We start from the raw sequence: 54,510 nt of genomic DNA on the forward strand, positions 1-54,510 counted from the left end.
GAAGTCCTGTCTCGAAACCCCTGTGGACAAGGGCGAAACACTGTTACCAGACCGTTACCCCAGACCCCCGATATCCACAGGAAATCAGGGCCTGACTGTCGGTGGTCCCTGGTTGAGTGATGGGTATGGCGACCAGCACGCACACCCCACCACGACACGTGATCTCCCGTGCCGTGGTGTCGATGCGCGCCCAGGTCGCCGACCTCGCCGACGCCAGTGTCTGGTCGATGGACCGCGACGAAACCGCATCGACTCTCGTGGCGTGCACCGAGCTCGAAGCCATGGTCGCCGAGCTGAAGCTCCGCGTCGCCGCACACGCCGACGAAGCCCAGGTCGGCGAAGCGTCCGGTGCTACCTCGACCGCGGTGTGGTGGGCCAACGCCACCAACCAGACCCGGCGCGACGCGATCCGGGACATGCACCTCGCCACCGCGCTCTCTGCCGGTCATGAACCGGTACGAGTCGCTCTGGCCGCCGGCGACCTGGTCCTCGAGCAGGCGCAGGTCATCGTCCGGGCCGTCGAGCAGCTCCCCGCCGACCTCGACCAGAGCCTCGTCGAACAGGCTGAACGGCACCTGGTCGCAGAGGCGAAGCACCATGACGCGAAGACGCTGCGGATCCTCGGGCGGCGGCTGTTCGAGGTCATCGCCCCCGAGGAGGCCGACGAACGCGAAGCGAAACTCCTCGAACGCGAAGAACGCGCGGCCCAGGAGTCGCTCCGGTTCACGATGGCCGAGGACGGCCACGGCCGGGTGCACGGCCGGTTCACCCTCGACGCGCTGACCGGCGCCATGCTGCGCAAGGCACTGCTCGCGATCGCCGCCCCCAAACACCAAGCCACCCAAGGCCCCCTCGGCGAACGACGCCCCGGACCCGAACGCATGGGCCGCGCGTTCGCCGAGCTCATCCAGCGCTACCCCGTCGACCAGCTCCCCAACGCCGGCGGCCTCAACGCCACCGTCGTCGTCACCATGACCCTCGAGACGTTGGAAGGCCGCCTCCAGGCAGCCCGCCTCGACACCGGCGAACACCTTTCACCCGGACTCGCCCGCCGCCTGGCCTGCGAAGCCGGCATCATCCCCGCCGTCCTCGGCGGACCCTCCGAAGTGTTGGACGTCGGCCGCAAGACCCGCTTCCACACCACACCGATGCGGATCGCGATGCAGATCAGAGACCAGGGCTGCACCGCCACCGGCTGCGACTGGCCACCCGGACTCTGCCACGCCCACCACGACCACCCCTGGTCGAAAGGCGGCGGCACCAGCGCGAAAGCCGGCCGACTCCTCTGTCCCAAGCACCACACCCGCGCCCACGACCCGTCGTTCACCGCCACCCAGCACCCCGACGGCAAGATCAGCTTCACCCGACGCATATAGGCCGACCACCCCTGTTGTGGCATCACGTCGCCGGCGAATCCGACGACGACCATCGCGAACCTGACCTCACCAAATCCCCGACGGTGGCGGCGTCGGCTCGAGCCGCTCGCGATGTGCAGATCGTCAAGCTGATCCATCTGGCCCTTCTCGCCCGCCTTCACGGAGCGCGATGGCCAGGACGACGGCGTGTAGAACCGAAGTCGTGGGACGCACGGCCATCGGCAGGAGCGGGGCGCGACTCGCGGCGTCAGAGTGCGGGATCAGCACCCGACCCAGACAACCTGCCGCCATCCGGAGCCCTCGACCTCCACTTCGGTCCAGGCGGCCGGGCGGCGCTACCCGCGGATCTCGTCCAGCCTGCGGACCGTCGCCTCGAACTCCGAGACCAGGTCGGCCATCACGTCGGCGACCGGACGGACCTCGTTCATCCGGCCGACGATCTGGCCGACCGGCATGGAGATCACGTCGGGGTTGTTGGCGGCACTGATCCGGTTGTGGGCCTCGGCGACGAGCAGGTTCTGCAGCGGCATCGGCAGCGGCGCCGGGGCGCCCTCCTCGGCCCAGGCCTCGGTCCACTTCGTCTTCAGCAGGCGCGCGGGCTTGCCGGTGTAGACCCGGGTCCGGACTGTGTCGGACGAGGTGGCCCGCGTGAAGGCGGTCGTCCAGGCCTCGGAGTTGGCGGCACCCAGCAGCTGGTACTCCTCGGTGCCGAGCCAGATGGAGCCCATCCAGGCGCCCTGCGAGCCGAGCGCGAGGGATGCCGCGATCTGCCGCCCGGAGCCGATGCCACCGGCGCCGAGGACCGGTACGTCGGGCCCGACGGCGTCGACGATGTCGGGCTGCAGCACCATGCTGGCGACCTCGCCGGTGTGGCCGCCGGCCTCGTACCCCTGGGCCACGATGATGTCGACGCCGTTGGCGACGTGGGACAGCGCGTGCTTGGCGGCCCCGGCGAGCGCGGCCACCTTGATGCCGTGCTCGTGGCACTTCTCGATGACGTCGACCGGCGGCGAGCCGAGTGCGTTGGCGATCAGGACCGGGCGGTGCTTCAGGGCGACGTCGAGGTGCGAGCGGGCGACCGAGTGCAGCCACCCCAGCACCCCCTCGCGACCCTCGCCCTCCGGCAGCGGCGGGACGCCGAGCTTGAGCAGTGTCTCGTCGACGAACTTCTTGTGCTCCTCGGGGATCATCGCGCCGAGGTCGAGCGACGTCCCTTCGGTGGGGATCTTCATCGGCATCACGATGTCGACGCCGTACGGCTTGCCGTCGGTGTTGTCGTCGAGCCAGGTGAGGACCCGCTCGAGCTCCTCGGTGTCGTTGAAGCGGACGCAGCCGAGGACGCCGAGGCCCCCGGCCCGGGACACCGCCGCGGCCACGTGCTCCGACGGGGTGAACGCGAAGATCGGGTAGTCGATCCCGAACTCGTCACACAGAGGGGTACGCATGTCTGCCTTTCAGACGGAGGTCGAGTCGACAGTGGCCGCCGTGCCGGCGAAGCCGGCCAGGGCCAGTTCCTTCGCGGCGGGGTACTGCGCCTTGCCGGTGGCGTTGCGCGGGATCCGGTCGACGACCGTGAGGGAGCGCGGCAGCTTGTAGCCCGAGAGGTGGGAGCGCAGGAACGTGCGCAGGTCGTCGAGCTCCAGCGTCTCGCCCTCACGGAGCTCGACCACCGCGGCGACGGCCTGGCCGTACTTCTCGTCGGGGACACCGACGACCAGCGTGTCGTAGACGGCCGGGTGGCCCTTGATCGCCATCTCGACCTCCTCGGGGTAGACCTTCTCGCCACCGGTGTTGACGCAGTTGGAGCCGCGACCCAGGAGCGTCACGCGACCGCCCTCCTCGATGCGGGCGAAGTCACCCGGGACGGAGTAGCGCGCGCCGTCGATGACGAGGAAGGTCGCGGCGGACTTCGCCGGGTCCTTGTAGTAGCCGACCGGGACGGAGCCGCCGCGGGCGAGCCGGCCGATGGAGCCGACGTGGGTCTCGGGGTCGAGGATGCGGTTGTCCTCGTCGATGACCACGCTGCCGGGCCCGAGCCCGATCACCGGGCCGTCGGTCGAGATGTTGTCCTTGTCCTGCATGCCCATGCCCGTGAAGCCGGTCTCGGTCGCGCCCACGGAGTCGGTGAAGATCGAGTTCGGGAACGCCGCCATCCAGCGCTCCTTCACCGGCTTGCTGAAGATGGCAGCGCTGCTCGAGATCGCGATCAGGTTCTGGCAGTCGTACCCGCCGTGCGCCTCGTAGGCCTCGATCAGGGGTCGGGCCATGGCGTCGCCGGTCATGAAGATCAGCTGGACCTTCTCGCGCTCGATGATCTCCCAGGTGCGGACCGGGTCGAACTTCGGCTCGAGGACGGTGAGGTGGCCGGCGAAGAGGTGCATCAGCAGGCCCGCCTGGGCGCCGCCGTGCATCAGCGGGCTCAGCGGGAAGGTGACCATCCGCGGGTCGGTGGCCTGCCTGGACTGGTCGAACTCCTCGAGCAGCGCACCCGTGTAGAAGTCGATGCCGCCGCCGAGCACACGCCAGAAGTCCTCGTGGCGCCACATCACGCCCTTCGGGAAGCCGGTGGTGCCACCGGTGTAGATGATGTGGATGTCGTCGGGGCTGCGCTCGCCGAAGTCGCGTGCGTCGCTCTGCCCGGCCAGGGCGTCCTCCCAGAGGACCCCGCCGTACGACGAGACGTCGGACCGGTCGTCGGGCTCGAGCGCATCCGGGACGACGACCGCGGTCGTCAGCTTGTCGTGCCGGGGCCAGCACGCGGCGACCAGCGGCGCGTAGGTGCGCTCGTGGACCACGGCGACGACGTCCGCGTTGTCGAAGAGGTAGTTGAGCTCGCCCTCGACGTAGCGGTAGTTCACGTTGATGGAGACGGCGCGGATCTTGGCGACCGCGAGGACCGCGACGACGTGCTCGACACTGTTCTTGGCGTAGATCGCGACATGGTCACCGACCCCCACCCCCTGCGACTGGAGATAGTGGGCGAGGCGGTTGGCGTCCGCCTCGAGCTCGGCGTAGTCGACGACCCGGTCGCCCACCTTCAGTGCGGGGTTCGCAGGCGCGACGTCGACGGCGTGTTCGAAGAGGTCAGCGATGTTGTGAGCCACGACGCGAGACTAGAACACGTTCTCATTCTTGGCTAGCATCCCCGCCATGACCAGCACCGATGCCGCGGCCGAGACCCCGGAAGCCCCGCACTGCCTCGTCGAGCAGGAGGGCCACAAGCTCATCGTCACGATGAACCGGCCGGAGTCCCGCAACGCGCTCTCCGGCGAGATGCTGTCGATCATGGAGGATGCGTGGGACCGGGTCAACGACGACGACTCGATCCGGGTCTGCATCCTCACCGGCGCGGGCGGCTACTTCTGTGCCGGCATGGATCTGAAGGCCGCGACCAAGCGGCCGCCGAGCGAGAGCTTCGAGTCCGGGTTCGACCCGGCGGTCATCAAGGGCCTGCTCAAGGGCTTCCGCCTCACCAAGCCGTTGATCGCCGCGGTCGAGGGGCCCGCCATCGCGGGCGGCACGGAGATCCTCCAGGGCACCGACATCCGGGTGGCCGGCGAGTCGGCGAGGTTCGGTGTCGCCGAGGCGAAGTGGAGCCTCTACCCGATGGGCGGCTCCGCCGTCCGACTCCCCCGCCAGATCCCCTACACGGTCGCCCTCGAGCTGCTGCTGACCGGTCGGGCCATCAAGGCACCGGAGGCCAAGGAGATCGGGCTGATCGGGCACGTCGTGCCCGACGGCGAGGCGCTCGCCAAGGCGCACGAGATCGCGGACCTGATCTGCGCCAACGGCCCGCTGGCCGTGCAGGCGATCCTCAGGACCGTCCGCGAGTCCGAGGGCAGGCACGAGGAGGACTGCTGGGCGGACGACGCGCGGGTCGGCATGGCGGTCTTCGCCTCCGACGACGCCAAGGAGGGTCCGCGGGCCTTCGCGGAGAAGCGCTCCCCCCACTTCCAGGGTCGCTGACGCAAAACTGCCGGCCGACGACCCGGCCACTGGCAGAATGACCCGGTGCCGTGGCCGACCTGGGATGAAGCCGCGACCGCGGCTGTCGCGAGCATCCTGGTCTGGCTCGGGCTGCGGTGGCTGCGGCCGAAGGGCGGGGCGTACGTCGAGCCCGTGGCGCTCGAGTTCGCGCTGATCTCGGCGTTGTACTCGATCTGGCGGCTGGCTCGGATGCTGCCGCTCGCCTCCGACGACGGAGCCCTCGACCGGGCCTACCGGATCGTCCGGATCGAGCACGCGATGCACCTGCCCACCGAGCTGTCGCTGCAGCACTTCGTGCTCGACCACTCGTGGCTGGCCGAGCCGACCACCTACTACTACGCGACCTTCCACGTGCCGGCGCTGATCGCGTTCCTGGTCTGGCTGTTCTTCCGGCACCGCGACAGGTACCCGCACTGGCGCAACGGGCTGGCGCTCGCCACGGCGGGCTGCCTCGTGATCCGGTTCCTGCGGGTGGCTCCGCCGCGCTTCCTGACCGACCTCGGCTACACGGATCTCGCCGGGCGATACGGCCCGTCGGTCTACGGCTCCGACCTCGCCACCGGCGTCTCCGACCAGCTCGCCGCGATGCCGTCGATCCACATCGCGTGGGCGGCGGTGGTCTCGCTCGGCATCGTCGCCTGCAGCACCAGTCGCTGGCGCTGGATCTTCCTGCTGCACCTGATCATCACGTTCCTGGTCGTCTCCGCGACCGGCAACCACTGGTGGCTGGACGGCATCGTGGCCGTCCTCCTGCTCTGGGGCGGCCTCGCCCTCGACACCGCCGTCCGCTCCTACGTCGCCCGCCGCCGCTCGGAGCAGCCGGCGCGGGACGACGATCCGTCGCTCCTGGCGGAGGAGCGGGACGTCGTGGACGCCGAACGGGTGGACCGCGACCTGCTGCGGTGACGTGATCGGGTCGCACGGTCAGCCGACCGCACGGTCCCCCGTCCAGTACTGCGCCCGGAGCGCCTTCTTGTCCGGCTTCCCGAGCCCGGTGAGCGGGAGCGAGTCGGCCACGATGACCTGCTTGGGCGACTGCACGGAGCCCTTGCGCTCCTTGACCGCCTCCTGGATCTCGGCGGTCATCCGCGCGATCGACTCCTCGTCGGTCGGCGCGTCCGAGCGGAGCACGACGATGGCGGTGACCGCTTCGCCGAACTTCTCGTGCGGCGTGCCGATCACGCCGACCTGGGCCACCATCGGGTGCTCGGCGACGACGTCCTCGACCTCGCGCGGGAACACGTTGAAGCCGCCGGTGACGATCATGTCCTTGGTGCGGTCGACGATGAACCAGAAGCCGTCCTCGTCCTCGCGCGCGACGTCGCCCGTGTGCATCCAGCCGTCGCGGAAGGTCTCGGCGGTCTCGTCGGGCAGGTTCCAGTAGCCGCCGGCCAGGAGTGGACCGGCGACGCAGATCTCGCCCGGCTCCCCCACCGGCACCTGCTCGCCGTCCTCGTCGAGGAGCGCGGTGCGTAGGAAGGCGGACGGCCGGCCGCAGGACGACAGCCGCTTCTCGTCGTGGTCGCCCTTGGCGAGGTAGCTGATCACCATCGGCGCCTCGGACTGTCCGTAGTACTGCGCGAAGATCGGGCCGAACCGGTCGATCGCCTCCCGGAGACGGACGGGGTTGATCGCCGACGCGCCGTAGTAGACGGTCTCGAGCGACGACAGGTCGCGGGTCCTGCTGTCCGGGTGGTCCATCAGCGCGTAGAGCATCGAGGGCACCAGCATCGTCGCCGTGATCTTCTGCTCCTCGATGGTCCGGAGCACCTCGGCCGGGTCGAACTTCGCGAGCACGTAGAGGCAGCCGCCCTTGAGCACGGTCGGGACGAAGAAGGCCGCGCCCGCGTGCGAGAGCGGGGTGCACATCAGGAACTTCGGCGACTCGGGCCACTCCCACTCGGCCATCTGCACCTGCGTCATCATGTTCATCTGCCGCGACAGTCCGATGACGCCCTTGGGCTTGCCGGTCGTGCCGCCGGTGTAGGTGATCGAGACCACGTGCTCGGGGTCCAGGGTCTTGGCCGTGAGCGGCTGCGGGTCGTACGACGCCGCGGCGGCCACGAGGTCGTGGCCGGCGTGGGCGAGCTCCTCGGGCACCGGACCGATGGTGAGCACCTTCTCCAGCTTCGGGCACTTCTCGAGGAGGCCCAGGGCGCGCTCCACGAACATCGGCACCGGGTCGATCGTGAGGTGGGTGATCTCGGCGTCGTTGACGACGTAGGCGTGGTCGTCGAGCGACCCGAGCGGGTGCAGGGAGCTGCGCCGGAAGCCCTGGGTCTGCCCCGAGCCGAGGATGAACAGCACCTCGGGGCGGTTCAGCGCGAGCAGCGCACCCGCCGTACCCGTGCCGGCCCCGAGCGCCTCGTAGGCCTGGACGTACTGGCTCATCCGATCCGCTGCCTGCCTGCCGGTGATCGTGGTGTCACCGAGGTGCATCACCGGCTTGTGTTGGTGCCGCTTGAGCGCGGCGACCATCAGGTGGCCGTTGTGGGACCCGGTGCGCATGTCGTCTGGGTGCTGAGCGTCCGTCATGCGCCGAGGGTAGAACGTGTTCCAGTTCCGGGCAACGGCCGGCACCATGTCTCACTCCAGGAGGCGGGCCAGGACCTCGTCCATCCCGGCGCCGACGGCGTCGAGGGCGCCGGCCTCGCGCAGGCGCCGCGCGAAGCGCTCGTTGAGGCCGCCCGGCGTCGCCACCTCGGCGATCAGGGCGTCGAAGTCCACCGGATCCGCACGCAGCGACTCCGCCGCCCCGACGTAGGTCGCAGCCACGTACCGGCGCGCCTGCGCCTCGGAGATCCCGTGGCCGACCAGCCAGTCGGCGATCGCGCCGAGGAAGGCGTAGTGGGCCGCGACCGTCGCCGACGACACCGTGAGCGCCTCGTACGCGGCGGCGTCCTCGACCGCGATCGCGCCCCCCAGCCCGTCGAACAGCGTGACCGCCTCGGGCAGCGGCGGGAAGACCGGCGTGACCCCCTCGCGCCGGGCGACCGCGGGCAGCGGCACGGACCGGGCGACCCGGGTCGCGGGGGCGACCCAGCGGCGCAGGTCGTCGAGGGAGACGCCGGCGACGACGCTCACCACCGCGTGCCGGTCCGCGAACTCGAGGTCGCCCAGCACCGCCGCGACCTGCTGGGGCAGCACGGCGACCAGGACGACGTCGGCGCCGTCGACGACGGCCTGGTTGTCGGCGGCGACGGTGACCGTGTCGAAGCGAGCGGCCAGGTCGGCGGCCCGGCCGGCGTTGCGGGGCGAGAGCACCACGTCCGGGGGCTGCTCGACCCCCTCGCAGAGGCCGACCACCACGGCGGCCGCGATCGAGCCCACCCCCAGGACGCCGTACGTCGGGGTCTCAGTCGTCACGCAAGCAGCTCGGCGATCGTCCGGACCTCGTCCGGCGAGCGCAGGCTCAGCAGCAGCGTGGTCACGCCGGTCTCCTCCCACTGGGCCACCCGCTCCTTGACCTCACCGGCGGTGCCGATGATGTGCATGTCGTCGACCAGCTCGTCGGGGACCAGCGCGGTGGCCCGGTCCTTCTCGCCGTTCAGGTAGAGCTCCTGCACCTCGGCGGCGAGGTCCTCGTAGCCCATCCGTACGAAGACCTGGTTGTGGAAGTTCGCCTCCTTGGCGCCCATCCCGCCCATGTAGAGCGAGATCGAGGGCTTGATCGCGTCGACCACGAGCTGCTTCTCCGCCGCGTCGGCCACCACCTGGAGGTGGCAGGTCGCGGCGATCTCGAAGTCGGCGCGGGTGCGCCGGGCGCCGGGCCGCGCGAAGCCCTCGTCGAGCCACGGCTGGTACATCCCGGCCGACTTCGGCGTGTAGAAGATCGGGATCCAGCCGTCGGCGATCTCGGCGGTCTGGGCGACGTTCTTGGGACCCTCGGCGCCCAGCCAGATCGGGAGGTCGGAGCGCAGCGGGTGCACGATCGACTTGAGCGGCTTGCCGAGGCCGACCGCCCCGGGGCCGGCGTACGGCAGCGGGTAGTGGGGACCGTCGTTGGTCACCTTCTCCTCGCGGGCCAGCACCTGGCGGATGATGTCGACGACCTCGCGGGTGCGGGCCAGCGGCTTCTCGAACGGCTGGCCGTACCAACCCTCCACCACCTGCGGGCCGCTCACGCCCATGCCCAGCACGACCCGGCCGCCGCTGAGGTGGTCGAGGGTCAGCGCGTGCATGGCGATCGACGTCGGGGTGCGCCCGGACATCTGCACGATCGAGGTGCCGAGGCGCAGCCGCGAGGTCTCGCGGCCCCACCAGGCGAGCGGGGTGAACGCGTCGCTCCCCCACGCCTCCGCGGTGAAGATCGCGTCGAAGCCCGACTCCTCCGCGGCCGCGACGAGCTCGCCGACCCCGGCCGGGGGCTGTGCGCCCCAGTAGCCCAGCTGCAGTCCCAGCTTCATCGCGTCTCCTTCTCGGCCCGGATGCGGGCTCATCTCGGACGGGGTGCTTGCCCGATCCTAGAACGTGTTCTACTTTCGGACCATGCCACGCACTCTGTCAGCACCGGTCACCGTAGCCTTCGACTACACCCGCTCGACCGGTCCGGTCATCGGCCGGTTCCTCACCGGACTGCGCGACGGCGTCGTCGTCGCCGGCCGGACCTCCGACGGCGAGGTCGTCGTACCTCCGCTGGAGTACGACCCGGTCACCCACGAGGCGACCACCGGCTTCGTCGAGGTCTCGCCGGTCGGCACCGTCACGTCCTGGACGTGGGTGCCCGAGCCGGTCAAGGGCCAGCCGTTCGACCGGCCGTTCGCCTTCGCCCTCGTGACGCTGGACGGGGCGACCCGGCCGTTCTTCCACGCGGTCGACGTGGCCTCCCCCGACGAGATCAGCACGGGGATGCGCGTGCAGGTGCGCTGGGCCCCCGAGCGGGTCGGCGCCATCACCGACATCGCCTGCTTCGAACCGATCGGCGACGAGGCCGACGCGCGGCCCGCCGGCGGGGGCCTCCTCGAGGACCACCTGGTGACCCGCGTCGTCACGCCGGTCTCGCTGGACTACCTGTATGCCGCGTCGCCCGAGGAGTCCGCGTTCTACCGGGGGCTCAACGAGGGCCGCATCCTCGGCCAGCGCTGCCCCACCTGCCAGAAGGTCTACGTCCCACCACGCAGCGCCTGCCCGGCCGACGGGACGCCGACCGCGGAGGAGGTGGAGGTGTCGCAGACCGGCACCATCACGACGTTCTGCATCGTGAACGTGCCGTTCCTGGGCCAGAAGATCGTCCCGCCGTACGTCTCGGCGTACGTCCTGCTCGACGGCGCCGACATCGCCGTGCTGCACCTGATCCTGGGCGTCCCGGCCGACGAGGTCCGGATGGGCATGCGGGTCAAGGCGGTGTGGAAGCCGCGCGAGGAGTGGACCTACTCCCTGGAGAACATCGACCACTTCGAGCCGACCGGCGACCCGGACGCGGACTACGACACCTACCGGCACCACCTATGAACCACCCCACGACGTTGCTCGCTGCGCTCGCAAGCGCCGCGAGGACCCCGGTTGTCGCAAGGAGATGTACGACATGAGAGACGTTGCGGTCGTGGGGTTCGCCCAGCGACAGATGGAGGAGTTCGACGGGTCGCCCACGTGTGTGGAGCTGCTCGTCCCGCTCTTCGCCGAGTGCTACGAGCAGACCGGGTGGAACCGGCACGACATCGGGTTCTGGTGCTCGGGGTCCTCGGACTACCTCGCCGGCCGGTCGTTCTCGTTCGTGTCGGCCGTGGACGCGATCGGTGTGATCCCGCCGGTCAACGAGTCGCACGTCGAGATGGACGCCGCGTGGGCGCTCTACGAGGCCTGGCTCAAGATCCAGACCGGCGAGGTCGACACCGCGCTGGTCTACGGCTTCGGCAAGAGCTCGGCGGGCGTGCTCCGGCGCACCCTCGCGCTGCAGCTCGACCCGTACTCGATGACGCCGCTGTGGCCCGACACCGTGTCGCTGGCCGGCCTGCAGGCCCGGGCCGGCATCGACGCCGGCGTCTGGGACGAGCGGGCGATGGCCGAGGTCGTCGACCGGTCGCTGACCGACGCCGAGAAGAACGAGTACGCCATCCGCAAGGGCGGCTCCTCGGTCGACGAGCTGCTGGCTCGTCCGATGTACGCCGACCCGCTGCGCAAGCACGACTGCGCGCCGGTCACCGACGGTGCCGCCGCGATCGTGCTGGCGGCCGGCGACCGGGCCCGCTCGGTGGCCGACCGACCCGCGTGGATCTCCGGCTTCGCGCACAACGTCGACCCGATCAGCATGGGCAACCGCGACCTCACCCGCTCGCCGTCGACGGCCGCCGCGGCGTCGCAGGTCGACCTCACCGGCGTCGAGGTGGCCGAGCTGCACGCGCCGTTCAGCCACCAGGAGCTGGTGCTGCGCACCGAGCTCGGGCTCGCGGACGACGTCGCGCTCAACCCGTCGGGTGGGCCGCTGGCCGGCAACCCGATGTTCACCGGCGGCCTGATCCGCCTCGGCGAGGCCGCGAAGCGGGTGTGGGACGGCAGCGCCGACAAGGTGCTCGGTCACGCGACCAGCGGCCCCGCACTCCAGCAGAACCTCCTGTGCGTCATGGGTTCCACTACCGAAGGAGCGCAGTCCTGATGGGCAAGCTGCCTGCAGCCGTGGTCGGTGTCGGCCAGACCCACCACCGTGCCAAGCGTGAGGACCTCTCGATGGCCGGCCTGTGCCGCGAGGCCATGGACCGCGCCCTCGCCGACGCGAACCTCACCCTCGACGACATCGACGCCATCGTGGTCGGCAAGGCGCCCGACCTCTTCGAGGGCGTGATGATGCCGGAGCTCTACCTCGCCGAGGCGCTCGGCGCCGTCGGCAAGCCGCTGCTCCGCGTGCACACGGCGGGATCGGTGGGTGGCTCGACCGCGATCGTCGCGTCGTCGCTGGTGTCGTCCGGGGTGCACAAGCGGGTGCTGACGGTGGCCTACGAGAAGCAGTCGGAGTCGAACGCCATGTGGGCGCTCTCGGTGCCGCTGCCGTTCAACATGCCGGTGCACGCCGGCGCGGGTGGCTACTTCGCCCCCCACGTGCGCTCGTACATCCGCCGCTCGGGAGCCCCCACCCACGTCGGCGCGATCGTCGCGGCCAAGGACCGGCAGAACGCGCTCAAGAACCCGTACGCCCACCTCCACAACAAGGACACGACCGTCGAGTCCGTGCTGGCCTCGCAGATGCTCTGGGACCCGATCCGCTACGACGAGACCTGCCCGTCGTCCGACGGCGCGTGCGCGCTGGTGATCGTCGACGAGGACACCGCGAAGGCGTCGCCCAACCCGGCGTGGATCCACGGCACCGTGATGCGCTCCGAGGCGACCTCGGCGGCCGAGCGCGACCAGGTGAACCCGCAGGCGTCGCGCGACGCGGCGGCGTACCTCTGGAAACAGGCCGGCATCACCAGCCCGATCGACGAGATCGACATGGCCGAGATCTACGTGCCGTTCTCGTGGTTCGAGCCGATGTGGCTCGAGAGCCTCGGCTTCGCCGAGGAGGGCTCCGGCTGGAAGCTCAGCGAGTCGGGCGCCACCGCGATGACCGGTGAGATCCCCGTCAACTGCTCGGGCGGCGTGCTCTCGTCGAACCCGATCGGAGCGTCCGGGATGCTGCGCTTCGGCGAGGCCGCGCTCCAGGTGCGCGGCGCTGCCGGCGAGCACCAGATCGACGGGGCGCGCAAGGCCCTCGGCCACGCGTACGGCGGCGGCTCGCAGTTCTTCGCGATGTGGGTGGTCGGCGCGGACAAGCCGACCTCGTAGCCGGTACGGGTTCCCACGACGAGTGACGCCGGGCGTTCGCCCTCCGTGAACGTTCGGCCTTCCCGGCAGACCAGGTCCTAGGGTCGCCCCATGGGCGAGCTCATCGCGTTTCCGGCACCTGACCGCACTCCCCCTCCCGGGCCGGAGCCGCTCTGGCGCGAGGCCGTCGGGCGCGAGCTGCGCGAGGAGCGCCGTACGGCGGGCCGCACCCTCGCCGACGTCGCGGGCGCCGCGGGCGTCTCCACGCAGTACCTCTCCGAGATCGAGCGCGGCCGCAAGGAGCCCAGCTCCGAGGTGCTCGGCGCCGTGGCCGGTGCGCTCGGGCTGCGGCTGGTCGACCTGACCTCGCGGGTCACCCGCTCGATCGGCCAGATCTCCGGGCCGGTCTGCCTGGCGGCCTAGTAGCCCGGGAACACCTTCCGCAGGTCGTCCAGCGACACGTTGCCGGTGACCTGGACGCCCTCGGGGGTGAACTCCGGCTTGAGCCGTCCGGTGAGCAGCCGGGCAGCCGCCTCGGCCGGACCCTCGAACGTGGCCGTGGGGTCGCTCAGGTCGGTGACCACCGAGACCGCCTCGGTGACCACGATGCCGCCGCCGGGGACCGCGACCCGGGCCTCCTCGGAGAGCTGGTCGGGCTTGGCCGCGAAGCCGAGCAGGAAGCCGAGCGGCCCGGCGTACAGCTCGAGCAGGAGCTCGGCGGAGTCCGGGTCGAGCCCGGCCTGCGGGTCGAGCCCGACGCGCACGTCCCACGCGTGGGCGGCGACCTCGTTGAGCCGCATGCCGAGCGCGACCACGAGCGGGACCGGCTCCGGCAGGAAGCCCATGTCGATCCGCAGGTCCGCGCGCTGCTCGGCCGTGAGTCCCTCGAGCAGCTCGACCAGGCGAGTGTCGTGCTCGATGAAGCCGGCCGCCTGCTCGACGGGGCTGGAGGCATCCCAGCGGGCCCACACGGCCTGGTTGTCCTCGACCTCGACCGGGAGCCCGGCCGCGGTGGCGATCGGCTTGATCGTGATCTCGGCGCCACTGCCGAGGTGCGAGAGCGCCTGGGCGACGGTCCACTCGGACGCGCCGCTCGGGCCTGTGAGCGCTGCGTCGGGCACCCCCGGGACGAGGGTGGCGAGCGTGTCGTGGTTGGCGCGCAGGGCCGCGATGGTGCGGTCGACGAGTTCGGTCATGCCGGGCCAACCACCCGGGCGCCTGCTTTCTTCCGGCTGTCGAGCACCGTGTCGACGACGCCGTACGCCACCGCCTCGGTCGCCGAGAGCACCAGGTCGCGCTCGGTGTCCTCCCGGATCTCCTGCGGGCGGATCTGCTCTCAGCGGAGGACGGCGAGCTCCTCGGGCGTGAGACCGATCCGGTCGGAGGCGAGGGCGGACTCGAGCTGCTCGACCGAGCTCACCCCGACGATCGGCTTCCAGCCCTTCGCCACCAGCCACGCGAGCACCACCTGCGAGGCAGGCACCCTGCGGTCCCGGGCCAGGATGTGGAGTGCCGCCAGTCGGCTCGTCGTCCCCGGGTGGTCGTAGGCCTCCGGGAACGGCCGGTCGGCGCGGTCGTAGCTGCCCTGCACGAGGGGGCTGTAGACCCAGAGGTCGATCTCCGGGTGCGCCTGGAGGTAGTCGACCGTCTCGTCGGTCACGAACCCGAACCGGTGGTCCTTGCCGGGCACGTGCGCGCCCGGGCGCGGCTCGACGTACGACGTGGTGAGCTGGAGCGCGGTGTACGGCTCCACGCCGAGGCGCGCCGCGATCGACCGGGCCTGCTCCACCCGCCAGGTCGGGTGGTTGGACACGCCGAGCCGGCGTACGGCGCCGTCGCGGACCAACGCTCCGAACGCCGCCACCGTCTCCTCGAGGTCGGTCGAGCGGTCCTCCCGGTGCGCCCAGTAGAGGTCGATCGCGTCCACGCCGAGGCGCTCACGACTGCGCCCCGCCTCGCGCTCGATCACCCGCGCCGACAGCCCCTCGGGACCGCCGTCGTCGGTCGGCTCGACGCCCACCTTCGTCGCGATCACGAGCTCGGGGCGCAGCCCCGGGTTGGCCGCGAGCCAGCGGCCCAGGACCGCCTCGCTCTGGCCGCCGTGGCCGGTGGGCGAGGACCAGAACGAGTAGCAGTTGGCGGTGTCGAGCACCCGGCCACCCGCCTGCACGAAGCGGTCGAGCAGGGCGAAGGACGTGGCTTCGTCGGTGCGGGTGCCGAAGTACATGGTGCCGAGCACGAGGTCCATTCGGACGAGCCTAGAAGGTCCGCGTAGGGTCCGGTCTCATGATCGAGCTCCGCACCCCCGCCCAGATCGAGCAGATGCGTCCCGCCGGCCGGTTCGTCGCCGACGTGATCACCGCGCTCTCCCGGGCCGCCGACGTCGGCGTCAACCTCCTCGAGCTCGACGAGATCGCGCACCGGATGATCACGGAGCGCGGCGCGGAGTCCTGCTACATCGACTACCACCCGTCGTTCGGCGCCTCGCCGTTCGGCAAGGTGCTCTGCACGTCGGTCAACGACGCGGTGCTGCACGGTCTCCCCCACGACTACGTCCTCCAGGACGGCGACCTGCTCAGCGTCGACTTCGCCGCGAGCGTCGACGGCTGGGTGTCGGACTCCGCGCTCAGCGTCGTCGTCGGCACGCCGCGCACCGAGGACCTCGAGCTGATCGAGGTCACCGGGCGCGCCCTCGAGGCCGGCATCGAGGCGGCCCGGCCCGGCAACCGCCTCGGTGACATCTCGGCGGCGATCGGCGGCGTGGCACGTGCGGCCGGCCTCGGCGTGAACCTCCAGTTCGGTGGCCACGGCGTCGGGCGGACCATGCACGGTGACCCGCACGTGCCCAACGACGGCCGCCCGGGTCGCGGCCTGAAGCTCAAGCCCGGCCTCGTGATCGCGATCGAGCCGTGGTTCCTCCACACGACCGACGAGATCTACACCGACCAGGACGGCTGGACCCTGCGCAGCAAGGACGGCTCGCGCGGCGCGCACATGGAGCACACCGTCGCGATCACGGCAGACGGCCCGCTCGTGTTGACCGAGCGGGCCGCCTGATCACGCGTACCTGACCTGCAGCGCCTTGAGGCCGTTGATCCAGGAGTGCCGCAGCCGCACCGGCTCGGCGAGCTTGGAGATGTCGGGTGCGTGGTCGGCCAGGGCGTCGAAGATCACCCGGATCTCCTGCCTGGCCAGGTTGGCGCCCAGGCAGTAGTGAGCGCCGTTGCCACCGAACCCGAGCTGCGGGTTGGGGTCGCGCCGGATGTCGAAGGTGAACGGGTCCTCGAAGACCTCGTCGTCGAAGTTGGCGCTGGCGTAGAAGAGCGCGGCCCGCTCGCCCTTCTTGAAGGTGTGGCCGCTGACCTCGACGTCGCGGAGGGCGGTGCGCTGGAAGACCGTCACCGGCGTGCCCCACCGGACGACCTCGTCGACCATCGTCGCCGGGCGGTCGCGCTTCCAGATCTCCCACTGCTCGGGGTTGTCGAGGAAGGCGTTCATGCCGTGTGAGATCGCGTTGCGGGTGGTCTCGTTGCCGGCGACCGCCAGCAGGATGACGAAGTACCCGAACTCGTCGTCGTTGAGGCCGCGCTCGCCCTTGTGGGCCTGGATCAGCTTGGTGATGAGGTCGTCGCGCGGGTTGGCCTGCCGGTCGGCGGCCAGCATCATCGCGTAGCCGAGGATCTCGGCCGCGGCGACCTCGTTGTTGCCCGCGTAGTCGGGGTCCTCGCCGGCGAGCATCTGGTTGGACCACTCGAAGAGCTTGTGCCGGTCCTCCTGCGGTACGCCGATCAGGTCGGCGATGGCCTGCAGCGGGAGCTCGGCGGCGATCTCCTCCACGAAGTTGCCCGTGCCTCGCGACACCGCCTCCTTCACGATGGTGTTCGCGCGCTGGACCATCGTCTCCTCGAGCTCGGCGATCGAGCGCGGCGTGAAACCGCGGGAGATGATCGCGCGGGTCTGGGTGTGCTCGGGCGGGTCCTGGTTGATCAGGATCACTCGCTGGAGCTCGATCTGGTCGCGGGCCATCTCGCCGGGGAAGCGGATGATCGCGCCGTTCTCGGCGGTCGACCAGTCCTTGCTGTTCCTCGAGATCGCCGAGACGTCCTCGTGTCGGGTGACCGCCCAGTAGCCGGTGCCGGACTCCGCGGCGAAGCCGCTGCGCTGCTCCCACGGCTGCTCGACCCACACGATCGGGCTGTTCTTGCGTGCGGCGCGGAACTGGTCGTGCGGGATGGCCTTCTCGTTCACGTCCGGGTCGGTGAAGTCATAACCCGCGGGCAGGACGTCGGTTGCGGTCACAGGAGCTCCTCGTCGATGTGGAACACGTTCTAGTGGCACAGGTTACATACCGAAGGTAGGTGAGGGAAGATTGTCAGGGACAAGAACGTGTTCTAGTTTTCTCCCATGGGCAACCCCGTGATCGTCTACGCCGTCCGCACCCCCCTCGGCAAGCGGAAGGGCTGGCTGGCCGGCGTGCACCCCGCCGTCCTCATCGGCCACGCGATGAGCGAGGTCCTCGCGCGCTCCGGCCTGGACTCCCAGCTCGTCGAGCAGGTCGTTGCCGGCTGCGTCACCCAGGCCGGCGAGCAGTCCAACGGCATGGTCCGGCGCGCCTGGCTGCACGCGGGCCTGGCCCAGCACACCGGCGGCACCATGGTCGACGCGCAGTGCGGCTCGGGCCAGCAGGCCGCGCACCTGATCAACGACATGATCGCCGCCGGCACGATCGAGATCGGGATCGCGGCGGGTGTCGAGGCGATGTCGCGCATCCCGCTCGGCGGCAACGTCCCGCCCGGGCTCGGCGACCCGCGGCCGGACGACTGGACCATCGACATGCCCAATCAGTTCGAGGCGGCCGACCGGATCGCCCACAACCGCGGGATCAGCCGCGCCGACCTCGACGCCTTCGGGCTGGCCTCGCAGCAGAAGGCCCGCATCGCCGTCGACGAGGGCCGGTTCAAGCGCGAGATCGCCGCCGTCGAGGCGCCGGTGCTCGACGAGGAGGGCACGCCCACCGGCGAGACCCGCCTGGTCGACGCCGACCAAGGGCTGCGCGACACGACCCTGGAGGGCCTCTCCGGCCTGCGCACCGTCCTGCCGGACGGCCTGCACACGGCCGGCACGTCGTCGCAGATCTCCGACGGCGCGTCCGCGGTCCTGATCATGGACGAGGACAAGGCCCGTGCCCTCGGCCTGAAGCCGCGGGCGCGCATCGTCACGCACTGCCTGGTCGGCAGCGACCCGTACTACCACCTCGACGGCCCGATCGCCGCGACCCAGCGGGTCCTCGACCGGACCGGCCGGTCGATCTCCGACTTCGATCTCTTCGAGGTCAACGAGGCGTTCGCGTCCGTCGTCTTGTCGTGGGCCGGCCAGCACCACGTCGACATGGACAAGGTCAACGTCAACGGTGGCGCCATCGCCCTGGGCCACCCGGTCGGCTCCACCGGCACCCGTCTGATCACGACCGCCCTGCACGAGCTCGAGCGTCGCGACCAGTCGAGCGCTCTCATCTCGATGTGCGCGGGAGGCGCGATGGCGACGGGCACGGTGCTCGAGCGGATCTGACTACGCCCCGTACACCGGCTCCGGCGCGGGCGCAGCGGCGATCAGGGCGCGCAGCGCCGGCCCGACGGCCACGGCGTCCCAGCGGGTGCCGCGGTCGTGGGACGGACCGTGCGACCAGGCGTTCTCGACGGTGAGAGTGCCGCCGTCGATCTCGATCACCCGGCCGGTGACGTCGGCGGCCTCCTCGGAGGCGAGCCAGGCGACGATGGGCGAGTTGTCCTCGGGGAGTGCCATGGCGGAGGTGTCGAAGGCGCCCTCGGTCATCCGGGTCCGGGCGACCGGCGCAATCGCGTTGACGGTCACGCCGTAGCGGCCCAGCTCCTGCGCGGCGACCAGGGTGAGCCCGGCGATGCCGGCCTTGGCGGCGGAGTACGTCGCCTGGCCGACCGAGCCCTGCAGGCCGGCGCCGGACGACGTGTTGATGACCCGGCCCGCCCGCTGGCGACCCTCCTTGGCCTCGGCGCGCCAGTAGGCGCCGGCGTGGCGCAGGGGCGCGAAGTGACCCTTGAGGTGGACCCGGATGACGGCGTCCCAGTCCTCCTCGGAGGTGTTGACGAGCATCCGGTCGCGGACGAAGCCGGCGTTGTTGACCAGGATGTCGAGCCCGCCGAAGGTGTCGATCGCCTGCTGCACCATCGCGGCCGCCTGCTCGAAGTCGGCGACGTCGGCGCCGTTCACCACCGCCCGTCCGCCGGCGGCCTCGATCTCGGCGACCACCGACTCGGCGGGGGACTCCCCCGTGCCCTCACCCGAGAGCGAGACGCCGAAGTCGTTGACGACCACCGCGGCACCGTGCGAGGCGAGCTCGAGCGCGTGTGCCCGCCCGATGCCCCGGCCCGCGCCGGTGACGATCGCGACGCGACCGTCGAGAAGCTTGCTCATCGGAGTCCTCTCTGGACCAACAGGAAGGCGGGGATCTCTCCCCCGCCGTGACAGGCCACGGTCGCGCCCGAGACGTACGACGCCAGGCCGCTCGCGAGGAACGCCGCGACGTTGCCTACCTCCTCGGGTCGCGCCATCCGGCCGGCCGGGATCGTGCGCTCGATCGCCGCGACCGTCGCGTCGTCGCCGTAGTGGTCGTCGGTCTGCTCCGTGCGGCACAGGCCGACGTCGATCGCGTTCACCCGGACCTTCGGTGCCCACTCCATCGCGAGGGACGTGGTCAGGGAGTCGAGCCCGGCCTTGGCCGCGCCGTACGCCGCGATGGTCGGCGCCGGTCGCCCGGCCGAGATCGAGGAGATGTTGACGATGGCGCCGCCGGAGTCCTGTCGCTGCATCACCGCGTTGGCGGCCTGGGCGCAGACCAGGGGCGCCAGCAGGTTGAGGCCGACGATCGTGTCGTGGAAGCGCGGGGAGGCGGTCGCCGCGTCGGCCGCGGGCGCTCCCCCGGCGTTGTTGACCAGGATGTCGAGCCGGTCCAGCGAGCCGACCAGGTCGTGCACGGCGTCGGGGTCACGAACGTCGCAGACCCGGTGGGTCGTGCCCGGGACGGGCTCGACCTCGGACCGCGAGCAGGTCACCACGGTGGCGCCCGCGGAGAGCAGGGCCCGGGTGATCCCGAGCCCGATCCCCCGCGTCCCACCCGTGACGAGCGCAACCCGTCCGGAGAGGTCCACCGACAGCACCATGCTGGTAGCCTACCAAGCACTTGCTTGGTAGAGGAGACCACGTGCCGATCACATCCGAACTCCGCCCGGACGGGATCCGGGTCGTGACGATGAACGCCCCGCCCGTCAACGCCCTGACCGTCCAGGGCTGGTACGACGTGGCCGCCGCGATGGACGAGGCCGCGTCCGACGTCGACACCAAGGTGGTCGTGCTCCGGGCCGAGGGCCGCGGCTTCAACGCGGGCGTCGACATCAAGGAGATGCAGAGCACCACCGGGTTCGACGCCCTGATCGGCGCCAACAAGGGCTGCTTCGCGGCGTTCAAGGCCGTCTACGAGTGCGCCGTGCCGGTGGTCGCCGCGGTCCACGGCTTCTGCCTCGGTGGCGGGGTCGGCCTGGTCGGCAACGCGGACTGCATCGTGGCCAGCGACGACGCCTACTTCGGCGTCCCCGAGGTCAAGCAGGGTGCGCTCGGCGCGGCGACCCACCTGGCCCGGCTGGTGCCGCAGCACATGATGCGCACCCTCTACTTCACCGCGCGCACCATCAAGGCGGCCGACCTCGTGCAGTTCGGCAGCGTGCTCGAGGTGGTCCCCCGCGACCGGCTCGACGACGCCGCGCTGACGGTCGCCGGCGAGATCGCCGCCCACGACACCCGGGTGATCCGGGCGGCCAAGGAGTGCCTCAACGGCATCGACCCGGTCGACGTCAACAAGAGCTACCGGTTCGAGCAGGGCTTCACGATGGAGCTCAACCTCGCCGGTGTCAGCGACGAGCTGCGCGACGAGTTCGCGGGAACGGACAAGGCAGCAACGACGAAGGTGGGGAAGTGAGCAAGGGACCCCGCGACAAGCAGATGACGATCGACGAGGTCGTCGGCGAGCTGGAGGACGGCATGACCATCGGCATCGGCGGCTGGGGCCCGCGGCGCAAGCCGATGGCCCTGGTGCGCGCGATCCTGCGCTCCGACCTCACCGACCTCACCCTGGTCAGCTGGGGCGGCGCCGACGTGGGCCTGCTGGTCCGGGCCGGCAAGGTGCGCAAGCTCGTCTACGCGTTCGTCTCGCTGGACACCGTGCCGCTGGAGCCCAACTTCCAGAAGGCCCGCCAGGAGGGCACCATCCCCGAGGTCGTCGAGCTCGACGAGGGCATGTTCCAGACCGGCCTGCGCGCCGCCGCGCAGCGGCTGCCGTTCCTGCCCATGCGCGCCGGCCTGGGCTCCGACGTGCTGGTCAACAACCCGTGGATCGAGACCGTCACCAGCCCGTACGACGACCGGGAGGAGCTCGTCGCCGTCCCCGCGCTGCACCTCGACGTCGCCCTGGTCCACCTCAACCGCGCCGACCGGCACGGCAACGCGACCTACCTCGGCCCCGACCCCTACTTCGACGACCTCTTCGCGATGGCTGCCGACCGCTGCTACGTCAGCGTCGAGCAGGTGGTCGACACGGCCGGCCTCACCGTCGACACCCCGGTCCAACGCCTGCTGCTGAGCCGGATGATGGTCAGCGGCGTCGTCGAGACGCCGAACGGCGCGCACTTCACCACCTGCACCCCCGACTACGAGCGCGACGAGAAGTTCCAGCGCGCGTACGCCGCCGCCGCGGGTGGCAGCGACGAGGACTGGGCAGCGTTCGAGGGACGCTTCCTGTCCGGCGACGAGGCCGCCTACCAGGCCGCGGTCGCGGCGTTCGGAGAGGAGCAGGCATGAGCGACGCCACCAGGGCCGACGTCTGCGCCGCGGCGATCGCGGACGCGTTCGCGGACGACGGCGAGGTCTTCGCCAGCCCGATGGGCCTGCTGCCGATGCTCGGCGTCCGGCTCGCGAAGCTGACCAGCAACCCGGACCTGGTGATCTCCGACGGTGAGTCCCTCTTCCTCGCCGGGGTGCCGCCGCTGTTCGCCCAGGCCGACGTGGTCGAGGGCTGGATCCCGTTCCGCAAGGTCTTCGACGTGGTGGCCTACGGCAAGCGGCACGTGATGATGGGCGCCACCCAGGTCGACCGGCACGGCAACCAGAACATCTCCGCCATCGGCGACTTCGCGCAGCCGAAGCGACAGCTGCTCGGCTCCCGCGGGGCCCCGGGCAACACGGTCAACAACCGCACGTCCTACTGGGTGCCGAAGCACTCCGCGCGGGTCTTCGTCGAACGCGTCGACATCGTCTCCGGCGTCGGGCCGAAGCTCGCCAAGAAGGCCGGCCCGGCCGCGGCCCGCTTCAACGACATCCACCGTGTCGTCAGCAACCTGGGCGTCTTCGACGTCAAGGGCGCCGACGACACGCTCCGCCTGCTGAGCGTCCACCCGGGGGTGACCGTCGACGACGTGCGTGAGGCCACCGGCTTCGACCTGGAGGTCGGCGCCGACGTGCCCACCACGCGCGCGCCGACGCTCGAGGAGCTGGTTGTCATCCGCGAGGTGCTGGACCCGCAGGGTCTGCGCTTCAAGGAGGTGCCGGACGCATCATGATCGACCAGCTGCTGAAGACCCCGTTCACGGAGCTCACCGGCGTCCGGCACCCGGTCGTGCAGACCGGCATGGGCTGGGTGTCCGGCCCGCGCCTGGTGAGCGGGACGGCGAACGCCGGCGGCCTCGGCATCCTGGCCAGCGCGACCATGACCTTCGAGGAGCTCGAGAAGGCGATCGTCGAGGTCAAGAGCCGCACCGACCAGCCGTTCGGCGTCAACCTGCGGGCCGACGCGGCCGACGCGCCCGCGCGCTGCGACCTGCTGATCGAGCACGGCGTGAAGGTCGCGTCCTTCGCGCTCGCGCCGAAGCAGGACCAGATCACGAAGCTCAAGGAGCACGGGATCGTGGTGATGCCGTCGATCGGCGCCGCCAAGCACGCGGTCAAGGTCGCGTCGTGGGGCGCCGACGCCGTGATGATCCAGGGCGGAGAGGGCGGTGGCCACACCGGGCCGGTGCCGACGACGCTGCTGCTCCCGACGGTGCTGGACGCCGTCGACATCCCGGTGATCGCGGCCGGAGGCTTCTTCGACGGGCGCGGCCTCGCGGCCGCGCTGTCGTACGGCGCCGCCGGCATCGGCATGGGCACCCGCTTCCTGCTCACCAGGGACAGCGCCGTGCCGGACGCCGTCAAGCAGCTCTACCTCGAGCGCGACCTGACCGGCACGGTCGTGACCGCCAAGGTCGACGGGATGCCGCACCGGATGCTGCGCACCGAGCTCGTCGAGGAGCTCGAGGAGACCAGCGCGATCAGGCGGCTCGGCCCCACGATGAGGCGCACCCTCGAGTTCAAGAGGATCAGCGGCATGAGCTGGGTCGGGCTGGCCAAGGACGGCCGCGAGATGCGCAAGGCCCAGGGCCGCACGCTCGCCCAGATGGCGCTGGCCGCCAACACCCCGATGATGCTCAAGTCCGGCCTCGTCGACGGCGACACCGGCGCGGGCGTGCTCGCCAGCGGCCAGGTCGTCGGGGTCATCGACGACCTGCCGACCTGCGAGGAGCTGATCGACCGGATCGTGGTCCGCGCAGTCGACGAGCTGAGGCGGTCCTCGGCGTACGTCGTCTGAGGTCACGCCCCGGGGACGTGTCCCCGCGGCGGCGCCCACTCGCCGGTGGCGCGCAGGTGCTCGTAGATCTCGTGCTCGGGCCGGTAGAACTCGTCCAGCCTCGCGCGCATGGTCGAGCTGAGCTGCGGCGGTGGCCGGACGCTGGAACGGTTGTCGGTGTGCACGTCGATCCCGCCGCCGACCTTCAGCCCGATCCACTGCTGCCAGACCTCGGGCCGCTCGAGCGCGAAGAGCCGGTCGACGCCGATGTCGAGCCGGTCGCTGAGCGAGACGAACTTCGCCGGGCGACCCTTGAGCGTGCCGGGGCGCGGGTCGTTGTCGACATAGCGACCGACGAACTCCTCGAAGCTCTGCTCGCCGGTGAACTTCGCCGGGTCCTCCTGGGCGAGCGCCGGGCGCTGGCGGTAGCGCCACCACGACTCCAGCCAGGAGACCGGCTCACGGAACAGCGAGACCAGCTCGTAGTCGTCGCGCTCGTAGCCGCCGTTGCGGAGGACCGGGACCATCAGGCTGTGGAAGGACCGGCAGTTCATGTGCTTGAGGCGCGGGTTGACCCGCAGCACCAGCTCGGCGTGGCCCGAGAGCGAGCGCACCAGGGACGTCGAGGCGCATTTGGGCATCGACAGCAGCACGAAGCCGTGGGCGGGCAGCCCGATCATCAGCACCCCTGGTGGTCGACCCGACGGACCCGCGCAGCCTAACGGACCGTGCCCGCGCCGACCGTGGCCCGCTCCGACGTGGCCTAGTGTTCGGCCGGTGAACGCACTGGGACGCCAGACGCTGCTGTGGATGATCCCGATCAACCTGCTCCTGGTGGTGTGGGTGTGGATCGGGCGGATCGTGTTCGGCGTCGGGGGCTGGTTCATCCTGATCCTCCTCGTCTCCGCCGTCCCGGTGCTGCTGGTCGCGTTCCTCGTGACGACCCTGCTCGCCTACACCCAGCACGGCCGGCCGAGGTCGCTCACCCGCTTCCAGGCGGCCGCGCAGCTCGCGACCTGGCTCGCCCTGTTCGTGTTCGGCGCCTTCATGCCCGACTTCGGCGACACCGAGGACAGCCAGCTGTCGCTGCTCACCCAGGTCTTCGGCTACTCCGACTCCCTCTTCGACCTGAGCTTCACGATCGCGCTGGTCGCGGGCGGCGCGGCCGTGGTCGCGTACGGCGTGCTGCTCGGCTCCCTGGTGGTCGGACGTCGCGACGCACGAGCGACAATGGAGACGTGACCGACCAGCCGACTGACCCAGGACCGAAGAAGCGCCCGCGGCACCTCATGGACCCGTCGAACCCTCGACGCGAGGTCAAGTCCGCCGCATCCGGCTCCATGCACCTCGAACCCGTGCAGAAGTGGGTGCTCTCGATCCTGGCCGCCGTCACCATCGCGCACCTGGCGGCCGGCCTGGTGATCGCCGCGATCTACGTCGACCCCGACCGCACCGGCGCCCAGGTCGGCCTGAACGTCCTGGCCGGCGCGTTCGGCGTGATCGCGGTCGCGGTCTTCCGCGCCATCCACCAGATGAAGCCGCTCACGCCCTGGTTGCTGCTCGGCGTCACGCCCACCGTCGTCGGCCTCTGGCTCACCTTCCGCTGACCTCCGGACGCGCGAGAAGGCGGCCGGCGCCCCGAGGCACCGACCGCCCTCCCGGTCCAGGCGACGACGTCAGCTCAACGTGAGCGCCGTGTCGTCGATCACGAAGCTCGTCTGGAGCGAGCTGTCCTCGGTGCCGGCGAAGCTGATCGAGACCGTCTGGCCCGCCAGCGACGACACGTTGAACGACTTCAGGACGTAGCCGGAAGCCTTGTTGAGGTTGGAGTACGTCGCCAGCGTGGTCGACCCGGCCTTGACGGTGAGCTTGTCGTAGGCCGAGCTGGTGGTCGTCTCCGCGCTGTCGATGTGGAGGTAGAACGTCAGCGTCGCGGTGCAGCCCGCCGGGATGGCGACGGACTGGCTGAGCGAGTCGGAGTGCGTGGTGCCGTACCCGTTGAGCCAGGCCTTGTAGCTGCCGGCGTGCGCGGGCTGGGCCGAGTCGGTGGTGATGACGCCGCTCGACGCCGTCCAGGAGGCCGCGCCGGACTCGAAGCCCGGGTTGAGGATCTTCTGGCCGGAGCACGATCCCCCGCCGCCGGTGCCGGAGATCGTCCACGTGAAGGTGGCCGACCCGGTGGCGTTGGTGGTGTCCTTGGCGGTGACCGTGGAGCTGTAGGTGCCCGCCGTGGTCGGCGTGCCCGAGATCAGGCCGGACGACGCGTTGATCGACAGGCCGGCCGGGAGGCCGGTCGCCGAGTAGGTCAGGGTCTGGCCCGAGGCCGAGTCACTGGCCGAGATCTGCAGGCTCTTGGCCGTGCCGACGGTGCCGGTCTGGCTGCCGGGGTTGGTGACCGTGACGGTGTTGGTGCCGCCCGTGGTGCAGGTCGGGTCGGCGGTCTGCGCCGGGACGCTGACGGCGTTCCAGGCGGCCTTGACGGCGTTGAACTCCGTGCACGAGCCGGGGTAGAGGTTCTTGGCCGCGGTGAGCGTCCAGGTGCGGTACTTCAGGTACGACGACGTCGACGTCTTCATCAGCATCGCGTTGTACATGATCTTGATGGCCTTCTGGATGCCCACGCCCGACAGCGTGGTGCTGTTGCAGGTCGGGCTGGTCGGCTGGCCGTCGGTCGGGCTGGTGCCCTCGGCGAGCAGGTAGAACCAGTGGTTGCCCGGGCCGGCGGCCGCGTGCACCTCGTCGGTCGGCGTCGAGGACGAGTAGCAGTTGTCGTCACCGGCCAGCGAGGGGTTGTACATGTAGCGGATCGGACCGCTGCCGACCAGGTTGACCTGCTCGCCGACGGTGTAGTCCGGGGTGTCGACCGAGTTGTTCGCGTACCACTCGGTCGCGGCGCCGAACGTGTCGGCGACGAACTCCTGGGTGCCGTTGCCGGAGATGCCGCCCGGCGTGTGGTCGTCGACGCCGTGGCCGAACTCGTGGGCGACCACGTCGATCGAGCCGATCCACTTGCTGCCGGTCTGCGTGTGGCCGATCTGGACCTGGGTGCCGTCGTAGTAGGCGTTGACGTCCGCGAGGCCGACCCGGATCGGGACCCAGCCGCCGGAGCCGTCCATGCCGCTGCGGCCGAGCCAGCTCGACAGCATCTGGCGCTCCTGCTCGGCGGCGTAGAACGCGTCCACGCAGCCGGTCTCACGGTTGGTCGCGTTGCCGTCGCCCCACGTGTCGTCGGTGCCCGTGTAGGTCGCGTTGCCCGAGGCGTTCTGGCACACGAGGGTGGTGGCGTTCGAGTTCTTCATCGAGTACGTCGAGCCCGAGAGCGTGGTCGGGATGGAGACCGTCCCGGCCCAGGCGGAGTTGCCGGTGCCCTCCACGACGTGCTCCTGGGTGGAGATGACGCCGCCCTTGACGGCGTCGACCAGGACGGTCAGCCGGGAGGCCTCGCCGGCCCGCGTGCCGACCACGGTGGTCTGCCACGCGAGGCGCGAGCCCTGCTCCTGGAGGACGACGAGGCGGGTGGCGCCGTCGTACCGGCCGGCTCGAACCTGGCGCAGTGCGGTCGTGCGCGCCGCCTGCTCGGCGACGGCGGGCTTGACGGAGGTCAGGCTCACCGGGCTGCTCTGGGCGACCGTCGTGGTCAGCAACGCACCCCGGGAGTCGGTGACGACGACGAAGTCGCCGCCGACGACCGGCAGGCCGCGGTAGGTGCGCTCGTAGGGCACGTACTGCAGACCGCCCGACGAGACCACCCGCTGGGCCTGGAAGGAGTCGTGGCTGCTGGCCTGGAGCGAGCGAGGTGGGGTCGCGACGAGCTTGCTCGCCGTGTCCCGCGCCTGCGCCTTGGCCCCGTGGCCGTGGGTGTTGACGGACTTCACTGCCGGTGCATTGTGCGTGGCTGCGTCGGCGCCGTTCGGCACCGACACGACCGCCAACGCCGAGACGAGGGCTGCTGTGAAGCCCCCCGCGACGAGTCGTTTCACTGACACTCCTTGAGTTGCGGGCTCGTGGTTGAGCCCCCCGATGAGGTGGCCCAGAGTCGCGTAACCGCAGTGGTGTGCCGCCCGAGACAAGAACCTCGCGAACTGTCGCCCGCGGGAGAAGGTCGCGTCAATGAGGCAGAGATGCGCAAATGTGCAGTGCGACAACCTGCAAATGTGAAGAGTTTCCGTCAGGTGTCGGCGGTAACCGCAGGTGTTGCGCTCGCGGGGACGCCTACAGGCGCTCGATGATCGTGACGTTGGCCTGGCCGCCGCCCTCGCACATGGTCTGGAGGCCGTACCTGCCTCCGGTGCGCTCGAGCTCGTTGAGCAGCGTGGCCATCAGGCGGGTGCCGGTCGCGCCGATCGGGTGTCCGAGGGCGATGCCCCCGCCGTTGACGTTGACCTTGTCGTGCGGGGCGCCGGTCTCACTCATCCAGGCGAGCACGACGGACGCGAACGCCTCGTTGCACTCGAAGAGGTCGATGTCCTCGATCGCAAGGCCGGTCTTGTCGAGCGCGTGCTTCGTGGCCCGGATCGGGCCGGTCAGCATCCAGACCGGGTCGTCACCGCGGACCGACAGGTGGTGGATCCGCGCCCGCGGCGTGAGGCCGTGGTCCTGCACGGCCCGCTCGGAGGCGACCAGCACCGCCGACGACGCGTCACAGATCTGGGAGGCGACCGCTGCGGTGATCCGGCCACCGGGAGCGAGCGGCTCGAGGGCGGCCATTTTCTCCAGCGAGGTCTCGCGGGGGCACTGGTCGGTGTCGAAGCTCGATCCGTCGGCCAGGGTCAGCGGCTCGATCTCGCCCTTGAAGCGCCCCTCGGCGATCGCGGCCCGGGCCCGCTGGTGCGAGGCGAGCGCGAACGACTCCATCTCCTCGCGGCTGATGCCCCACTTCTCCGCGATCATCTCGGCCGAGCGGAACTGGCTGACCTCCTGGTCGCCGTACCGCGCGGCCCAGCCGGGCGACTCCGCGAACGGCGTGGTGAAGCCGTACTGCCGGCCGACCAGCATCGCCGCCGAGATCGGGATCGCGCTCATGTTCTGCACGCCGCCGGCGACCACGAGGTCCTGGGTGCCGGAGAGCACGCCCTGGGCGGCGAAGTGCACCGCCTGCTGGGACGACCCGCACTGACGGTCGATCGTCACCCCCGGCACGTGGTCGGGCAGCCCGGCCACCAGCCAGGCCGTGCGGGCGACGTCGCCCGCCTGCGAGCCGATCGTGTCGCAGCAGCCGAGGATCACGTCGTCGACCGCTCCCGGGTCGACCCCGGTACGCCGCATCAGCGCCGAGATGCTGTGCGCGGCCAGGTCGGCCGAGTGCACCCCCGCGAGCGCTCCCCCGCGCTTGCCGACCGGCGTGCGGACGGCATCGACGATGAAGGCCTCACTCATGATGATGAATCCCTTCCAGCAGGATGGAGAGGTACTGCTTCGCGATCTCGGTGTGGGAGCGCCGGCCGCCCGGGCGGTACCACGACACGGCCACCCAGACGGTGTCGCGGATGAAGCGGTAGGTGAGCTCGAGGTCGAGGTCGTCGCGCAGGACGCCGGCGTCGATGCCGTTCTGGAGCAGGGTCAGCCAGACCTGGCGGGACTGCCGGTTGCGCTCGCCGAGGTAGGCGAACCGGTCGAACGTCAGCAGGTACGCCGCCTCGTTCTGGAAGATCGCGACCTCGTCGCGGTGCTTGTCGATCGCCTCGAACGACACCACCACGGCCCGCTCGAGCTTGGCCAGCGGGTCGAGGTCGGCGGCCGCCAGGATCTCGTCGTACTGCCCGAAGAGCTCCTCCTGGAAGGTCTTCAGGATCTCGTCGACCATCGACTCCTTGGAGTCGAAGTGGTGGTAGAGGCTGCCCGACAAGATCCCCGAGGCGTCCGCGATGTCGCGGACGGTGGTGTTCTTGAAGCCCTTCTCGGCGAACAGCCCGGCCGCGATCCCGAGCAGCTCCTCCCGGCGCGTCGCGGAGGCTTGCGTCCCCTCAGGCATGCTGACTGCTCACCGACACGACCTCGCCGGTCAGGTAGGACGCGTAGTCGCTCGCCAGGAAGACCATCACGTTGGCGACCTCCCACGGCTCGGCCGCGCGGCCGAAGGCCTCGCGCTGCTTGAGCTCGTGGAGCAGCTCGTCGGAGGTGACCTTCGCGAGGAAGGGGTGCATCGCCAGGCTCGGCGAGACCGCGTTGACCCGGATGCCGTGCGGCGCCAGGTCGAGGGCGGAGCAGCGGGTCAGCGCCATCACGCCGGCCTTGGCCGCGGCGTAGTGGGCCTGGCCCTCCTGCGCGCGCCAGCCGATGACCGAGGCGTTGTTGACGATGACGCCCTTCTTGCCGGCCGCGACCATGCGCCGGCCGGCGGCGCGGACACAGCGGAAGGTGCCGGTCAGGGTGATGTCGAGGACCGTGAGCCACTGCTCGTCGGTCATCTCCAGGATGCTCGCCGTGCCACCCAGGCCGGCGTTGTTGATCATGATGTCGACACCGCCGAGCTCCTCCGCTGCGTCGAGCAGCGCGGCCACCTGCGACTCGTCGGTGACGTCACAGACGAGCTGGCGCACGCGTTCGGCGCCGTGCTCGGCGGCCAGCGCCTCCTCGGCCTCGGCCAGCCGGCGGGCGTGGGTGTCACTGAAGACGACCGCCTTCGCGCCCTCCTCGAGCGCCCGGCGCACGACGGCCGCACCGATGCCCGCACCGGCCGCGGCCGTCACGACGACGACCTTGCCGGCGAGCAGGTCGTGGCCCGCGACGTAGTCGGGGACCGGTTGCTCGGGTCTCGTGGCGGTCATCCGCGTGCCTCTCGGGGTAGGCCGAGCACCCGCTCGGCGAGGATGGTGCGCTGCACCTCGTCGCTGCCGCCGTAGATCGTGTCGGCGCGCGAGAAGAGGAAGAGCCGTTGCCACGGGTCGAGGTCGTACGCCGAGCCGGGGCGGGCGGTCAGCCCGGCGGGCCCGGCGACGTCCATGGCGACCTCGCCGAGGCGGCGGTGCCAGTTCGCCCAGACCAGCTTGAAGATCGAGGCCGCTCCCGCCTCGTCGGTCGAGAGGCCGCGCAGCGCCTGGAAGCGCATCACCTCGAGCTCGACCTTGAGACCGGCCAGCCGGTCGCGGAGCACGGCGTCGTCGATCGCGCCGTTCTCCGTGGCCAGTGCGACGACCCCGTCGAGCTCACGGGCGAAGCCGACGACCTGGCCGAGCACGGAGACGCCGCGCTCGAAGCCGAGCAGCGCCATCGCCACCGCCCAGCCCTGGCCGGGCTCGCCGACCACCAGGTCGGCGTCGGTGCGCGCGCCGGCGAAGAAGACCTCGTTGAACTCCGACCCGCCGGTCAGCTGCTCGATCGGCCGGACCTCGACGCCGTCCTGGTCGAGCGGCACCAGCAGGAAGGACAGACCGCGGTGGCGCTCCGAGCCGGGCTCGGAGCGGCAGAGGACGAAGGCCCACTGGCTGAAGTGCGCGTTGGACGTCCACACCTTCTGGCCGTCGATCACCCAGGACCGGTCGTCGGGCGGGCCGTCGAGGCGGGCCTTGGTCTGCACGTTGGCGAGGTCGGAGCCGGCACCGGGCTCGGAGTAGCCCTGCGCCCACAGCTCCTCGACCGCCACGATCCTGGGCAGGAAGCGCTGCTTCTGCTCATCGGTGCCGAAGGCCATCAGGGTCGGGCCGAGCAGCTCCTCACCGAGGTGGTTGACCCGCACCGGCGCGTTCGCCCGGGCGTACTCCTCGTGGAAGATCACCTGCTGGAAGAGGCTCAGCCCGCGGCCGCCGTACTCCTTCGGCCAGCCGACGCAGGTCCACCCGTGCTCGGCCATCAGCCTGTTCCAGGCCACCCGCTCGTCGTGGGCCTCGTGGTCGCGCCCGGCGCCGCCGAGACCGCGCAGCTCGGCCCACTCGCCGCTCAGGTGCTCCTCGAGCCAGCCCCGCACCTCGGCACGGAAGGCCTGGTCCTCGTCGGAGTAGGTCAGGTCCACAGGTGGTAGCCTACCAAGCAAATGCTTGGTACGGACACGCTGCCCGGTCTCCTCCGCGACGCCGCGGAGCGTTTCGGCGACCACCCGGCCTACGTCGAGGGTGGTCGCACCGTGTCGTACGCCGAGTTGCTGGAGCTCGTCGAGAAGACCAGCGAGCGCTACGTCGTCAACGGCGCCTGCTGCGGCGACCGCGTCGTCATCTGGGGCCCGAACAGCATCGACTGGGCCGTCGCCGCGCTGGCCGTCTCCTACGCGGGAGCGGTGCTGGTGCCGGTCAACTCGCGCTACGTCGGGGCCGAGGTCGCCGATGTCGTCGAGCGCACCGACGCGAAGATGGTCGTGGTGCACGACGGCTTCCTCGGCCGGGACCAGGTGCAGGAGTTGAGCAACGCCGGCGTTGATCCGACGCTCATCGTGACGATGGCCGACCTCATGGCGAGGGCGACGACGCCCATGCGGCACGGGAACCCCGGCCCCGACGACGTCGCCGACATCCTGTTCACGTCCGGCACGACCGGGCGCTCGAAGGGTGCGATGAGCGCGCACCGGCAGACGATCGGCGTGGCGCGGGCCTGGGCCGAGCTGGGCGGCGTCCGGGAGGACGACCGCTACCTGGTGGTCAACCCGTTCTTCCACTCCTTCGGCTACAAGGTCGGCATCGTCGTCGGCCTGCTGACCGGGGCCACGCTCTACCCGGTCGCGACCTTCGACCTCGACGAGACCATGCGGCTGATCGAGGCCGAGCAGATCACCGTGCTGCCCGGGGCTCCCACGATCTTCACCTCCCTGCTCAACGCGCCCGGCCGCGCCGACCGAGACCTCTCGTCGCTGCGCCTCGCGGTGACCGGCGCCGCCGTGGTGCCCGTCGTGCTGATCGAGCGGATGCGAGATGAGCTGGGCATCGACCAGGTCGTGACCGCCTTCGGGATGACGGAGGCGGTGGTGGTCACGATGTGCCGCGACGGGGACTCCGCCGAGACCGTCGCGACCACCTGTGGTCGGGCGATCCCGGGGATGGAGACCCGGATCGGCGAGAGCGGTGAGCTGCTCGTGCGCGGCGAGTACGTCATGCTCGGCTACCTCGACGACGCCGCGGCCACCGCCGAGGCGATCGACGCCGACGGCTGGCTGCACACCGGCGACGTCGGCACGCTCGACGCCGACGGCAACCTCGCGATCACCGACCGGCTCAAGGACATGTACATCTCGGGCGGGTTCAACGTGTATCCCGCCGAGGTCGAGCAGACCCTGGCCCGGATGGACGGCGTCGCCGACGTCGCGGTCGTCGGCGTCCCGGACGAGCGGATGGGCGAGGTCGGCAAGGCGTACGTCGTCGCCAGTAGTCGGCAAAGTGTCGCCCCCGACGACGTGATCGCCTTCGCCAAGGAGCGGCTCGCGAACTTCAAGGTGCCGCGGTACGTCGAGGTCGTCGACGGCCTCCCGCGCAACCTGTCCGGCAAGGTGCTGAAGAACCGGTTGAGGGACTCCTGATGGACCTGACCCTGAGCGAGTCCGAGCTCGCGTTCCGCGACGAGGTGCGCGCCTGGCTCGAGGCCAACGTGCCCTCCGCCCCGCTGCCCTCGATGGACACCGCAGACGGCTTCGCCGCCCACCAGGAGTGGGAGCGGCGGCTCTCCGACGCGCGCTGGTCGGTGGTGAGCTGGCCGCAGAGGTACCACGGCCGCGAGGCGTCGCTCGTCGAGTGGGTCGTCTTCGAGGAGGAGTACTACCGCGCCGGCGCACCGGGGCGGGTCTCCCAGAACGGCATCTTCCTGCTCGCGCCGATCATCTTCGACCACGGGACCCAGGAGCAGCAGGACCGGTTCCTGCCGACGATGGCCACCGGCGAGCGGATCTGGGCGCAGTGCTGGTCCGAGCCCGAGGCGGGCTCCGACCTGGCGTCGCTGCGCTCCACCGCGCACCGCGACGAGGAGCGCGGCGGCTGGGTGCTCAACGGCCAGAAGACCTGGTCGTCGCGGGCGTCGTTCGCGCACTGGGGCTTCGGGCTCTTCCGCTCCGACCCCGACGCCCAGCGCCACCACGGCCTCACGTACTTCCTGTTCCCGCTCGACGCCGACGGCGTGACCGTGCGCCCGATCGCGCAGCTGGACGGCGAGGCGGGGTTCGCCGAGATCTTCTTCGAGGACGTGTTCGTGCCGGACGCCGACGTCCTCGGCGCGCCGGGTGACGGCTGGCGGGTCGCGATGTCCACCGCCGGCAACGAGCGCGGCCTGTCGCTGCGCTCCCCCGGCCGCTTCTGCGCCGCCGCCGACCGGCTGGTCGACCTCTACCGCTCCGCCCCGGACGCGGCGTACGCCGACGGCGTGGTCGACGCGTGGATCAAGGCGCAGTCCTACCGCCTGTACACGTGGGGCACCGTCACCCGGCTCCGCGACGGTGCGCCCACTGGTGACGGAGTGGGTGCTGCCGGCTCGGTCAACAAGGTCTTCTGGTCCGAGCTCGACGTCGCCCTGCACGAGACCGCGCTCGACCTGCTCGGCCCCGAGGCGGAGGTCGGGTCGCGCTGGCTCGACGGCTACACCTTCGCGCTCTCCGGCCCGATCTACGCAGGCACCAACGAGATCCAGCGCAACATCGTCGCCGAGCGGATCCTCGGGCTGCCGAAGGAGCCGCGCCGATGAAGTTCGTCCTCGACGGCGACCAGCGCGACTTCGCGGCCGCGCTCGACTCGCTGCTGTCCTCCTCCGACACCGTCGCGGTCGCCCGCGCCTGGGCCGACGGCGACAGCGCGCCCGGGCTCGAGCTCTGGACCCGGCTGGCCGAGCTGGGCGTCACGTCGCTCGCGACCGAGGCCTCGCCGGTCGAGGTCGCCATCGCCTTCGAGGCGCTCGGCAAGCACGCGGTGCCCGGCCCGTGGGTCGAGTCCGCGGCCTACCTGCCGGTCGCCCTCGGCCACGAGGTCGACGGCGTCGCCACCCTGGCGCTGCCGCCGCACGTGCCGTACGCGCTCGACGCCGACGTCGCCGACCAGGTCTACGTCGGCAGCACGCCCGTGACCGCGGTCGGTGAGCTCCGGCACTCGGTCGACCGGACCCGGCGCCTCTTCGCGGTCATCGGCGAGGGTGAGACCGACCCGGCGGCCTTCGACCTGGCCGTGCTCGCGACGTCCGCGCAGCTGCTCGGCGCCGGCGAGCGGATCCTCGCCGACTCGGTGACCTACGCGAAGCAGCGCAAGCAGTTCGGCCGCGAGATCGGCTCCTACCAGGCGATCAAGCACGCGCTGGCCGATGTGCGCATCGCACTCGACTTCGCGCGGCCGCTGGTGTTCGGCGCCGCGCTCGGCGAGGTCGGCCCGTCGGCCGCCAAGGTCGCCTGCGCGGACGCGGCGTACCTCGCCTCCCGCACCGGCCTCCAGGTGCACGGCGCGATCGGCTACACGCAGGAGCTCGACCTGAGCCTGTGGATCACCAAGGTCCGTGCCCTCGTCACCGCCTGGGGCACTCCGGCGCACCACCGCTCGCGGGTGCTGGAGGGACTGCTCTGATGGAGTTCGCGCTCTCCGAGGAGCAGCAGGAGCTGGCCGCCACGGTCCGCTCCCTGCTGGCAAAGCGTGCCGACCCCCGCGTCGAGACGTACGACGAGTCCCTGTGGCAGACACTCTGCGAGCAGATCGGCGTCGCGGCGCTCGGGATCCCCGAGGACTACGACGGCGCCGGGTTCTCGCTCTTCGAGTCGATCATCGCGCTCGAGGAGGTCGGCCGGTCGCTGGCGCCCTGTCCCCTGCTCTCGTCGCTGGTCACGTCCGAGGCCCTGCTCGCCGGCGCCGACGAGGAGGCGAAGAAGCGACTGCTCCCCCGCATCGCCAGGGGTGCGGTCGCGGCGTTCGTCGACGGCGACGCTCCGGTGCTCGACGGTGACCTGGCTGCGATCGTCGTGGCCGCCTCGGCCGACGGCCTCGTCGAGGTGACGGACGCGGAGACGACGTGGACCCCGACGATGGACCAGACGATCCGGCTCGCGACCGTCGCGGGCGGCACCAGGACCGCGATCGGCGACGGTCCCGCCGCCCTCGCGCGGGCCCGCCTGGTCGGCGCGGTCGGCACGGCCGCGCTGGCCGTCGGCTGCGCCCACCGGGCCCTGGACATGACCGTGTCCTACACGAAGGAGCGCGTGCAGTTCGGCCGCCCGATCGGGTCGTTCCAGGCGCTCAAGCACCGGATGGCCGACATGCTGGTCGAGCTCGAGATGGCCCGCTCGGCGTCCTGGGCGGCGTCGTACGCCGTCTCCACGCGAGCCGACAACGCCGCGCAGCTCGCCCATGTCGCGAAGTCGTACTGCTCCGAGGCGCTCGCCCACATCGCCGGAGAGACCGTGCAGCTGCACGGCGGCATCGCGATCACCTGGGAGCACGACGCCCAGCTGGTCTTCAAGCGCGCCCACGCCCTGCGCCACCTGTACGGCGCCCCCCACGAGCACCGCGCACTCGTGGCACTCTGACTCCATGGCCAGCAACGAGCTCCCCCGCCCGCTCCGGGTCTTCGGCCCGTCGGACCTGGTCCCCGCCGATCCGTCGCCGGGGATGGACCGCGAGCGAGCCTTCGAGCTGCCGCTGCTGTGGGCCGGCCAGGTGGAGACCGCGCCGGGCGTCGTGTCCGGCTGGCACCACCACGACCGCAACGAGTCGAGCCTCTACGTCGTCCGGGGCGTGCTGCGCTTCGAGTTCGAGGGGTGCGAGGGCTACCTGGACGCGGTCGCGGGCGACTTCGTGCACGTGCCGTCGTACACCGTGCACCGCGAGAGCAACCCGACAGGTGAGCCGTCGCTGGCGGTGATCGCGCGGGTCGGTGGCGGCATCCCCACCGTCAACGTCGACCCTCCCGCGACCCGCTCGTAGCGGACCACACCCGTCCAGGGAAGGGCTGTGGACATCTCGTGGACGAGCCGTTACCGAACGCTCTGGACCGCGGTGACGAGGTTCGGCCGAAACCTCGCCCGTCACACCCGTCACTCCTACCGTGAAGCCATGACCACCTACGCCGTGAGCATCACCGACCTGGACGCCCCGGTCGCCGACGACTTCGAGGTCCGCCTGCCGCGCACCGTCGCGAACCCCCGCCGCACCACCTGGACCGGCTTCGCGAAGGACGACATCGACCGCCTGCCTGCCAGCTAACCCCGGCTCAGCGGGGGGCGGTGGTGCAGTACTTCCCCTGGAAGAACAGCAGCGGGTCGACGTCGCCCTCGTCGATGCCGAGGTCGACGACCCGCCCGATCACGACGTAGTGGTCGCCGGCCTCGTGGACCTGGTGGATCGTGCAGTCGACGTGCGCGAGCGACCCCTCGAGGATCGGTGAGCCCGTGGCCCGCGACGGGGTCCACTTCACGTCACCGAACTTGTCGACCCCCCGGCTGGCCATCGTGTTGGACAGCTCGGCCTGGTCGGCCGCGAGGAAGTTGACGCAGAACTTGCCGGACCGCTGGATCAGCGGCCACGAGCGGGAGCTCTTGGCCGGGATGAAGAGCACCAGCGGCGGGTCGAGCGAGACGCTCGAGAACGACTGACACGTCATGCCCACCGGCTCGTCGTTGCTCGTGGTGGTCACCACGGTCACGCCGGACGCGAAGCGGCCCAGCACGTCGCGGAACCTGCGCGCGGCGGCGACGTGCTCCGGGTCGTCGTGGACGGCGACGTCCTCGCCGGGCCGGAACTCGAAGTCGATGTCCTGGTCACCGAGCCAGGAGTTGATCAGCTCGGGGCTCGGCCAGGTCTCCCGCGCGTCGGGGCTCATGCCCTCCGGGATGTCACTGCCGGCCTCCGCGCTCATGCCGTGCAGTCTTCCACTGCCGCCCCAGCCACTACCGGCCGGCGCCGAAGTCGTGGCCCCAGTACGACACCGCGGTCGACTCGCGCGCGACCCACCGGCCGTCGTCGACGGTCAGCCCGTCGGTGCCGAACTCGATGTCGAAGCCGCCGGGCGACTTCACGTAGAACGAGATCATCTCGTCGTTCATGTGCCGGCCCAGCGTCGCCGACAGCGGCGCCCGGTGCTTGCGCACCCGCTCCAACGCCCGGCCGACGTGGTCGAGCTCGTCCACCTCGAGCATGATGTGGACGCACTTGGACGGGTTGGGCATCGGCAGGAACGCGAGCGAGTGGTGCCGCGGGTTGACGCCGAGGAAGCGCAGCCAGACCTTGGAGCCCGGCTCCTTGCCGACGAACTCCCCCGGCATGCTCATCGAGTCGCGCAGCCGGAAGCCGAGCACGTCGGTGTAGAAGCGCAGCGCCTCGACGTCGTCGAGGACCGGCAGCACGATGTGGCCCATGCCCTGGTCGCCGGTGACGAACGTGGCGGCGTACGGCGTGACGACCGGCCGCGACTCGTAGGTGATGCCGTGGAACAGCTCGAACACGTTGTCCCAGGGGTCGCTGAACCGGACCAGCTCCTGCACGCGACGCTCGGCGAGCTCCTCCGCGGTGCCCTCCTCGAAGACCACGCCGGCCTTCTGGAGGTGCTCACGCGCCTCCTGGAGGGCCCGGTGGTCGGCGAGCTCCCAGCCGACCGCCGAGAGCTGGTCGACGTCGGAGGGGAAGACCACGAGACGGGCGGAGACCTGGTCGATGCGCCAGTACTGGTTCTCGGGGTTCGGGCCGCGGCCCTCGGCCAGGCCCAGCACCTTGCCGGCGAACGTCTTCCACTGGTCCAGGTCGGTGCTCGCCACGCGGACGTAGCCCATGGACTTGATGTCGATCACGGCTTCGACCTCTCGACGTGGCGGGCCAGGAACGCGGTGGAGATCTCGGCGAACTCCACGGCCGCCTCGATCTGGGCCCAGTGCCCGCAGTTCGGGAAGACATGCAGCGACGCCTTCGGGATCAGCTTGAGGGCCACCATCGCGCCGTCGAGCGGGTTGACCCGGTCCTCGCGGCCCCAGGTGAGCAGCGTGTGCTTGCGCAGCCGGTGGGCCTCGCGCCAGAGCATGCCGTCCTCGGCGGTCTCGGGGTTCCAGAAGGACATCCCCATGGAGCGCATCGCCTCCTGGGCGCCGGGCGCGGTCGCGTCGGCGAACCGCTCCGCGACCAGTTCGTCGGTGACCAGCTGCTGGTTGACGACCATGGTCGAGATGAAGGCACGCAGCCGCTCGGGCGTCGGGTCGGCCCCGAAGTCCATCAGCCGCTGCACGCCCTCGGTCGGGTCGGCGTGGAAGAGGTTCAGCGACAGCCCGCCCGGCCCCATCAGGATCAGCCGGCCGACGCGGTCGGGGTGGGTCAGGGCGAGCCGCATCGCCGTGCCACCGCCGAGGCTGTTGCCGAGCAGGTGGATCCGCTCGATGTCGAGCTCGTCGAGGAGCTTGACGACGTAGTCGGCCGAGTGGCGGTAGTAGTTGCCGACGACCGGCGGCTTGTCGGACGCACCGAAGCCGGGCTGGTCGACGAGCAGGGTGCGGAACGTCCGGGCGAAGGTCGGCAGCGCCGTACCGAAGTTCGACCATGCCGAGGCGCCTGGGCCGCCGCCGTGCAGCATCACCAGCGGCAGGTCGCCGCCGACACCCGTGGGGGCGTCGGGGCCGGCCTCGTAGTAGTTCAGCGTGAGGTCGCCGGCCTTCGCGGACCTGCGCACGGACTCCTTGTCGAAGCTCATGCGATCAGTACATCCCCGGGTCGACCTTGTGGCCGAACTCGTGCGCGCCGTACATCTGCAGGGCCCGCTCCGGGTCGTTGGCGGCGTGCACCCGGCCGGCGTGCGCGTCGCGCCAGGCGCGCTGGAGGTAGGTGCCCTGGGCGAGCGCCCGACCGCCGGAGGCCTCGAAGAGCGAGTCGATCGCGTCGATCGCCCGCTGCGAGCCGAGCACCTGGTCGCGGCGCACCTTCAGGCGGGTCTTGAGCGGGATCTTCTCCCCCTTGGCGACGTAGTCCTGCTCCTCGCGGATGTTGTTGACCAGCAGCGCCCAGGCGGCGTCGATCTCCGACGACGCCTTGGCGATCCGGACTGCGGAGAACGGGTCCAGGGACGCCTTCTCGCCGAGGTAGGCCGCCCGGGTGCGCTTCTGCTGCATCTCGACGTGCTCGTCGTAGGCGCCCATCGCCATGCCGATGATCGGCGTCGTGATGGTGCCGGTGAAGATCGAGTGGAACGGCAGCTTGTAGAGGTCGGAGGGGTTCTGCTCCTGCCCCGGCCCGAAGCAGCGGCCGGTGTCGCCCATCGACAGCGTGAACGCGTCGGGCACGAAGACGTCCTCGACCACGATGTCGTTGGAGCCGGTGCCCGAGAGCCCGACCATGTGCCAGACGTCGTTGATCGTGTAGTTCTCGCGCGGGAGCATGAACGTCTTGAAGTCGACGACGTTGCCTTCGTCGTTGAAGACCAGGCCGCCGAGGAGCGCCCAGGTGCAGTGGTCGCAGCCGGACGAGAAGCTCCACTTGCCCGACAGCTTGTAGCCGCCGTCGGTCAGCTGGGCCTTGCCGGTCGGCGCGTACGACGAGCTCAGCCGCGTGGTCGTGTCGGTGCCCCAGACGGCCTGCTGCGCCTCGTCGGGGAACAGCGCGACCTGCCACGGGTGCACGCCGACCACGCTGGAGACCCAGCCGGTCGAGCCGCAGGCCCCGGCGATGTCACGCACCGCGGTGTAGAAGTCGACGGGGTCCGACTCGAACCCGTCGAAGCGCCTCGGCTGGAGCAGCCGGAAGAATCCGACCTCCTCGAGCTCCTTGATCGACGCCTCGGGGACGACGCGAAGTCGCTCGGCCTCGTCGGCCCGCTCCCGGATGCCGGGGAGCAGGTCGCGGACGCCGTCGAGAACAGCCTGGGACATCGACTTCTCCTGTCGTGATGGGACAGTCCCGATACTAGAACACGTTCTCGTTTTGAGCCAGGCAGGACCGCGTGTCAGGCGGCACCGCGAGTACGACGCCGCGAGGAGGAGCGTCGAGAACGACGACCGCGGCGGCCTACGTCCGCCGGTGGAAGCGGACTCCCCCGTCGGCGAGCCGGGCGGTGCGGTAGTGCGGGTCGTGGGCGCGGTGGTGGTGGAAGGAGCAGAGGAGCGCGCCGTCGGTGAGGTCGGTGCGGCCGCCGTGGGACCAGGGGTCGCCGGCGTGGTGGGCCTCGCACCAGGCAGCGGGGATGTCGCAGCCCTCGGCGCGGCAGGTGGGTTGTCGGACCGCGAGGGCCTTGCGCTGGGAGGGTGAGAACAGCCGGCGACGGCGCCCGAGATCGAGGACCTGGGCCGCGCCGCCGAGGACGACGGGCACGATCCCGGCCGTGCAGGCAAGCCGCCGCACCTGGCCGGCCGAGACAGGTGCGTCGCCGACGAGCCCGGTCCCGAGGCCTCCGCGGAGCACGTCGAGGTCGACGGTCACCAGCACCGTGGTGGCGTCGCCACCGTGCAGCGGCAGCCGGGTGGGATCGACCGCCTCGAGGAACGCGGCGAACGCCTCGCCGAGCCGCCGGTCGTGCGGGCGCCGGTCGTCGGCCGACCCGGCAGGGCTGCGTCGTGGTGCGGTGAAGGCGTCGAGGTAGGTCAGGAGCCGGTCAGCGACCAGGTCGGCCACGCGGACGTGGAGGTCGGTGGTGCCGTCGCCGTTGCGGCGCGTCGTCAGCGAGGTGCGCCGCGCGGCGCGGGCCTCTTCCTGCTCCAGCAGGCGTGCCTCGAGGCCCTCGCTCACCTCGGGCGCGACGACATCGACGATCCGGCGCCCCATCACCCGCAGCGCCCGTGGCCCGAACCGGCCGGCCTCCTCCAGGAGCCGCTCCTCGGCAGCAGAGCACACGCCGGCATCGACCTCGTCCGGCAGCGCGTCCAGGGCCCGCACGACCACCTCGGCCTGGGCGAGGCTCACCCCACCCTCACGCAATGCCGCGGCCGTGGCCGACCGCTCGGCCAAGGCGCGGGCCAGGCGGAGCTGCCTGCGGCACTCGCCCGGGTCTCGCCGGCCGCGCTGAGCCAACCAGGCCGCGGCATCGCGCGTGCCCTGCTGGGCGGCGACGTCCTCGGCACCGGCCAGCACCCGCATCCGCAGCTCCTCCACCCGATCCACGAGGGTGCTGAGCCCCAGGAGCGCCGCCGCCTTCTGATCGGGGCTCATGTACATCGGGTCGACCTCAGCCACGCCGGACAGCGCCGCACCGACCGCGGACATCGCGGCGAGCACGGGATGGGGCTGGACCTCAGACGGGGACTGGGACACGCGCACCTCGGGATCGACGGCCGCCCGGGGACTGACACACCCGGGACTTCACAGGAACGTCGATGCCAGCGCGTCGCACGACGAGCTCCGGTCGGACCGGAGGACTACTGCATCTGTCATTATTCGATCACATGTTCGATGCCGATGTCAAGGGCTGATCCGCAGGCGAGGGCGAGTTCCACCGGCCGCTGAAGTCGGATCCAACGATCCACTGGCCCGCGCGCCGATCGCGCCGATCACCTGACGGCCGTGACGTCGCACGCGTAGCCTCGCAGCCAGCCACGTGCCACGCCGTCCTCGGAGGAACCTGTGCCTCGTCGACCTGCTATCGGTCTTCTCGCCGCGTCCCTCGGCGTCCTCGGCTTGCTGGTCGCGGCTCCCGCGACCGCTGTCGCGGACCGAGACTGCGGAGACTTCGCCAGCCAGCGCGCGGCGCAGATCTTCTTCCTGAGCCAGGGTGGACCGCGGTCCGATCCCCACGGCCTGGACAGCGACGGCGATGGGATCGCCTGTGAGTCGAACCCAGGCCCGTACTACTACGGCACCACACCACCAGGCGGCGGCAACGGACCGGACCCGCAGCCCGCTGTCACCGCCGTGCACTCCACGGTCCGTCTCGCCGTGCACCCGGGCAAGCGGATCACCGGGGAGTCATTCCGGATCGAGGTCTCGGTGCGGCCCGCGATCAGCCGGAAAGTCGAGGTCCAGCGCAGGATCAACGGGCACTGGAGACTTCTGGGCTCGGGAGTCACCGGTCGAGACGGCACCACCTCCGGAGCCTTCACAGCACCCAAGGCCGACGCGACCTACCGCGCCGTGGTGGAAGCTGTCACGAAAGGCGGCACGAAATACTCCGCCGCCACGAGCCAGGCTCGCGGCCTCGACCTCCAGCGACAGCGGGTCGTGCTGCGCTTCGACGACAGCACTGTCGACGAAGGCGACCAGGCACGCGCCGTCGTCTACGCAAACCCCATTCGAGCCGGCCGGCCCGTCGTCTTGCAGATGAGGTCCGCAGGCATGTGGCGGACGGTGCGGATGAGCCAGTTCGACCGCCACGGCCGGGCCACCTTCACCATCACGCCCGATCTGGGCGAGGACACCTACCGGGCCGTGGCGCGCCGGTATCGGGGAGCAGCACCCAATCTGTCCGAGGCCGAGACGCTCACTGCCACCGACGTGACTCCTCCCCCGGCGCCGTACGACCTCGTCGCAGTTCCTGGAGACGGGACAGTCCAGCTCAGCTGGTCCCGGGTCGTCCCCGCGGACTTTGCTCGCCACGAGGTGTGGATGCGCACCGCCGACACGACGTGGTCGCTCGTCTCCGTCACCGAGTCGGACAATGTCGAGATCACCCTGCTCCAGAACGATGTGACCTACTGGTTCACGATCACCAGCGTGGACACCAACGGCAACGTCTCGGACATGGCGGACGAGGTGGCGGCGACGCCGACCGCGCCAGCCCGCACACCAAGCTCGATGATCGATCGGCCGCCACGAGGCTGAAGACGGGGTCTCGACGAGGTCGTGGGCCCAGGGTTCCAGAGGTGTCCCCGGACGAGGTCGGCCGCCAGCACGGCCCGAACACATCGGTGATCAACGTCGTCGTACGGCGGAGGACCGCTCAGTGGGTCAACCCGGCCTCGATCTCGGCCAGCGCCTGGTCGAGGCCGACGGTCGGGGCCCAGCCCCACCGTCGAGCGCGGTCGGCCACGATCTGCCCGGTCCAGCCCGGCCCGTCGTCCCAGACCGGCTGGACGCCGAGGGCGTTCGTGACGGCGCCGTAGTAGTCCCGCTGGGTTGCCGGGGCGCTCGCGACGTTGACCGCCGTGCACCCCCCGGCGACCGGGCCGGCCTCCGGGTCCTCGGAGCTGCGGACGACGCCGACAGCCAGGTCGGCCGCCAGTGCCGCCAGGTCCTCGACGTGGACCCACGCGAAGGTCGCCTCCGGGACCGCGTGGCGGGCCGCCTCGTCCTCCCGCATCCGCGCCGGGCGCAGGGAGTTCCAGACCGACGAGCTGCTCGAGCCCAGGATCGCGGGCGGTCGCAGCAGCACGCGGGTCAGCCCGTCCACCCCGGCGAGGGCGGCGTCGACGTCCCGCTTGACCACGGGGTAGTCGCCGGCGTCGTCGGTCACCAGCTCGCCGTGCTCGTCGACGTCGCCGCGCCCGGGCGCGCGGTCGTAGACGGCTGCGGTCGACAGGTGCACCAACCGCTCCACCCCGGCGGCCGCCGCTGCCCCGGCCAGCACCAGCGTGCCGTCGAGCCCCACCCGGCGCTGGGTCTCCCCGTCCTCGCCCATCGGGTGCACGGTGGTGACCACCGCGCCGGCCCCCGCGACGGCGGTCGCCGCGAAGTCCGGGTCGGCGAAGTCACCCACCCGCTCGGTGAGCCCGGGCAGGACCGGCGCGGTCCCAGCTCGCCGTACGACGGCCCGGACCGTCGCCCCGCGCGCGCTGAGCGCCGCACAGACGCGGCTCCCGACGAGGCCGTTGGCCCCGGTGACGACGACAGGACCGGCTGAGGTGTGCGAGGAGGTCATGACCCCCACGATGACAGGGCGTTCCTACCGGGTGACGTCCCACCGGGAGCGCCCGCCGACCCGGTGGCCGGCCCCCGGGTAGCGCTGCTCCGATGAGTTCGGCACGATCGAGTGGTCCATGGTGTTCATCCGCCACGTCGATGAGGAGCAGCAGTGAGGCAGCTGGTCAGGGTCCACAACTTCGCCGTCTCGAGCGACGGGTACGCCGCCGGCGAGGGCCAGAGTCTGGAGCACCCGTTCGGCCATGCCGACCCGATGGCCCTCATGAGCTGGGCCGGCGCCACGGCCAGCTGGCCGAACCGGACCGACCCCGGCGGCAGCCGCGGGCTGGACGACTACCTGGTCCGCGACTTCCACCGCAACATCGGCGCCGAGATCATGGGGCGCAACAAGTTCAGCCCTCACCGGGGTCCGTGGACCGACCACGAGTGGCAGGGATGGTGGGGCGACGAACCGCCGTTCCACACGCCGGTCTTCGTGATGACCCACCACGAGCGGCCCTCCTTCACGCTGTCCGACACGACCTTCCACTTCGTGAGCGGCGACCCGGCGTCCGTGCTGGAGCGCGCCCTCGACGCCGCCGGCGGCAAGGACGTCCGTCTCGGCGGTGGCGCGAACACCGTGCGACAGTTCCTCGACGCCGACCTCGTCGACACGCTCCACATCGCGGTCGCACCCGTCGAGCTCGGCGCCGGGTCCCGGCTCTGGGACTCCCCCGACGACCTCCTCGACCGCTATCACCGTGACGTCGTGCCCGGCTCCAGCGGCGTCGTGCACCACCTCTTCTGGCGCGACTGACCCTCCTCGCGGACTACGCCGTACGGGCGATGCCGCTCCGGGCGACGGAGTCCCGGGAGGTCCCGGCAGGATAATAGAACCTGTTACAGTTTCGGGCCATGGAGACCCCCTTCCCCGCTGAGGTGGACGTCGTGGTCGTGGGCGCAGGTGGCGCCGGGATGACCGCTGCCCTGGCCGCCAGGTCCTTCGGCCTGGACACCGTGCTCCTGGAGAAGAGCGCCTACTTCGGCGGGTCGACCGCGCGCAGCGGTGGCGGGGTGTGGATCCCGAACAACTACGCGCTCCGCGACGCCGGCCAGGGCGACGACCCGGAGCTCTCGCGGCTCTACCTCGACTCCATCGTGGGCGACGTCGTGCCCAAGACCCGCCGCGACACCTACCTCGAGCGCGGTCCCGAGGTCATGGACTTCATCAGGGCGAGGACGCCGGTGCGGTTCACCTGGGTCCCGGACTACTCCGACTACCTGCCCGAGCAGCCGGGCGGCCGCCCGGCCGGCCGCAGCGTCGAGCCGATCCCGTTGGACGCGCGCTTCCTCGGCGACGAGCTGGAGCACCTGCACCCGCAGTACACCAAGGCACCGGCCAACCTGATCGTCACCCAGGCCGACTTCCGCAAGATCAGCCTCGGCCTGCGCAGCGTCCGCGGTCCCCTCACCATGGTGAAGGTCCTGCTGAAGCGGATCGTCAGCCTGATCCGCGGCCAGAAGATGTTCGCGATGGGCAACGCCATCTCGATCGGGCTCCGCCAGGGCCTCGTCGAGGCGGGCGTCCCCGTCCACTACGAGACCGAGCTGACCGACCTGGTGATCGAGGACGGCCGGGTGGTGGGTGTCCGGGTCCTGCGCGACGGCGAGACCGTGACCGTGCGCGCGCGGCGCGGCGTGATCCTCGGCAGCGGCGGCTTCGAGAAGAACCTCGAGATGCGCGAGAAGTACCAGCCCCAGCCGACCTCGGTCGACTGGACGACCGGCTCGCAGTTCAACACCGGCGGCGGCGTGCTCGCCGGCATCGCCGCCGGGGCCGAGGTCGACCTGATGGACGACGCCTGGTGGGGCCCGACGATCCCCCTGCCGTCCGGGCCGTGGTTCTGCCTGGCCGAGCGCAACCTGCCGGGCTCGATCATCGTCAACAGCGCCGGCAAGCGGTTCATGAACGAGGCGCTGCCGTACGTCGAGGCGGTGCACGAGATCTACCGGGGTGAGGCCACCGGCGTCTCGCACGTCCCGGCCTGGATGATCATCGACCAGCGCTACCGCAACCGGTACCTCTTCGCGGGGCTGTCGCCGCGCCAGCCGTTCCCCGGCCGCTGGTACCAGAGCGGCACCGTCAAGAAGGCCGACAGCCTCGAGGCGCTCGCCGCCCAGATCGAGGTGCCCCCGAGCGCCCTGACGAGCACGGTCGAGCGGTTCAACGGCTTCGCGAGGAGCGGCGTCGACGCCGACTTCCACCGCGGCGAGAGCGCCTACGACCAGTACTACTCCGACCCGAGGGTCAAGCCGAACCCGTCACTGCACACCATCGACCAGGGCCCGTTCTACGCGGTCAAGATCGTCCCCGGCGACCTCGGCACCAAGGGCGGCCTGGTCACCGACGAGCGGGCCCGCGTGCTGCGCGCCGACGGGTCGGCGATCCCCGGCCTGTACGCCGCGGGCAACGTCTCGGCAGCCGTCATGGGCAACACGTACGCCGGACCCGGCGCCACCATCGGACCCGCCCTGACGTTCGGCTACCTCGCCGCCGAGGACATCGCCAAGGACACCCGCTGATGCCCATCGATCCCGACATCGCGATCGGCGCCGACCTCGGCTCGCGCGACTTCTCGTGGTCGGAGAGCGACGTGCTGCTCTACCACCTCGGCATCGGCGCCGGCTCCAAGCCCGGCGACCACCTGTCGCCGGCCGCGCTGCGCTACACGCTGGACGGCCCCGGGCTCCAGGTGCTGCCGTCGTTCGGCGTCGTGGCGCCGACCTTCCACGAGACCGACCCGCCGCCGCTCGACCTCCCGGGCTGCGACATCAACCTCACCCAGGTCGTGCACGGCTCGCAGTCGATCACGGTCACCGGCCCGCTCCCGACCTCGGGCTCGGCCACCGTCCGCACCCGGATCAGTGAGATCTGGGACAAGGGGAGGGCCGCGGTCATCTGGCAGGAGGGCGTCGCGACGTCGGCCTCCGGCGAGGAGCTGTGGACCACCCGCTCGTCGATCTTCGTCAGGGGCGAGGGCGGCTGGGGCGGCGATCGCGGGCGGTCCCAGGCCGTCGAGGTCCCCGGCCGCACGCCCGACACGGACACGACGTACGACGTGACGCCCCAGCAGGCGATGCTCTACCGCCTCTGCGGCGACCGGAACCCGCTGCACGCCGACCCGGACTTCGCCCAGGCGGCCGGCTTCCCCGCGCCGATCCTGCACGGGCTGTGCTCCTACGGCATCGTGCTGCGCACCCTCACCGACGAGCTGCTCGACGGGGACGCGACGAGGGTCGCCGGCTTCGGCGTGAAGTTCGCCGGCGTCGTCTTCCCCGGCGAGTCGATCCGGGTCACCGGCTGGCGCGAGGACGGCCGGATCACCGGCGCGGCCACCGTCGCCGGCGGCGAGCGCGACGGCGCGCCCGTGCTCGGCGACGTGGTGCTGACGGTCAGCGGCTGATCACGACCTTCAGCGCCTTGGTCTCCTGGGCCCGCCCGAACGTGTCGTAGGCCTCGAGTACCTGGTCGAAGGTGAAGTGGTGCGTCGCGAACTTCTCGGCCGGGAGCTTGTGCTGGGCCACGAGCTTCAGCAGCATCGGCGTGGTCGAGGTGCTCACCAGGCCCATCGTGATCGCGATGTCCTTGATCCACAGGTCCTGGAGCGCCAGCTCGGCCGGGGCGCCGTGCACGCCCACGTTGGCGACGGTGCCGCCGGGCCGCACGATCGCGGTGCAGGCCTCGAAGGTGGCCGGGACCCCGACCGCCTCGATGGCCACGTCGACTCCGAAGCCGTCGGTCATGGCCAGCACCTGCTCGGCCCAGTCGGACGCACCGCTGTCGACGGTGTCCGTGGCGCCGAACTCGCGCGCCTGCTCGAGCCGGTTGGCGTCGAGGTCGAGCGCGATGATGCGCGCCGCGCCGTACAGACTGGACGTCATGATCGCGGCCAGGCCCACCGGGCCGGACCCCACGACGGCGACGACGTCACCGGGCTTCACCCGGCCGTAGCGCACGCCGATCTCGAAGCCGGTGGGCAAGATGTCGGACAGCATCACGGCCGCCTCGTCGCTGACTCCCTCGGGTACGCGGTAGACCGAGTTGTCCGCGAACGGGACCCGGACCAGCTCGGCCTGGGTGCCGTCGATCAGGTGCCCGAAGACCCACCCGATGCCGCTCGCGCCCTCGTCGGCGAGGCAGTGCGCGTAGAGACCCTGGTGGCAGTACGAGCAGGATCCGCACGCGCTGATGCAGGAGATGATCACGCGGTCGCCCGGCGCGACGGAGGAGACGGCGGAGCCGATCTCGACGACCGTGCCGACGCCCTCGTGGCCGAGGATCCGGCCCTCGCTCACCGCGGGCACGTCGCCCTTGAGGATGTGGAGATCGGTGCCGCAGATGGTCGTGGTGTCGATGCGGACGATGATGTCGGACGGGTCCTTGATGGCCGGGTCCGGGACGTCCTCCCAGGCCTTCCGGCCGGGGCCGTGGTAGACGAGCGCCTTCATGATGGGTTCCTCTCCAAGACGGGTCCCGGGCAGGGTGATCCGCGTCCGGGACGGAGCTTCACCTTCATGCTCCGCGGGGCGCCAGCCCCGGGAAGGGCACAAGGACCCGCTCGCGCGGGGTCCCAGGTCTCCTGTCGGCGCCTGGGCTCAGGCCGGCTTACGACCCACGACGTACAGCCGCTGGGTCGTCTCGTCGCGGTGGGCGAGAGGTCCGCGGTGGTACCACTCGATGTCGACGAGCCCCGCCTTCTCCACGAGGCCGGCGACGAAGAGCGGGTCGTGCAGCACGAAGTCGAGGTCGACCTGCTGCTCGAACCAGGTGTCGACGTGGCGGACCTCGGCGCCGGCGTGCATGCCGAGCACCAGCCAGCCGCCGGGTGCCAGCGGGCGGGCCAGCGACGCGATCGCCTCCGGCAGCTCGGACGCCGCGAGGTGGATCAGGGAGTACCACCCGAGGACGGCGGCCCAGCCGCTGCTGGTCGTCGGGCGCATCAGGCGGCGCAGGTCGCCGACCTCGTAGGTGCCGTCGGGGAAGCGGCGCCGCGCCTCCTCGATCATCCCGGGCGACAGGTCGGTGCCGGTCGCGTCCGCGCCGGCCTCGGCCAGGTACGCCGTGACGTGGCCGGGTCCGCAGCCCACCTCGACGACCGGTCCCCCGTCGGCGTGCGCGGCGACCCGGTCGAGCAGCCAGCCCTCGAAGGGCAGCCCGGTGAGCTCGTTGAAGAGGCGCGCGGCGTAGTCGCCCGCGACCGCGTCGTACGCCGCCCGCACCCGCTCGTCGCGCGCCTCGGGGCCGTGGGTGAGCACCACGTCGCGGTCGACGGGGGCCGCGGCCGTCGGCTCCGGACCGGACTCCCCCAGGCAGTGCACCCAGCGCGCGTCGTGCTGGCCGGCCTGGCGCGGCAGCACGCGCACCAGCCCGCGCTCGGCCATCCGGGCCAGGCAGCGCTCGACCTCGCCGCGGTCGGCGAAGGCGTGCAACCGGTCGGTGCGCGTCTTCAGCTCACCCGGCGCGTTGGCGCCGCGGAGCAGGAGCACCGTGATGATCGCGCGCTCGTCGTCGTCGAGGCCGAGGGACTCCGCCAGCACCTGGTGGTACTTCAGGGTCCGGCGGCCGCTGTCGGACCAGACGATCCGCAGCAGACCGCGGTCCTTGAGGCTGCGTGCGACCCGCTCGATGGTCTGCTCGTCGTAGTCCACGACCGGCTCGCGGCTCGACGTCTGGTTGCAGGCGGTGCGCAGGCCGCTGAGTGAGAGCGGGTAGCTCGCCGGGACGGTCCGCTCCTTCTCCAGGAGGCTGCCGAGGATGCGCTGCTCCTCGGCCTCGAGCACGGGCAGGTCGGGCATGGCACGACCCTACTGACCCGCCAGACTGTCCCCGTGCCCGCCGACCCGATCCAGCGACTCCTCGCGGACCCTCCGGCGCTCCCCGTCCGGGAGGGCCTGTCGGCGGTCACCGCGGCGCTGCGAGCGACGGGCAGCGTCGTCGTCCAGGCACCGCCCGGCACCGGCAAGACCACGCTCGTCCCGCCCGCGGTCGCGGCCCTGGTGGACGGTCGGGTCGTCGTCACCCAGCCCCGCCGGATCGCCGCACGGGCGGCCGCGCGCCGGCTCGCCCACCTGCTCGGCGAGCCCGTCGGTCGCAGCGTCGGCTACTCCGTGCGCGGAGACCGGCAGGTCGGCGCCCACACCCGGATCGAGTTCGTGACGACCGGCGTCCTGCTGCGCCGGCTCCAACGCGACGCGGACCTGCCCGGGGTGGCGGCGGTCGTCCTCGACGAGGTCCACGAGCGCCAGCTGGACGCCGACCTCACGCTGGCGATGCTCGTGGACGTGCGCGCCACCCTGCGCGCGGACCTCCTGCTGGTCGCCATGTCCGCGACGGTGGAGGCCGAACGGACCGCGGCACTGGTCGGCGACGCGTCGGTGGTCACGGTGCCGGGCGCGCTGCACCCGGTCACCGAGGTCTGGTCACCACCGGCTCCCGGCGTACGACGAGCCGACGACCGCGGCGTGACCCCCGCGTTCCTCGACCACGTCGCCTCGTGCGTGCGACGAGCCCTGGCCGAGCAGGAGGGCGACGTGCTCGTCTTCCTGCCGGGCGTGGGCGAGGTCTCGGGCGTCGCCTCGCGACTGGCGGGCGTCGACGCCGACGTGCGCCCCCTGCACGGCCGGCTGCCGCCCCACGAGCAGGACCTCGCGCTGACACCGGGCACGCGGCGCCGGGTCGTCGTCTCGACCGCGGTCGCCGAGTCGTCCCTGACCGTCCCCGGCGTGCGCGTCGTCGTGGACGCGGGCCTGTCACGACAGCCCCGCACCGACCATCGGCGCGGCCTCGCCGGGCTGGTCACGGTGAGCGTCAGCAGGGCGGCCGCGGAGCAGCGCGCGGGGCGCGCCGGGCGCGAGGCGCCGGGCGCCGTCTACCGCTGCTGGTCCCAGGCCGAGCACGCCCACCTGGCGGCCCACCCCGAGCCCGAGATCGCCACGGCCGACCTCACGTCGTTCGCGCTCGAGATCGCCACGTGGGGCAGCCCGGACCCGGCCGGGCTCGCGCTGCTGGACCAGCCGCCGGCGCCGGCGATGGCCGCGGCCCGCGCGACGCTCACCGGCCTCGGGGCCGTGGCCGACGACGGGTCGGCGACGGCCCGCGGCCGCGAGATCGCCGGGGTCGGCACCGACCCGCGGCTCGCCCGGGCGCTGCTCGACGGCGCCGCGGTCGTCGGCGGCCGGCGAGCGGCAGAGATCGTCGCCCTGCTCTCGGAGGACGTGCGTGCCCCCGGTGGTGACCTGGTCGCCGCCCTGCGGGCCGTGCGCCGTGGCGGGCCGGACGCCTCCACCTGGGCCGCGGCGGTCGAGCAGCTGCAGGGGTCGCTGCCCAGCCCGGCGCGGCGACCGGGCCAGGGCCTCGGGGACGACGTCGCCGTCGGGCTCGTCGCGGCGCTCGCCCACCCCGACCGGATCGCCCGGCTGCGGCCGGGCGGCACGGCGTACCTGATGACCTCGGGGACCGGGGCGGTCGTCGCGCCGGGGTCGTCGCTGGCCGGACTGCCGTGGCTCGCGGTCGCCGACGCCGACCGCAGGCCGGGGGTCCGCGACGCCACCATCCGCTCGGCCGCCCCGCTCACCGAGGACCTGGCGCTCGAGGCGGCGTCGGCGCTGTGGCACGAGGCCGAGGAGGTGGCGTGGTCCGACGGTCGCGTGGTCGCCAGGCGCGTGGTGTCGCTCGGGGCCATCGAGCTGTCGTCGGTCACGATCACCGACCCGTCACCCGCGCTGGTCGCCGACGCGGTGCGCGAGGGGCTGCGCCAGGAGGGCTCACACTGCTCCCCTGGACCGAGGCCGCGACCGCCCTGCGGGCCCGGATGGCCTTCCTGCACCGCACCCTCGGCGCTACGTGGCCGGACGTGTCGGACGAGGCGCTGGCGACGGGCATCGAGACCTGGCTCGGCCCCGAGCTGGCCCGGGTCCGCGGCTCCCGCGACCTGCGGCGGATCGACGTGCTCGCGGCACTGCGGCGCCTGCTCCCCTGGCCGGAGGCCGGCCGGCTCGACGAGCTCGCCCCGGAGCGCGTGCCGGTGCCGTCGGGCTCGAGCGTGCGGGTCGACTACGACGGCGACCAGCCCCTGCTCGCCGTCCGCATCCAGGAGGTCTTCGGCTGGCGCGCCGCCCCCGTGCTCGCGGACGGTCGGGTGCCACTGCTGCTGCACCTGCTCTCCCCCGCGCGCCGGCCCGCGGCCGTCACTGCCGACCTGGCGTCGTTCTGGGCCACCGGCTACCCCCAGGTGCGCGCCGAGCTGCGCGGCCGCTATCCCAAGCACGCCTGGCCGGAGGACCCCACCACGGCGCCGCCGACCCGGGGCGTACGCCGCTGAGACCGGCCGTCCTCAGCCGGTCACGAGTGGCATGCGGGTTCATCGTGCTCGCGGTCGGGCTCTCGTTCCTGCTCCCGAAGCGACAGGCCCCAGTAGATTCCCGGGCATGACCCTCCTGGACAGCTGGGCCCTCGGCCGGCACACCGACGGCGTCACCCACCCGACGTACCGCAAGGGCTCCGGTCCCGGGGTGGTCGTGATCCACGAGATCCCCGGGATCACCCCCGAGGTGATCGGGTTCGCGGAGGAGGTGGTCGCGGCCGGGTTCACGGTCGTCATGCCGCACCTCTTCGGGACGCCGGAGAAGGCGGCGACCGCCGGCTACATCGCGAGCACGATCCCACGGGTCTGCGTGAGCCGGGAGTTCACCACGATGGCCACCGGCCGCACCTCGCCGATCGCGGGCTGGCTGCGCAGCCTCGCCCGCGAGCTCCACCAGGAGCTCGGCGGGCCGGGCGTCGGCGCGCTCGGCATGTGCTTCACCGAAGGCTTCGCGCTCGCGATGATGGTCGACGCCTCGGTCGCCGCGCCGGTGGTGGCCCAGCCGTCGCTGCCGTTCGCGGTCGGCAGGAAGCGCGCCGCCGACCTGAACCTCTCCCCGGCCGACCTCGCCGCCGTCAAGGACCGGGTGGCGGGCGGGTGCCAGGTCCTCGGCCTGCGCTACCGCCGGGACAGCGCCGTCGGCACCCGCTTCGACACACTCACGCGCGAGCTGGGCGACGGGTTCATCAGGGTGGAGTTCGAGGGCAAGGGCCACTCGACCGTCACCGCGCACCGCCAGCAGGAGGGCGTGGACCGGGTGCTGGCGTTCTTCGACGAGAAGCTCAGGCCCTGACGGCGCGCTCAGTCCTCAGGCCACGAGGTACCAGGGCAGGAGCAGCCCCATGACCGTCAGCGCCCAGCCCAGGAAGACGAGGCCGTAGGTTCGCCTCCGCGGCCGGCTCGAGGCGCTCCTCACTCACGCCGGCACCCTACTCAGGCCGAGAGCACCAGCCCGCTGGTCGGCACCCCGGTGCCGGCCGTGACGACGAGGTGGCTGACGCCGGCGACCGGGTTGACCGACGTGCCGCGGATCTGGCGGACACCCTCGGCGATGCCGTTCATGCCGTGGATGTAGGCCTCGCCGAGCTGACCGCCGTGGGTGTTGAGCGGGAACGCGCCGTCGACCTCGATCCGGCCGTCGGCGACGAAGCCGGGGGCCTCCCCGCGGCCGCAGAAGCCGAGCTCCTCCAGCTGCATGAGGACGTACGGCGTGAAGTGGTCGTAGAGGATGCCCATCTGCATGTCGGCGGGGCCGAGGCCGGACTGGCGCCACAGCTCGCGGCCGACCACGCCCATCTCGGGGATGCCGATGTCGGAGCGGTAGTAGGAGGTCATCACGAACTGGTCGGCGCCACTGCCCTGGGCGGCCGCCGTGATGTACGCCGGCGGCTGCTTCAGGTCGGCGGCCCGCTCGGCGGACACGACGACCAGCGCCACGGCGCCGTCGGACTCCTGGCAGCAGTCGAGCAGGTGCAGCGGGTCGACGATCATCCGCGACGACTGGTGGTCCTCGAGCGTGATCGGGCGGCCGTAGAAGAACGCGTGCGGGTTGGTGGCGGCGTGCCGGCGGTCGGCCACGGCCACCCGGCCGAAGTCCTCCGAGGTGGCGCCGTACTCGTACATGTAGCGGGTCGCCTGCATCGCCACCGTGGCCGCGGGCGTGCCGAGGCCCATCGGGTAGGACCAGG

General features: G+C 71.5%; 52 protein-coding genes and 3 pseudogenes (1 of these 55 only partly in view). 29 read left to right on the forward strand and 26 right to left on the reverse strand.

Translation table 11 applies throughout. The features are described 5' to 3' along the window. Window positions 1-125: 125 nt before the first annotated feature. Window positions 126-1,376: an HNH endonuclease signature motif containing protein gene (locus tag PD653B2_RS02105; RefSeq protein ID WP_085870673.1), complete on the forward strand. Its 1,251-nt coding sequence runs from the start codon at window positions 126-128 to the stop codon at window positions 1,374-1,376. Between the two features lie 335 nt (window positions 1,377-1,711). On the opposite strand, the gene PD653B2_RS02110 is transcribed toward PD653B2_RS02105, so the two are convergent. Both PD653B2_RS02110 and PD653B2_RS02115 read right to left on the reverse strand, forming a co-directional pair. Further along, on the reverse strand, window positions 1,712-2,821 hold the full coding sequence (locus tag PD653B2_RS02110; RefSeq protein WP_085870674.1) for an NAD(P)H-dependent flavin oxidoreductase: 1,110 nt from the start codon (window positions 2,819-2,821) through the stop codon (window positions 1,712-1,714). A 9-nt stretch (window positions 2,822-2,830) separates the two neighbouring features. Then, window positions 2,831-4,480: an acyl-CoA synthetase gene (locus PD653B2_RS02115; protein ID WP_085870675.1), complete on the reverse strand. Its 1,650-nt coding sequence runs from the start codon at window positions 4,478-4,480 to the stop codon at window positions 2,831-2,833. Window positions 4,481-4,526: 46 nt separating this feature from the next. Between PD653B2_RS02115 and PD653B2_RS02120 the strand changes: the two genes are divergently transcribed. Then, entirely contained in the window at window positions 4,527-5,342 is an 816-nt protein-coding gene (locus PD653B2_RS02120) for a crotonase/enoyl-CoA hydratase family protein (protein ID WP_085870676.1), read from the forward strand. A gap of 45 nt (window positions 5,343-5,387) precedes the next feature. Next, complete coding sequence (locus PD653B2_RS02125; RefSeq protein WP_085870677.1) at window positions 5,388-6,269, forward strand: phosphatase PAP2 family protein; 882 nt, start codon at window positions 5,388-5,390, stop codon at window positions 6,267-6,269. An 18-nt stretch (window positions 6,270-6,287) separates the two neighbouring features. Here the strand turns inward: PD653B2_RS02125 and fadD8 are convergent, their stop codons facing one another. Genes fadD8 through PD653B2_RS02140 form a run of 3 tightly spaced genes read right to left on the reverse strand, consistent with a single transcriptional unit; the run spans window position 6,288 to window position 9,769 of the window. Further along, on the reverse strand, window positions 6,288-7,898 hold the full coding sequence (fadD8, locus tag PD653B2_RS02130; RefSeq protein ID WP_085870730.1) for a fatty-acid--CoA ligase FadD8: 1,611 nt from the start codon (window positions 7,896-7,898) through the stop codon (window positions 6,288-6,290). 51 nt (window positions 7,899-7,949) lie between these two features. Continuing rightward, window positions 7,950-8,729: an NAD(P)-binding domain-containing protein gene (locus tag PD653B2_RS02135; protein WP_165763300.1), complete on the reverse strand. Its 780-nt coding sequence runs from the start codon at window positions 8,727-8,729 to the stop codon at window positions 7,950-7,952. Beyond that, window positions 8,726-9,769 (reverse strand): LLM class F420-dependent oxidoreductase, encoded by a 1,044-nt coding sequence (locus PD653B2_RS02140; protein ID WP_085870679.1) that lies wholly within the window; start codon window positions 9,767-9,769, stop codon window positions 8,726-8,728. The genes PD653B2_RS02135 and PD653B2_RS02140 overlap by 4 nt, the downstream gene beginning before the upstream one ends. An 82-nt stretch (window positions 9,770-9,851) precedes the next feature. Between PD653B2_RS02140 and PD653B2_RS02145 the strand changes: the two genes are divergently transcribed. From PD653B2_RS02145 to PD653B2_RS02160, 4 genes are all read left to right on the forward strand, one after another. Continuing rightward, a complete protein-coding gene (locus tag PD653B2_RS02145) occupies window positions 9,852-10,814 on the forward strand; it encodes a Zn-ribbon domain-containing OB-fold protein (protein ID WP_085870680.1) in 963 nt (320 codons plus the stop codon). Window positions 10,815-10,887: 73 nt separating this feature from the next. Next, entirely contained in the window at window positions 10,888-11,955 is a 1,068-nt protein-coding gene (locus tag PD653B2_RS02150; protein ID WP_085870731.1) for a thiolase domain-containing protein, read from the forward strand. Beyond that, window positions 11,955-13,118 (forward strand): thiolase domain-containing protein, encoded by a 1,164-nt coding sequence (locus PD653B2_RS02155; RefSeq protein ID WP_085870681.1) that lies wholly within the window; start codon window positions 11,955-11,957, stop codon window positions 13,116-13,118. Before PD653B2_RS02150 ends, PD653B2_RS02155 begins: the two co-directional genes overlap by 1 nt. Before the next feature lie 90 nt (window positions 13,119-13,208). Further along, window positions 13,209-13,520, forward strand: a complete 312-nt coding sequence (locus PD653B2_RS02160; protein WP_085870682.1) for a helix-turn-helix domain-containing protein — start codon at window positions 13,209-13,211, stop codon at window positions 13,518-13,520. Here the strand turns inward: PD653B2_RS02160 and PD653B2_RS02165 are convergent. From PD653B2_RS02165 to PD653B2_RS02175, 3 genes are read right to left on the reverse strand one after another with little or no spacing between them, the layout of a single operon-like run. Further along, complete coding sequence (locus PD653B2_RS02165; protein ID WP_085870683.1) at window positions 13,517-14,293, reverse strand: maleylpyruvate isomerase family mycothiol-dependent enzyme; 777 nt, start codon at window positions 14,291-14,293, stop codon at window positions 13,517-13,519. The two genes, PD653B2_RS02160 and PD653B2_RS02165, sit on opposite strands and share 4 nt — an antisense overlap. Then, window positions 14,290-14,427 (reverse strand): ATP-dependent Clp protease proteolytic subunit, encoded by a 138-nt coding sequence (locus tag PD653B2_RS25820; RefSeq protein WP_085870684.1) that lies wholly within the window; start codon window positions 14,425-14,427, stop codon window positions 14,290-14,292. The genes PD653B2_RS02165 and PD653B2_RS25820 overlap by 4 nt, the downstream gene beginning before the upstream one ends. A 6-nt stretch (window positions 14,428-14,433) precedes the next feature. Continuing rightward, window positions 14,434-15,345: an aldo/keto reductase gene (locus PD653B2_RS02175; protein ID WP_207559258.1), complete on the reverse strand. Its 912-nt coding sequence runs from the start codon at window positions 15,343-15,345 to the stop codon at window positions 14,434-14,436. Between the two features lie 38 nt (window positions 15,346-15,383). Between PD653B2_RS02175 and map the strand changes: the two genes are divergently transcribed. Next, window positions 15,384-16,154: a type I methionyl aminopeptidase gene (gene map, locus PD653B2_RS02180; protein ID WP_085870685.1), complete on the forward strand. Its 771-nt coding sequence runs from the start codon at window positions 15,384-15,386 to the stop codon at window positions 16,152-16,154. Here map and PD653B2_RS02185 read toward each other — a convergent pair whose 3' ends face one another. Further along, on the reverse strand, window positions 16,155-17,396 hold the full coding sequence (locus PD653B2_RS02185) for a cytochrome P450 (protein WP_085870686.1): 1,242 nt from the start codon (window positions 17,394-17,396) through the stop codon (window positions 16,155-16,157). 105 nt (window positions 17,397-17,501) lie between these two features. Here PD653B2_RS02185 and PD653B2_RS02190 point away from each other — a divergent pair, with 105 nt between their 5' ends. Continuing rightward, window positions 17,502-18,665, forward strand: a complete 1,164-nt coding sequence (locus PD653B2_RS02190; protein ID WP_085870687.1) for a steroid 3-ketoacyl-CoA thiolase — start codon at window positions 17,502-17,504, stop codon at window positions 18,663-18,665. Here the strand turns inward: PD653B2_RS02190 and PD653B2_RS02195 are convergent, their stop codons facing one another. After that, window positions 18,666-19,547 carry an SDR family oxidoreductase gene (locus PD653B2_RS02195; RefSeq protein ID WP_085870688.1) on the reverse strand — a complete coding sequence of 294 codons (882 nt, stop codon included), beginning with the start codon at window positions 19,545-19,547 and terminating at the stop codon, window positions 18,666-18,668. Beyond that, a complete protein-coding gene (locus PD653B2_RS02200) occupies window positions 19,544-20,293 on the reverse strand; it encodes an SDR family oxidoreductase (protein ID WP_085870689.1) in 750 nt (249 codons plus the stop codon). The genes PD653B2_RS02195 and PD653B2_RS02200 overlap by 4 nt, the downstream gene beginning before the upstream one ends. A 41-nt stretch (window positions 20,294-20,334) precedes the next feature. Between PD653B2_RS02200 and PD653B2_RS02205 the strand changes: the two genes are divergently transcribed. The 4 genes from PD653B2_RS02205 to PD653B2_RS02220 are packed head-to-tail and all read left to right on the forward strand — an operon-like array spanning window position 20,335 to window position 23,805. Further along, entirely contained in the window at window positions 20,335-21,105 is a 771-nt protein-coding gene (locus tag PD653B2_RS02205; RefSeq protein WP_085870690.1) for an enoyl-CoA hydratase family protein, read from the forward strand. Beyond that, window positions 21,102-21,983 carry a CoA transferase subunit A gene (locus PD653B2_RS02210; RefSeq protein WP_242665101.1) on the forward strand — a complete coding sequence of 294 codons (882 nt, stop codon included), beginning with the start codon at window positions 21,102-21,104 and terminating at the stop codon, window positions 21,981-21,983. The genes PD653B2_RS02205 and PD653B2_RS02210 overlap by 4 nt, the downstream gene beginning before the upstream one ends. Further along, window positions 21,980-22,741, forward strand: coding sequence for a CoA-transferase subunit beta (locus PD653B2_RS02215; protein WP_085870691.1), 762 nt, complete (start codon window positions 21,980-21,982; stop codon window positions 22,739-22,741). Before PD653B2_RS02210 ends, PD653B2_RS02215 begins: the two co-directional genes overlap by 4 nt. Further along, window positions 22,738-23,805, forward strand: coding sequence for an NAD(P)H-dependent flavin oxidoreductase (locus PD653B2_RS02220; protein ID WP_085870692.1), 1,068 nt, complete (start codon window positions 22,738-22,740; stop codon window positions 23,803-23,805). The genes PD653B2_RS02215 and PD653B2_RS02220 overlap by 4 nt, the downstream gene beginning before the upstream one ends. Before the next feature lie 2 nt (window positions 23,806-23,807). Here the strand turns inward: PD653B2_RS02220 and PD653B2_RS02225 are convergent, their stop codons facing one another. Continuing rightward, window positions 23,808-24,464 carry a hypothetical protein gene (locus PD653B2_RS02225; protein WP_133058893.1) on the reverse strand — a complete coding sequence of 219 codons (657 nt, stop codon included), beginning with the start codon at window positions 24,462-24,464 and terminating at the stop codon, window positions 23,808-23,810. Between the two features lie 97 nt (window positions 24,465-24,561). On the opposite strand from PD653B2_RS02225, the gene PD653B2_RS02230 reads away from it, so the two are divergent. Further along, window positions 24,562-25,026 carry a hypothetical protein gene (locus PD653B2_RS02230; RefSeq protein WP_085870694.1) on the forward strand — a complete coding sequence of 155 codons (465 nt, stop codon included), beginning with the start codon at window positions 24,562-24,564 and terminating at the stop codon, window positions 25,024-25,026. After that, window positions 25,023-25,391 carry a hypothetical protein gene (locus PD653B2_RS02235; RefSeq protein ID WP_242665102.1) on the forward strand — a complete coding sequence of 123 codons (369 nt, stop codon included), beginning with the start codon at window positions 25,023-25,025 and terminating at the stop codon, window positions 25,389-25,391. The genes PD653B2_RS02230 and PD653B2_RS02235 overlap by 4 nt, the downstream gene beginning before the upstream one ends. Window positions 25,392-25,460: 69 nt before the next feature. Here the strand turns inward: PD653B2_RS02235 and PD653B2_RS02240 are convergent, their stop codons facing one another. From PD653B2_RS02240 to PD653B2_RS02260, 5 genes are all read right to left on the reverse strand, one after another. Then, entirely contained in the window at window positions 25,461-27,764 is a 2,304-nt protein-coding gene (locus tag PD653B2_RS02240; protein WP_242665103.1) for a M4 family metallopeptidase, read from the reverse strand. 232 nt (window positions 27,765-27,996) lie between these two features. Then, window positions 27,997-29,160 (reverse strand): acetyl-CoA C-acetyltransferase, encoded by a 1,164-nt coding sequence (locus PD653B2_RS02245; RefSeq protein ID WP_085870696.1) that lies wholly within the window; start codon window positions 29,158-29,160, stop codon window positions 27,997-27,999. Continuing rightward, window positions 29,153-29,755, reverse strand: a complete 603-nt coding sequence (locus PD653B2_RS02250; RefSeq protein WP_085870697.1) for a TetR/AcrR family transcriptional regulator — start codon at window positions 29,753-29,755, stop codon at window positions 29,153-29,155. Before PD653B2_RS02250 ends, PD653B2_RS02245 begins: the two co-directional genes overlap by 8 nt. Beyond that, window positions 29,748-30,551, reverse strand: a complete 804-nt coding sequence (locus tag PD653B2_RS02255) for an SDR family oxidoreductase (protein WP_085870698.1) — start codon at window positions 30,549-30,551, stop codon at window positions 29,748-29,750. Before PD653B2_RS02255 ends, PD653B2_RS02250 begins: the two co-directional genes overlap by 8 nt. Further along, window positions 30,548-31,732, reverse strand: coding sequence for an acyl-CoA dehydrogenase family protein (locus PD653B2_RS02260; protein ID WP_085870699.1), 1,185 nt, complete (start codon window positions 31,730-31,732; stop codon window positions 30,548-30,550). Before PD653B2_RS02260 ends, PD653B2_RS02255 begins: the two co-directional genes overlap by 4 nt. 21 nt (window positions 31,733-31,753) lie before the next feature. Here PD653B2_RS02260 and PD653B2_RS02265 point away from each other — a divergent pair, with 21 nt between their 5' ends. The 6 genes from PD653B2_RS02265 to PD653B2_RS24705 all read left to right on the forward strand — a co-directional run bounded on the left by PD653B2_RS02265 (window position 31,754) and on the right by PD653B2_RS24705 (window position 36,866). Then, window positions 31,754-33,223, forward strand: coding sequence for a FadD3 family acyl-CoA ligase (locus PD653B2_RS02265; protein WP_085870700.1), 1,470 nt, complete (start codon window positions 31,754-31,756; stop codon window positions 33,221-33,223). Continuing rightward, on the forward strand, window positions 33,223-34,374 hold the full coding sequence (locus PD653B2_RS02270; protein ID WP_085870701.1) for an acyl-CoA dehydrogenase family protein: 1,152 nt from the start codon (window positions 33,223-33,225) through the stop codon (window positions 34,372-34,374). Before PD653B2_RS02265 ends, PD653B2_RS02270 begins: the two co-directional genes overlap by 1 nt. Beyond that, on the forward strand, window positions 34,371-35,237 hold the full coding sequence (locus tag PD653B2_RS02275; RefSeq protein WP_085870702.1) for an acyl-CoA dehydrogenase family protein: 867 nt from the start codon (window positions 34,371-34,373) through the stop codon (window positions 35,235-35,237). The genes PD653B2_RS02270 and PD653B2_RS02275 overlap by 4 nt, the downstream gene beginning before the upstream one ends. Further along, the gene (locus tag PD653B2_RS02280; RefSeq protein WP_085870703.1) at window positions 35,237-36,190 is read left to right on the forward strand and encodes an acyl-CoA dehydrogenase family protein; all 954 of its coding nucleotides are present in this window, start codon (window positions 35,237-35,239) and stop codon (window positions 36,188-36,190) included. Before PD653B2_RS02275 ends, PD653B2_RS02280 begins: the two co-directional genes overlap by 1 nt. Window positions 36,191-36,194: 4 nt before the next feature. Continuing rightward, a complete protein-coding gene (locus tag PD653B2_RS02285; protein WP_085870704.1) occupies window positions 36,195-36,587 on the forward strand; it encodes a cupin domain-containing protein in 393 nt (130 codons plus the stop codon). Between the two features lie 129 nt (window positions 36,588-36,716). Beyond that, window positions 36,717-36,866: a hypothetical protein gene (locus tag PD653B2_RS24705; protein ID WP_165763301.1), complete on the forward strand. Its 150-nt coding sequence runs from the start codon at window positions 36,717-36,719 to the stop codon at window positions 36,864-36,866. A 7-nt stretch (window positions 36,867-36,873) separates the two neighbouring features. Here PD653B2_RS24705 and PD653B2_RS02290 read toward each other — a convergent pair whose 3' ends face one another. The 5 genes from PD653B2_RS02290 to PD653B2_RS02310 form a co-directional block, all read right to left on the reverse strand. Then, window positions 36,874-37,518, reverse strand: coding sequence for a flavin reductase family protein (locus PD653B2_RS02290; RefSeq protein ID WP_242665104.1), 645 nt, complete (start codon window positions 37,516-37,518; stop codon window positions 36,874-36,876). Between the two features lie 31 nt (window positions 37,519-37,549). Then, complete coding sequence (gene hsaC / locus PD653B2_RS02295; protein ID WP_278247419.1) at window positions 37,550-38,446, reverse strand: iron-dependent extradiol dioxygenase HsaC; 897 nt, start codon at window positions 38,444-38,446, stop codon at window positions 37,550-37,552. Beyond that, window positions 38,443-39,333, reverse strand: a complete 891-nt coding sequence (hsaD, locus tag PD653B2_RS02300; protein ID WP_085870705.1) for a 4,5:9,10-diseco-3-hydroxy-5,9,17-trioxoandrosta-1(10),2-diene-4-oate hydrolase — start codon at window positions 39,331-39,333, stop codon at window positions 38,443-38,445. Before hsaD ends, hsaC begins: the two co-directional genes overlap by 4 nt. Window positions 39,334-39,337: 4 nt before the next feature. Beyond that, window positions 39,338-40,504: a 3-hydroxy-9,10-secoandrosta-1,3,5(10)-triene-9,17-dione monooxygenase oxygenase subunit gene (hsaA, locus tag PD653B2_RS02305; protein ID WP_085870706.1), complete on the reverse strand. Its 1,167-nt coding sequence runs from the start codon at window positions 40,502-40,504 to the stop codon at window positions 39,338-39,340. Window positions 40,505-40,640: 136 nt separating this feature from the next. After that, a complete protein-coding gene (locus tag PD653B2_RS02310) occupies window positions 40,641-41,879 on the reverse strand; it encodes an HNH endonuclease signature motif containing protein (protein WP_133058894.1) in 1,239 nt (412 codons plus the stop codon). Between the two features lie 309 nt (window positions 41,880-42,188). Here PD653B2_RS02310 and PD653B2_RS26000 point away from each other — a divergent pair. Both PD653B2_RS26000 and PD653B2_RS02315 read left to right on the forward strand, forming a co-directional pair. Next, window positions 42,189-42,383: pseudogene (locus PD653B2_RS26000) on the forward strand (hypothetical protein); the annotation flags it as partial. A 168-nt stretch (window positions 42,384-42,551) separates the two neighbouring features. Next, window positions 42,552-43,382: a fibronectin type III domain-containing protein gene (locus tag PD653B2_RS02315; RefSeq protein ID WP_242665105.1), complete on the forward strand. Its 831-nt coding sequence runs from the start codon at window positions 42,552-42,554 to the stop codon at window positions 43,380-43,382. Window positions 43,383-43,500: 118 nt separating this feature from the next. On the opposite strand, the gene PD653B2_RS02320 is transcribed toward PD653B2_RS02315, so the two are convergent. Continuing rightward, window positions 43,501-44,418 (reverse strand): NAD-dependent epimerase/dehydratase family protein, encoded by a 918-nt coding sequence (locus PD653B2_RS02320; RefSeq protein WP_085870709.1) that lies wholly within the window; start codon window positions 44,416-44,418, stop codon window positions 43,501-43,503. Window positions 44,419-44,571: 153 nt separating this feature from the next. Here PD653B2_RS02320 and PD653B2_RS02325 point away from each other — a divergent pair, with 153 nt between their 5' ends. The 3 genes from PD653B2_RS02325 to PD653B2_RS02335 all read left to right on the forward strand — a co-directional run bounded on the left by PD653B2_RS02325 (window position 44,572) and on the right by PD653B2_RS02335 (window position 47,863). Then, window positions 44,572-45,216: a dihydrofolate reductase family protein gene (locus PD653B2_RS02325; protein WP_085870710.1), complete on the forward strand. Its 645-nt coding sequence runs from the start codon at window positions 44,572-44,574 to the stop codon at window positions 45,214-45,216. A 98-nt stretch (window positions 45,217-45,314) separates the two neighbouring features. Next, entirely contained in the window at window positions 45,315-46,982 is a 1,668-nt protein-coding gene (gene kstD / locus PD653B2_RS02330) for a 3-oxosteroid 1-dehydrogenase (RefSeq protein ID WP_085870711.1), read from the forward strand. Continuing rightward, complete coding sequence (locus tag PD653B2_RS02335; protein WP_085870712.1) at window positions 46,982-47,863, forward strand: MaoC/PaaZ C-terminal domain-containing protein; 882 nt, start codon at window positions 46,982-46,984, stop codon at window positions 47,861-47,863. The genes kstD and PD653B2_RS02335 overlap by 1 nt, the downstream gene beginning before the upstream one ends. Here the strand turns inward: PD653B2_RS02335 and PD653B2_RS02340 are convergent. Both PD653B2_RS02340 and PD653B2_RS02345 read right to left on the reverse strand, forming a co-directional pair. Further along, window positions 47,853-48,908, reverse strand: a complete 1,056-nt coding sequence (locus PD653B2_RS02340; protein ID WP_085870713.1) for a zinc-dependent alcohol dehydrogenase family protein — start codon at window positions 48,906-48,908, stop codon at window positions 47,853-47,855. The genes PD653B2_RS02335 and PD653B2_RS02340 overlap by 11 nt on opposite strands. A gap of 147 nt (window positions 48,909-49,055) precedes the next feature. Further along, on the reverse strand, window positions 49,056-50,255 hold the full coding sequence (locus PD653B2_RS02345; RefSeq protein ID WP_085870714.1) for a DUF480 domain-containing protein: 1,200 nt from the start codon (window positions 50,253-50,255) through the stop codon (window positions 49,056-49,058). A gap of 33 nt (window positions 50,256-50,288) precedes the next feature. Here PD653B2_RS02345 and PD653B2_RS25960 point away from each other — a divergent pair. The 3 genes and pseudogenes from PD653B2_RS25960 to PD653B2_RS02355 all read left to right on the forward strand — a co-directional run. Beyond that, a pseudogene (locus tag PD653B2_RS25960) lies at window positions 50,289-51,251 on the forward strand (DEAD/DEAH box helicase); the annotation flags it as partial. A gap of 1,019 nt (window positions 51,252-52,270) precedes the next feature. Then, window positions 52,271-52,780 carry an ATP-dependent helicase C-terminal domain-containing protein gene (locus PD653B2_RS25535; RefSeq protein ID WP_242665106.1) on the forward strand — a complete coding sequence of 170 codons (510 nt, stop codon included), beginning with the start codon at window positions 52,271-52,273 and terminating at the stop codon, window positions 52,778-52,780. A gap of 190 nt (window positions 52,781-52,970) precedes the next feature. Beyond that, window positions 52,971-53,615 (forward strand): annotated as a pseudogene (locus PD653B2_RS02355) (dienelactone hydrolase family protein); the annotation flags it as partial. A 140-nt stretch (window positions 53,616-53,755) separates the two neighbouring features. Here PD653B2_RS02355 and PD653B2_RS02360 read toward each other — a convergent pair. Continuing rightward, window positions 53,756-54,510, reverse strand: the 3' portion of a protein-coding gene (locus tag PD653B2_RS02360; RefSeq protein WP_085870716.1) for a lipid-transfer protein. The gene runs 421 nt beyond the window's last position; 755 of the gene's 1,176 nt are visible here — the last part of the coding sequence; its start codon lies beyond the right edge, outside the window; it ends in the stop codon at window positions 53,756-53,758.

Source organism: Nocardioides sp. PD653-B2 (genome assembly GCF_002117935.1).
Classification (GTDB): Bacteria; Actinomycetota; Actinomycetes; order Propionibacteriales; family Nocardioidaceae; genus Nocardioides.

Excerpts from the sequence above, each read along its gene's own strand:
- PD653B2_RS02105 (WP_085870673.1), top strand. The coding sequence starts at position 126 with ATGGCGACCAGCACGCACACCCCACCACGACACGTGATCTCCCGTGCC.
- PD653B2_RS02110 (WP_085870674.1), bottom strand. The coding sequence starts at position 2,821 with ATGCGTACCCCTCTGTGTGACGAGTTCGGGATCGACTACCCGATCTTC.
- PD653B2_RS02120 (WP_085870676.1), top strand. The coding sequence starts at position 4,527 with ATGACCAGCACCGATGCCGCGGCCGAGACCCCGGAAGCCCCGCACTGC.
- fadD8 (WP_085870730.1), bottom strand. The coding sequence starts at position 7,898 with ATGACGGACGCTCAGCACCCAGACGACATGCGCACCGGGTCCCACAAC.
- PD653B2_RS02140 (WP_085870679.1), bottom strand. The coding sequence starts at position 9,769 with ATGAAGCTGGGACTGCAGCTGGGCTACTGGGGCGCACAGCCCCCGGCC.
- PD653B2_RS02145 (WP_085870680.1), top strand. The coding sequence starts at position 9,852 with ATGCCACGCACTCTGTCAGCACCGGTCACCGTAGCCTTCGACTACACC.
- PD653B2_RS02150 (WP_085870731.1), top strand. The coding sequence starts at position 10,888 with ATGAGAGACGTTGCGGTCGTGGGGTTCGCCCAGCGACAGATGGAGGAG.
- PD653B2_RS02155 (WP_085870681.1), top strand. The coding sequence starts at position 11,955 with ATGGGCAAGCTGCCTGCAGCCGTGGTCGGTGTCGGCCAGACCCACCAC.
- PD653B2_RS02160 (WP_085870682.1), top strand. The coding sequence starts at position 13,209 with ATGGGCGAGCTCATCGCGTTTCCGGCACCTGACCGCACTCCCCCTCCC.
- PD653B2_RS02165 (WP_085870683.1), bottom strand. The coding sequence starts at position 14,293 with ATGACCGAACTCGTCGACCGCACCATCGCGGCCCTGCGCGCCAACCAC.
- PD653B2_RS02175 (WP_207559258.1), bottom strand. The coding sequence starts at position 15,345 with ATGGACCTCGTGCTCGGCACCATGTACTTCGGCACCCGCACCGACGAA.
- map (WP_085870685.1), top strand. The coding sequence starts at position 15,384 with ATGATCGAGCTCCGCACCCCCGCCCAGATCGAGCAGATGCGTCCCGCC.
- PD653B2_RS02190 (WP_085870687.1), top strand. The coding sequence starts at position 17,502 with ATGGGCAACCCCGTGATCGTCTACGCCGTCCGCACCCCCCTCGGCAAG.
- PD653B2_RS02195 (WP_085870688.1), bottom strand. The coding sequence starts at position 19,547 with ATGAGCAAGCTTCTCGACGGTCGCGTCGCGATCGTCACCGGCGCGGGC.
- PD653B2_RS02200 (WP_085870689.1), bottom strand. The coding sequence starts at position 20,293 with ATGGTGCTGTCGGTGGACCTCTCCGGACGGGTTGCGCTCGTCACGGGT.
- PD653B2_RS02215 (WP_085870691.1), top strand. The coding sequence starts at position 21,980 with ATGAGCGACGCCACCAGGGCCGACGTCTGCGCCGCGGCGATCGCGGAC.
- PD653B2_RS02220 (WP_085870692.1), top strand. The coding sequence starts at position 22,738 with ATGATCGACCAGCTGCTGAAGACCCCGTTCACGGAGCTCACCGGCGTC.
- PD653B2_RS02225 (WP_133058893.1), bottom strand. The coding sequence starts at position 24,464 with ATGATCGGGCTGCCCGCCCACGGCTTCGTGCTGCTGTCGATGCCCAAA.
- PD653B2_RS02245 (WP_085870696.1), bottom strand. The coding sequence starts at position 29,160 with ATGAGTGAGGCCTTCATCGTCGATGCCGTCCGCACGCCGGTCGGCAAG.
- PD653B2_RS02250 (WP_085870697.1), bottom strand. The coding sequence starts at position 29,755 with ATGCCTGAGGGGACGCAAGCCTCCGCGACGCGCCGGGAGGAGCTGCTC.
- PD653B2_RS02255 (WP_085870698.1), bottom strand. The coding sequence starts at position 30,551 with ATGACCGCCACGAGACCCGAGCAACCGGTCCCCGACTACGTCGCGGGC.
- PD653B2_RS02265 (WP_085870700.1), top strand. The coding sequence starts at position 31,754 with ATGCTTGGTACGGACACGCTGCCCGGTCTCCTCCGCGACGCCGCGGAG.
- PD653B2_RS02270 (WP_085870701.1), top strand. The coding sequence starts at position 33,223 with ATGGACCTGACCCTGAGCGAGTCCGAGCTCGCGTTCCGCGACGAGGTG.
- PD653B2_RS02275 (WP_085870702.1), top strand. The coding sequence starts at position 34,371 with ATGAAGTTCGTCCTCGACGGCGACCAGCGCGACTTCGCGGCCGCGCTC.
- PD653B2_RS02280 (WP_085870703.1), top strand. The coding sequence starts at position 35,237 with ATGGAGTTCGCGCTCTCCGAGGAGCAGCAGGAGCTGGCCGCCACGGTC.
- PD653B2_RS02285 (WP_085870704.1), top strand. The coding sequence starts at position 36,195 with ATGGCCAGCAACGAGCTCCCCCGCCCGCTCCGGGTCTTCGGCCCGTCG.
- PD653B2_RS24705 (WP_165763301.1), top strand. The coding sequence starts at position 36,717 with ATGACCACCTACGCCGTGAGCATCACCGACCTGGACGCCCCGGTCGCC.
- PD653B2_RS02290 (WP_242665104.1), bottom strand. The coding sequence starts at position 37,518 with ATGAGCGCGGAGGCCGGCAGTGACATCCCGGAGGGCATGAGCCCCGAC.
- hsaD (WP_085870705.1), bottom strand. The coding sequence starts at position 39,333 with ATGAGCTTCGACAAGGAGTCCGTGCGCAGGTCCGCGAAGGCCGGCGAC.
- hsaA (WP_085870706.1), bottom strand. The coding sequence starts at position 40,504 with ATGTCCCAGGCTGTTCTCGACGGCGTCCGCGACCTGCTCCCCGGCATC.
- PD653B2_RS02320 (WP_085870709.1), bottom strand. The coding sequence starts at position 44,418 with ATGACCTCCTCGCACACCTCAGCCGGTCCTGTCGTCGTCACCGGGGCC.
- kstD (WP_085870711.1), top strand. The coding sequence starts at position 45,315 with ATGGAGACCCCCTTCCCCGCTGAGGTGGACGTCGTGGTCGTGGGCGCA.
- PD653B2_RS02335 (WP_085870712.1), top strand. The coding sequence starts at position 46,982 with ATGCCCATCGATCCCGACATCGCGATCGGCGCCGACCTCGGCTCGCGC.
- PD653B2_RS02340 (WP_085870713.1), bottom strand. The coding sequence starts at position 48,908 with ATGAAGGCGCTCGTCTACCACGGCCCCGGCCGGAAGGCCTGGGAGGAC.
- PD653B2_RS02345 (WP_085870714.1), bottom strand. The coding sequence starts at position 50,255 with ATGCCCGACCTGCCCGTGCTCGAGGCCGAGGAGCAGCGCATCCTCGGC.
- PD653B2_RS25535 (WP_242665106.1), top strand. The coding sequence starts at position 52,271 with ATGGCCTTCCTGCACCGCACCCTCGGCGCTACGTGGCCGGACGTGTCG.